Origin of the sequence: Chitinimonas sp. BJYL2 (genome assembly GCF_027257935.1) — a bacterium.
In the GTDB taxonomy this organism is placed as follows: Bacteria; Pseudomonadota; Gammaproteobacteria; order Burkholderiales; family Chitinimonadaceae; genus Chitinimonas.
Genome location: NZ_JANZKW010000002.1, coordinates 115344 through 172803 on the forward strand (window position 1 = coordinate 115344; position 57460 = coordinate 172803).

The 57460-nt window shown below is 60.2% G+C and carries 52 protein-coding genes (1 of these 52 running past the window's edge); 29 read left to right on the forward strand and 23 right to left on the reverse strand.

The genetic code is table 11. The annotated features are described in order from the left end of the window. The first annotated feature begins 9 nt into the window (after positions 1-9). From O9X62_RS06215 to O9X62_RS06235, 5 genes are all read left to right on the forward strand, one after another. Positions 10-351 (forward strand): YggL family protein, encoded by a 342-nt coding sequence (locus O9X62_RS06215; RefSeq protein ID WP_269531930.1) that lies wholly within the window; start codon positions 10-12, stop codon positions 349-351. A gap of 175 nt (positions 352-526) precedes the next feature. Then, a complete protein-coding gene (locus O9X62_RS06220) occupies positions 527-979 on the forward strand; it encodes a peroxiredoxin (protein WP_269531931.1) in 453 nt (150 codons plus the stop codon). Between the two features lie 174 nt (positions 980-1153). After that, positions 1154-2557: a PhoH family protein gene (locus O9X62_RS06225; protein ID WP_269531932.1), complete on the forward strand. Its 1404-nt coding sequence runs from the start codon at positions 1154-1156 to the stop codon at positions 2555-2557. An 87-nt stretch (positions 2558-2644) separates the two neighbouring features. Then, on the forward strand, positions 2645-3415 hold the full coding sequence (locus O9X62_RS06230) for a ParA family protein (protein ID WP_269531933.1): 771 nt from the start codon (positions 2645-2647) through the stop codon (positions 3413-3415). After that, positions 3412-4314 (forward strand): tetratricopeptide repeat protein, encoded by a 903-nt coding sequence (locus O9X62_RS06235; RefSeq protein ID WP_269531934.1) that lies wholly within the window; start codon positions 3412-3414, stop codon positions 4312-4314. The genes O9X62_RS06230 and O9X62_RS06235 overlap by 4 nt, the downstream gene beginning before the upstream one ends. 34 nt (positions 4315-4348) lie before the next feature. Here the strand turns inward: O9X62_RS06235 and dnaB are convergent, their stop codons facing one another. After that, a complete protein-coding gene (gene dnaB / locus O9X62_RS06240; protein ID WP_269531935.1) occupies positions 4349-5779 on the reverse strand; it encodes a replicative DNA helicase in 1431 nt (476 codons plus the stop codon). Between the two features lie 87 nt (positions 5780-5866). On the opposite strand from dnaB, the gene O9X62_RS06245 reads away from it, so the two are divergent. Next, positions 5867-6295, forward strand: a complete 429-nt coding sequence (locus O9X62_RS06245; protein WP_374708389.1) for a type II toxin-antitoxin system RatA family toxin — start codon at positions 5867-5869, stop codon at positions 6293-6295. Next, on the forward strand, positions 6292-6591 hold the full coding sequence (locus O9X62_RS06250) for an RnfH family protein (RefSeq protein ID WP_269531937.1): 300 nt from the start codon (positions 6292-6294) through the stop codon (positions 6589-6591). Before O9X62_RS06245 ends, O9X62_RS06250 begins: the two co-directional genes overlap by 4 nt. A gap of 10 nt (positions 6592-6601) precedes the next feature. Here the strand turns inward: O9X62_RS06250 and O9X62_RS06255 are convergent, their stop codons facing one another. Both O9X62_RS06255 and rmuC read right to left on the reverse strand, forming a co-directional pair. Continuing rightward, complete coding sequence (locus tag O9X62_RS06255) at positions 6602-7078, reverse strand: DUF4124 domain-containing protein (RefSeq protein ID WP_269531938.1); 477 nt, start codon at positions 7076-7078, stop codon at positions 6602-6604. After that, complete coding sequence (rmuC, locus tag O9X62_RS06260) at positions 7078-8616, reverse strand: DNA recombination protein RmuC (RefSeq protein WP_269531939.1); 1539 nt, start codon at positions 8614-8616, stop codon at positions 7078-7080. Before rmuC ends, O9X62_RS06255 begins: the two co-directional genes overlap by 1 nt. A 274-nt stretch (positions 8617-8890) precedes the next feature. Here rmuC and flgA point away from each other — a divergent pair, with 274 nt between their 5' ends. The 5 genes from flgA to ispH all read left to right on the forward strand — a co-directional run bounded on the left by flgA (position 8891) and on the right by ispH (position 15120). Next, positions 8891-9577: a flagellar basal body P-ring formation chaperone FlgA gene (gene flgA, locus O9X62_RS06265; RefSeq protein WP_269531940.1), complete on the forward strand. Its 687-nt coding sequence runs from the start codon at positions 8891-8893 to the stop codon at positions 9575-9577. Positions 9578-9692: 115 nt separating this feature from the next. Next, positions 9693-10649: a bifunctional riboflavin kinase/FAD synthetase gene (locus O9X62_RS06270; protein ID WP_269531941.1), complete on the forward strand. Its 957-nt coding sequence runs from the start codon at positions 9693-9695 to the stop codon at positions 10647-10649. Positions 10650-10725: 76 nt separating this feature from the next. Beyond that, entirely contained in the window at positions 10726-13626 is a 2901-nt protein-coding gene (gene ileS / locus O9X62_RS06275) for an isoleucine--tRNA ligase (RefSeq protein ID WP_269531942.1), read from the forward strand. Further along, positions 13619-14170 carry a signal peptidase II gene (gene lspA, locus O9X62_RS06280; RefSeq protein WP_269531943.1) on the forward strand — a complete coding sequence of 184 codons (552 nt, stop codon included), beginning with the start codon at positions 13619-13621 and terminating at the stop codon, positions 14168-14170. Before ileS ends, lspA begins: the two co-directional genes overlap by 8 nt. Beyond that, complete coding sequence (gene ispH / locus O9X62_RS06285; protein WP_269531944.1) at positions 14167-15120, forward strand: 4-hydroxy-3-methylbut-2-enyl diphosphate reductase; 954 nt, start codon at positions 14167-14169, stop codon at positions 15118-15120. The genes lspA and ispH overlap by 4 nt, the downstream gene beginning before the upstream one ends. A gap of 18 nt (positions 15121-15138) precedes the next feature. Here the strand turns inward: ispH and O9X62_RS06290 are convergent, their stop codons facing one another. The 3 genes from O9X62_RS06290 to zapE are packed head-to-tail and all read right to left on the reverse strand — an operon-like array spanning position 15139 to position 18154. Continuing rightward, positions 15139-16023, reverse strand: coding sequence for an endo alpha-1,4 polygalactosaminidase (locus O9X62_RS06290; RefSeq protein WP_269531945.1), 885 nt, complete (start codon positions 16021-16023; stop codon positions 15139-15141). Continuing rightward, positions 16023-16997 carry an NAD(P)H-quinone oxidoreductase gene (locus O9X62_RS06295; protein ID WP_269531946.1) on the reverse strand — a complete coding sequence of 325 codons (975 nt, stop codon included), beginning with the start codon at positions 16995-16997 and terminating at the stop codon, positions 16023-16025. Before O9X62_RS06295 ends, O9X62_RS06290 begins: the two co-directional genes overlap by 1 nt. Beyond that, the gene (gene zapE / locus O9X62_RS06300; RefSeq protein ID WP_308446436.1) at positions 16994-18154 is read right to left on the reverse strand and encodes a cell division protein ZapE; all 1161 of its coding nucleotides are present in this window, start codon (positions 18152-18154) and stop codon (positions 16994-16996) included. The genes O9X62_RS06295 and zapE overlap by 4 nt, the downstream gene beginning before the upstream one ends. Before the next feature lie 157 nt (positions 18155-18311). Between zapE and phbB the strand changes: the two genes are divergently transcribed. Beyond that, positions 18312-19046: an acetoacetyl-CoA reductase gene (gene phbB / locus O9X62_RS06305; RefSeq protein ID WP_269531947.1), complete on the forward strand. Its 735-nt coding sequence runs from the start codon at positions 18312-18314 to the stop codon at positions 19044-19046. Between the two features lie 215 nt (positions 19047-19261). Beyond that, complete coding sequence (locus O9X62_RS06310; protein WP_269531948.1) at positions 19262-20080, forward strand: carbohydrate-binding protein; 819 nt, start codon at positions 19262-19264, stop codon at positions 20078-20080. A 309-nt stretch (positions 20081-20389) separates the two neighbouring features. Here O9X62_RS06310 and O9X62_RS06315 read toward each other — a convergent pair whose 3' ends face one another. Next, entirely contained in the window at positions 20390-20992 is a 603-nt protein-coding gene (locus O9X62_RS06315) for an OmpW family protein (protein WP_269531949.1), read from the reverse strand. A 131-nt stretch (positions 20993-21123) separates the two neighbouring features. Then, entirely contained in the window at positions 21124-21771 is a 648-nt protein-coding gene (locus tag O9X62_RS06320) for a lysoplasmalogenase (RefSeq protein WP_269531950.1), read from the reverse strand. Between the two features lie 129 nt (positions 21772-21900). On the opposite strand from O9X62_RS06320, the gene map reads away from it, so the two are divergent. From map to O9X62_RS06335, 3 genes are all read left to right on the forward strand, one after another. After that, positions 21901-22716 (forward strand): type I methionyl aminopeptidase, encoded by an 816-nt coding sequence (gene map, locus O9X62_RS06325; RefSeq protein WP_269531951.1) that lies wholly within the window; start codon positions 21901-21903, stop codon positions 22714-22716. A gap of 50 nt (positions 22717-22766) precedes the next feature. Beyond that, positions 22767-23216, forward strand: coding sequence for a GNAT family N-acetyltransferase (locus tag O9X62_RS06330; protein ID WP_269531952.1), 450 nt, complete (start codon positions 22767-22769; stop codon positions 23214-23216). A gap of 68 nt (positions 23217-23284) precedes the next feature. Then, a complete protein-coding gene (locus O9X62_RS06335) occupies positions 23285-25849 on the forward strand; it encodes a [protein-PII] uridylyltransferase (RefSeq protein WP_269531953.1) in 2565 nt (854 codons plus the stop codon). An 81-nt stretch (positions 25850-25930) separates the two neighbouring features. Here O9X62_RS06335 and O9X62_RS06340 read toward each other — a convergent pair whose 3' ends face one another. Continuing rightward, on the reverse strand, positions 25931-27547 hold the full coding sequence (locus O9X62_RS06340) for a DUF342 domain-containing protein (protein WP_269531954.1): 1617 nt from the start codon (positions 27545-27547) through the stop codon (positions 25931-25933). A gap of 140 nt (positions 27548-27687) precedes the next feature. Here O9X62_RS06340 and O9X62_RS06345 point away from each other — a divergent pair, with 140 nt between their 5' ends. The 4 genes from O9X62_RS06345 to O9X62_RS06360 all read left to right on the forward strand — a co-directional run bounded on the left by O9X62_RS06345 (position 27688) and on the right by O9X62_RS06360 (position 32489). Continuing rightward, on the forward strand, positions 27688-29589 hold the full coding sequence (locus tag O9X62_RS06345; protein WP_269531955.1) for an ATP-binding cassette domain-containing protein: 1902 nt from the start codon (positions 27688-27690) through the stop codon (positions 29587-29589). A 14-nt stretch (positions 29590-29603) separates the two neighbouring features. Then, on the forward strand, positions 29604-29885 hold the full coding sequence (locus O9X62_RS06350; protein ID WP_269531956.1) for a hypothetical protein: 282 nt from the start codon (positions 29604-29606) through the stop codon (positions 29883-29885). Positions 29886-30052: 167 nt separating this feature from the next. Continuing rightward, positions 30053-30811, forward strand: coding sequence for a hypothetical protein (locus O9X62_RS06355; RefSeq protein ID WP_269531957.1), 759 nt, complete (start codon positions 30053-30055; stop codon positions 30809-30811). Positions 30812-30896: 85 nt separating this feature from the next. Further along, entirely contained in the window at positions 30897-32489 is a 1593-nt protein-coding gene (locus tag O9X62_RS06360) for a peptide chain release factor 3 (RefSeq protein WP_269531958.1), read from the forward strand. 82 nt (positions 32490-32571) lie between these two features. Here the strand turns inward: O9X62_RS06360 and O9X62_RS06365 are convergent, their stop codons facing one another. Beyond that, positions 32572-33090, reverse strand: coding sequence for a hypothetical protein (locus O9X62_RS06365; protein WP_269531959.1), 519 nt, complete (start codon positions 33088-33090; stop codon positions 32572-32574). Positions 33091-33102: 12 nt separating this feature from the next. Beyond that, positions 33103-34581: a methyl-accepting chemotaxis protein gene (locus O9X62_RS06370; protein ID WP_269531960.1), complete on the reverse strand. Its 1479-nt coding sequence runs from the start codon at positions 34579-34581 to the stop codon at positions 33103-33105. Between the two features lie 139 nt (positions 34582-34720). Here O9X62_RS06370 and O9X62_RS06375 point away from each other — a divergent pair, with 139 nt between their 5' ends. From O9X62_RS06375 to O9X62_RS06385, 3 genes are read left to right on the forward strand one after another with little or no spacing between them, the layout of a single operon-like run. Next, positions 34721-35827 carry a hypothetical protein gene (locus O9X62_RS06375; RefSeq protein WP_269531961.1) on the forward strand — a complete coding sequence of 369 codons (1107 nt, stop codon included), beginning with the start codon at positions 34721-34723 and terminating at the stop codon, positions 35825-35827. A 10-nt stretch (positions 35828-35837) separates the two neighbouring features. Beyond that, entirely contained in the window at positions 35838-36146 is a 309-nt protein-coding gene (locus O9X62_RS06380; protein ID WP_269531962.1) for a ferredoxin, read from the forward strand. Between the two features lie 3 nt (positions 36147-36149). Continuing rightward, a complete protein-coding gene (locus O9X62_RS06385) occupies positions 36150-36770 on the forward strand; it encodes an alpha/beta hydrolase (RefSeq protein WP_269531963.1) in 621 nt (206 codons plus the stop codon). Between the two features lie 101 nt (positions 36771-36871). Here O9X62_RS06385 and O9X62_RS06390 read toward each other — a convergent pair whose 3' ends face one another. The 4 genes from O9X62_RS06390 to O9X62_RS06405 form a co-directional block, all read right to left on the reverse strand. Next, positions 36872-37474: a peroxiredoxin gene (locus O9X62_RS06390; protein ID WP_269531964.1), complete on the reverse strand. Its 603-nt coding sequence runs from the start codon at positions 37472-37474 to the stop codon at positions 36872-36874. Positions 37475-37577: 103 nt separating this feature from the next. Further along, complete coding sequence (gene dcd / locus O9X62_RS06395) at positions 37578-38156, reverse strand: dCTP deaminase (protein ID WP_269531965.1); 579 nt, start codon at positions 38154-38156, stop codon at positions 37578-37580. A 78-nt stretch (positions 38157-38234) separates the two neighbouring features. Further along, a complete protein-coding gene (gene apbC / locus O9X62_RS06400) occupies positions 38235-39323 on the reverse strand; it encodes an iron-sulfur cluster carrier protein ApbC (RefSeq protein WP_269531966.1) in 1089 nt (362 codons plus the stop codon). Between the two features lie 94 nt (positions 39324-39417). Continuing rightward, positions 39418-40260 carry an isopenicillin N synthase family oxygenase gene (locus O9X62_RS06405; RefSeq protein ID WP_269531967.1) on the reverse strand — a complete coding sequence of 281 codons (843 nt, stop codon included), beginning with the start codon at positions 40258-40260 and terminating at the stop codon, positions 39418-39420. A 159-nt stretch (positions 40261-40419) separates the two neighbouring features. On the opposite strand from O9X62_RS06405, the gene metG reads away from it, so the two are divergent. Genes metG through O9X62_RS06425 form a run of 4 tightly spaced genes read left to right on the forward strand, consistent with a single transcriptional unit; the run spans position 40420 to position 43984 of the window. After that, positions 40420-42450, forward strand: a complete 2031-nt coding sequence (gene metG, locus O9X62_RS06410) for a methionine--tRNA ligase (RefSeq protein ID WP_269531968.1) — start codon at positions 40420-40422, stop codon at positions 42448-42450. A gap of 21 nt (positions 42451-42471) precedes the next feature. Beyond that, positions 42472-43032, forward strand: coding sequence for a GNAT family N-acetyltransferase (locus tag O9X62_RS06415; protein WP_269531969.1), 561 nt, complete (start codon positions 42472-42474; stop codon positions 43030-43032). Next, the gene (locus O9X62_RS06420) at positions 43029-43712 is read left to right on the forward strand and encodes an HAD family phosphatase (RefSeq protein WP_269531970.1); all 684 of its coding nucleotides are present in this window, start codon (positions 43029-43031) and stop codon (positions 43710-43712) included. The genes O9X62_RS06415 and O9X62_RS06420 overlap by 4 nt, the downstream gene beginning before the upstream one ends. Further along, positions 43709-43984, forward strand: coding sequence for an acylphosphatase (locus tag O9X62_RS06425; protein WP_269531971.1), 276 nt, complete (start codon positions 43709-43711; stop codon positions 43982-43984). The genes O9X62_RS06420 and O9X62_RS06425 overlap by 4 nt, the downstream gene beginning before the upstream one ends. 11 nt (positions 43985-43995) lie before the next feature. Here O9X62_RS06425 and O9X62_RS06430 read toward each other — a convergent pair whose 3' ends face one another. Next, on the reverse strand, positions 43996-44745 hold the full coding sequence (locus O9X62_RS06430) for an ABC transporter substrate-binding protein (protein ID WP_269531972.1): 750 nt from the start codon (positions 44743-44745) through the stop codon (positions 43996-43998). Positions 44746-44983: 238 nt separating this feature from the next. Between O9X62_RS06430 and dnaE the strand changes: the two genes are divergently transcribed. Next, complete coding sequence (gene dnaE, locus O9X62_RS06435) at positions 44984-48415, forward strand: DNA polymerase III subunit alpha (protein WP_269531973.1); 3432 nt, start codon at positions 44984-44986, stop codon at positions 48413-48415. Between the two features lie 40 nt (positions 48416-48455). On the opposite strand, the gene O9X62_RS06440 is transcribed toward dnaE, so the two are convergent. From O9X62_RS06440 to flgG, 7 genes are all read right to left on the reverse strand, one after another. After that, the gene (locus O9X62_RS06440; RefSeq protein ID WP_269531974.1) at positions 48456-49808 is read right to left on the reverse strand and encodes a hypothetical protein; all 1353 of its coding nucleotides are present in this window, start codon (positions 49806-49808) and stop codon (positions 48456-48458) included. Positions 49809-50002: 194 nt separating this feature from the next. After that, on the reverse strand, positions 50003-51673 hold the full coding sequence (gene flgL, locus O9X62_RS06445) for a flagellar hook-associated protein FlgL (RefSeq protein ID WP_269531975.1): 1671 nt from the start codon (positions 51671-51673) through the stop codon (positions 50003-50005). A 32-nt stretch (positions 51674-51705) separates the two neighbouring features. Then, positions 51706-54219: a flagellar hook-associated protein FlgK gene (gene flgK, locus O9X62_RS06450; RefSeq protein ID WP_269531976.1), complete on the reverse strand. Its 2514-nt coding sequence runs from the start codon at positions 54217-54219 to the stop codon at positions 51706-51708. A 27-nt stretch (positions 54220-54246) separates the two neighbouring features. After that, positions 54247-55134, reverse strand: a complete 888-nt coding sequence (flgJ, locus tag O9X62_RS06455; protein ID WP_269531977.1) for a flagellar assembly peptidoglycan hydrolase FlgJ — start codon at positions 55132-55134, stop codon at positions 54247-54249. 158 nt (positions 55135-55292) lie between these two features. Beyond that, positions 55293-56402: a flagellar basal body P-ring protein FlgI gene (locus O9X62_RS06460; protein WP_269531978.1), complete on the reverse strand. Its 1110-nt coding sequence runs from the start codon at positions 56400-56402 to the stop codon at positions 55293-55295. 21 nt (positions 56403-56423) lie between these two features. Further along, positions 56424-57092 carry a flagellar basal body L-ring protein FlgH gene (locus O9X62_RS06465; protein WP_269531979.1) on the reverse strand — a complete coding sequence of 223 codons (669 nt, stop codon included), beginning with the start codon at positions 57090-57092 and terminating at the stop codon, positions 56424-56426. 40 nt (positions 57093-57132) lie between these two features. Further along, on the reverse strand, positions 57133-57460 hold the 3' portion of the coding sequence (gene flgG / locus O9X62_RS06470; protein WP_269531980.1) for a flagellar basal-body rod protein FlgG. It continues 455 nt past the right edge of the window; only the last 328 of its 783 coding nucleotides appear in the window; the start codon falls outside the window, past its right edge — the gene reads right to left on this strand; its stop codon occupies positions 57133-57135.

Sequence of the window (57460 nt, forward strand, 5' to 3'; positions counted from 1 at the left end):
AAGCCTGCCATGGCTAAACACCGTAGCGAACGTCTACTCAAGAAACTCCACCTCGGCCCCTACCAGCAACTGGGATTTGCGCTCACGCTCAAGGTCAAACCCGAGGTGACTGCGGCGCAGGCCGAGGTGTTCCTCGCGGATTTCCTGAGCCATTGCATCGAGGCCAATGGCCTGGTATTCGGTGGTGGCATGGATTGCGGCTGGGTGGATGCGGACGGCCGAGGCAGCGCATCGGAAGCGCATCGCCAACTGGTGGGAGACTGGCTGCTCGCGCGGCCGGAACTCGATACGGTGGTGATCGGTCAGCTATGCGATGCCTGGTACGGCCCGTTCGATCTGGGCGAAGCCTGACGCTGGCGGGATCACTGCGCAGCCAAACTGGGCAAATCACAACAACCTGCCTGGACGTACCTGAATCAAAACAAGCACTTCCAGACGATAGCCTTGGCCGACATGAAACCGTCATGCTGATCGGCTTGTATGTGCACACGAATTTCACCAGAATCAGTTCAAACCGGAGGACGTAATGACCGCAGTCCCTGCGATTTCCCTGCCCATGACCGGCAACCAGACGTTTGATACCGCCGCGCTCGCAGGCTCGCTTTACGTACTCTACTTCTACCCCAAGGACAACACGCCCGGCTGCACCAACGAGAGTGCAGACTTCCGTGACCAGCACGCCGCCTTCAAGGCCGCCGGCTGCAGCGTGTTTGGCGTGAGCCGCGACAGCATCAAGTCCCACGAGAACTTCAAGGCCAAGCTTGAGATGCCCTTCGAGCTGGTATCCGATCCTGACGAGATGCTGTGCGAAGCGTTCGGGGTGATGAAAATGAAGAACATGTATGGCAAGCAGGTGCGCGGGGTGGAGCGGTCTACCTTCGTCATCGATGCCAGGCAAGAGATCGTGAAGGAATGGCGTGGCGTGAAAGTGCCGGGCCATGTGAGTGAAGTGCTGGCTTTCGTACAAACCCTTAAATGACCCACAACGCCCGTCTCTGTACGGGCGTTGTGCTTTGTAAGGTGATAGCTGATTTTGCTTAAGCACCTGCATGACTTGCGCGGAGACTTGGCCGTTGCCCACCTTGGGCGACAGGACAGGTCTCCGTTTTCATTTGTCACGCCGATTTGTTAACCAACCACCGCGAGGAAACCGATGGCCGCTGCCCGTAAAGCCAAGAACACCAAGCTCTTCGTGCTGGATACCAACGTGCTGATGCACGATCCGACCAGCCTGTTCCGTTTCGAGGAACACGATGTCTGTCTGCCCATGGTGACGCTCGAAGAGCTCGATGGGCATAAAAAGGGCATGAGCGAAGTCGCGCGCAATGCGCGGCAGGCCAGCCGCTTCCTCGACGAGATCGTCAGCGGCAAGGAAGGTGAGATCGTCGCCGGGGTGGCGCTGACCGGTCCGTCCAAAGGCATGGCGACGGGCCACCTGTTCTTGCAGACCGAGGCCACCACGGTGGCGTTGCCGGCCAATCTGCCGGTCGGCAAGGCGGATAACCAGATCCTGACAGTGGTCATGCAGCTGGCACAGCAACACGCCAAGCGCGAAGTCGTGTTGGTGTCCAAGGACATCAATATGCGCATCAAGGCCCGTGCGCTGGGTCTTGCGGCGGAGGATTACTTCAATGACCAGGTGCTCGAAGATACCGATCTGCTCTACACCGGTGTGCGCGAGATCGACCAGGCCTTCTGGGAGAAGAACGGCAAGGACATGAAGAGCTGGCAAGAAGGCGGCCGCGCCATGTACCAGCTCAAGGGTCCGGACTGCCCGAGCCTGCTGCTCAACCAGATGATCTGGCAGGACGGCGACAAGCCTTTCCTAGCGATGGTGAAGTCGGTTGAGGGCAAGACGGCGGTACTCGAATCGATCAAGGACTACAGCCATCCCAAGAACGCGATCTGGGGCATTACCGCGCGTAATCGCGAGCAGAACTTCGCCATTAACCTCCTGATGAACCCGGATATCGATTTCATTACATTGCTGGGTCAGGCTGGCACGGGCAAAACCCTGCTGACCATTGCCTCGGCCCTGATGATGACGCTTGAAGAAAAGCGCTACACCGAAATCATCATGACGCGCGTCACCGTGCCGGTGGGTGAAGACATCGGTTTCCTGCCGGGCACCGAAGAGGAAAAAATGGCCCCGTGGATGGGGGCGCTCGAGGACAACCTCGACGTACTCAACCAGACGGATGCCGAATCGGGTGAATGGGGCCGTGCCGCCACGCGCGATCTGATCCGCTCGCGTATCAAGGTGAAGTCGCTTAACTTCATGCGCGGCCGTACCTTTCTCAACAAGTTCCTCATCATCGACGAGGCGCAGAATCTCACGCCCAAGCAGATGAAGACCCTGATCACCCGCGCCGGTCCCGGTACCAAGGTGGTGTGCCTGGGCAATATCGCGCAGATCGATACACCTTACCTCACCGAGGGGTCATCAGGCCTGACCTATGTGGTGGATCGTTTCAAGGGCTGGGGGCATTCGGGCCACATCACGCTGCAACGTGGTGAACGTTCGCGGCTGGCGGATCACGCGGCCGAAGTGTTGTAAGCAGCCATTTGCCCGGCTCAGGGCAGCGAGCCGGGCAAAGCCAGCCTACAATCACGGTATTGCGCATGCCCTACCGAGATTGCCTGCATGACTATCATTGCCGTGTTCAACCAGAAAGGCGGCGTGGGTAAAACCACCACCACCGCCAACCTCGCTGCCGCTATGGCGCGCAACGGGCTCAACCCGCTCGCGATTGATCTGGACCCGCAGGCGCACCTGACCAGCATGTCGGGGGTCAAGCTACCCGCCACCAAAACGGCTGTTGGTTTTTTTCAGAACCACACGCCCTTGTCGGATCTGGTGGTGCAGTTACCTAATCAGGTCAATCTGATTCCTTCCCACATGGAGTTGGCGCGCATCGACATGATGCTGGGCAATAATCGTCGTGACTTGCGTGTGCTGAAAAAGGCGATGGCAGAGGAAATGCTGTCGAGCAGTGATACGCCAGTGCTGATCGATTGTTGCCCGATGCTGGGTGTTCTGTCGCTCTCCGCGCTGATTGCGGCGGATGTCGTACTGGTGCCGGTTACAGCCGAGTATCTCGCCATGAACGGTGCGCAGCAGCTGGATCAGACTCTCAATGGTCTTACTGCGCAGGGCCTTTATCGGCCGCGAAAGGTGTTCATCAATCGCTATCAGCGAGGCCACACCACCTCGGAAAAGGTGCTGCATGAGCTTACCCGCCGCTATGGCAGAGACTTTTGCCGCACCCGTGTGTTCGAAAGCCAGAGCGTGCTGGAAGGGGTTGGCAACAATCAGGATGTATTCAGCTACGCCCCCGACTCAGAAGGTGCTGAGGACTTCGGCTTCCTGCTCGATGAGCTGATCGAGACGGGATTCATCAAGGTCAATCTGTGATTCGGGTACTGCTGGCCGCTTTGCTGTGCGTGGCAGCGGAGGCAGCCGACATCGACAAGCTGTGGGATTTTGACCTGCCGGCAGAATCTGAACAGCGCTTCCGCACGGCACTGGTAGCGGCACAGCGTGAAGCGGATGTTGCCCTGCAGGCCGAACTGGTTACCCAGATTGCACGTGCACGCGGCTTGCAGGGTGATATGGCAGCAGCCAATGCTGCGCTTGATAGTCTGGTTCCCCGCCTGGCGGAGCTTCCTCCTGCAGTCAGCGTACGCTACATGCTTGAGCGCGGCCGTCTGTATCAGCTCGCTACGGACATACCCAAGGCCAAGCGGTGGCTACGTAATGCGCTATCTCATGCGCAGCGGCATCAGCTGGATTATCTGGCGATTGATGCCTTGCAAATGCTGGGTTACCTGGAAACGGCCAAGAATGCCGTCGGCTTGCAGATGCAGGCACTCAATCTGGCACTGGCCAGCCAGGACCCGCGCGCGCAGAACTGGCTGGGTGTGCTCTATCAGAATCTGGGTTGGACCTATCGTAATCAGCGTGATTATCCCAAGGCGCTCGATTTCTTCCGGCAGGCGCAGGCTTGGCACGAGCAGCGCGGCGGCGGCAAACCTTGGCTGATTGCCCGCTGGAGTGTGGCCAAGGTATTGCGCGAATCCGGCGAGCCTGACAAGGCATTGCTGATACAACTGGATGTGGAGCGCGGCTGGCAGAAATTGGGCCAGACGGATGGTCACGTACTGGAAGAAATTGGCGAGAACCTGCTGACCTTGGGGCGTCGTGCCGAAGCGCGTCCCTACTTTGTACGCGCGCTAGACGTGCTGTCCCGTGACCCGTGGTTTGCCCGGAATGAGCCGGCTCGCCATGCACGGCTCGCCAAACTGGCGCAGTAGCTGCCGTTAGCGCTGAGCACCGCGCAGGCTATATTTATTCGCCTGAGGACCAGCCCCCGCCGGGTAGTGCCGCATTCTCGAAGCGTGAGTAGTGGCCCAGGAAGGTAAGCTTCACGACACCGGTAGGACCATTACGGTGTTTGCTGACAATGATCTCAGCCAGGCCTTTGTCGGGCGAGTCCGGATTGTAGTACTCGTCTCGGTACAGGAACATGATCAAGTCGGCATCCTGTTCAATGGCGCCCGATTCCCGCAAGTCCGACATCATGGGCCGTTTGTTGGGCCGTTGCTCCACCGAGCGGCTCAGCTGTGACAAGGCAATGATGGGCACCTTGAGTTCCTTGGCTAGCCCTTTGAGCGAGCGGGAGATTTCACCGAGTTCGGTAGCCCGGTTCTGATCGCGGCCGGAACCCTGCATCAGCTGGATGTAATCGATGACAATCAGCCCGAGCTGGCCACCAAACTGCCGGGCCAGCCGACGCGAACGGGCGCGGATTTCCAGTGCGGTCAGCGCCGGGGTTTCATCAATGAAAATCTGCGCTTCCGATAGCTTGCCAGCGGCATAGGTGAGCTTTTGCCAATCATCGTCTTCGAGCTTGCCGGTCTTGATCTTGTGCTGGTCGAGCCGGCCCACCGAGCCGATCATCCGCATGGCGAGCTGCGCGCCGCCCATTTCCATCGAGAAGATCGCTACTGGCAAACCGGCATCAATCGCCACGTTCTCGGCCACGTTGACCGAAAACGCGGTTTTACCCATCGATGGGCGCCCTGCCACAATGATCAGGTCGCCACCTTGCAGACCCGATGTGCGGGAATCCAGATCGGTAAACCCGGTCGGTATGCCCGTCACATCGCTGGGATTGTCGCGGCTGTAGAGCTCATCAATACGGGTGACGACTTCCTTGAGCAGATCCGGCATGGCCAGAAAGCCCTGCTTGCCGCGCGCCGATTGCTCGGCAATCTCGAAGACTCGCCCTTCCGCCTCATCCAGCAACTGGGCCGCCTCGCGGCCCTTGGGCGCATAGGCTGCATCGGCAATATCGGTGCCCACTGCGGCGAGCTGACGCATGATCGAGCGCTCGCGCACGATTTCGGCATAGCGCTTGATATTGGCAGCGCTGGGCACATTCTGCGCGAGCGAGGCGAGGTAGGTGAGGCCGCCGATGTATTCAAGCTGACCCGCGTTGTCGAGCGATTCGGCTACCGTTACCGCATCGGCTGGGCGGCCGGTTTCGACCAGTCGGGCCACGTGGCGGAAAATGACACGATGGTCGTCGCGATAAAAGTCGGCCTCGGTGATGGCATCGGCAATCCGGTCCCAGGCGCCGTTATTGATCAACAGGCCACCCAGTACCGACTGTTCCGCGTCAATCGAATGTGGTGGCGTGCGGATCGCCATCATCTGCGGGTCTGCGTCGCGCGCTTCTTCGTTAAAATGCGGGATGTCGTCGTGATCAAATTGCATGGTGATGGCGTATCTTGGCCGAGGCCGGCGTGACCGAGCCCTGCATTCTACTCGCGCTATCGCGCGGGATTTTCACTAAATGGTCCTATGTCCCAGGTTCGCAAATCTGTCCTTGTTCCCTTTGCCGCCATCCGCATGTTCGAGCTGATCGACCGGGTCGAGGACTACCCACGTTTTCTCCCCTGGTGCGGTGAGACGACCATACATCTGCGTGATACTGACTGGACCATTGCAACGGTTGGGATTGATTACCTTGGCCTTAAATCCGGATTCACGACCGAGAATCGCAAGCAGGAAAACCTGATTACCATGGAGCTCAAGGACGGTCCGTTTCGTGCACTTACCGGGGCTTGGCGCTTGATTCCGCTGACTGAGGATGCCTGCAAGATCGAGTTTGAGCTCGATTACGAGTTCGCAAACCGGGCGTTGGAGAATCTGGTGGGGCCGGTGTTCGGCAAGATCGCGGCCACGTTTGTGGATGCATTTGTCAAGGAAGCGGAGAGGCGGTTCGGATGAGTCAGATCGTCAACGTTGCCCTCGTCTACGCCAGCCCTGATCGACAGCATCTGGTGCAGCTAGAACTGGCTGTCGGCAATACGGTGGGCGATGCACTGTCCGTGGCCCGAGGTATGGCCGAATTTGACGGCATCGACTTCACCCAGCTCAAGACCGGCATTTTCGGTCATGTCTGCAAGTCAGACCGCTGCCTTCAGGACGGGGATCGCATCGAGCTTTACCGGCCGCTCATCGCCGACCCCAAAGAGGCGCGACATCGGCGGGTGGCCTTGGGCAAAACCATGCGCAAGGCATGATCCGCTGGGCTTAGCGCCCGCGGCCGCAAGCTTGCGCTTTTTCTTTGCGGGCCGCCGCCAGTAGCTGGTTCACTTCCGATACGGAAAGCTCGCGCTGATTTCCCTTGGCATCGGTTGCCGAGTGCGATGCGGCGTCTTCAATGCCCTGGAGCTTATCCGTTGCCTGCTTACAGGCCTCTTGGGCTGCAGCCCTCTCCGCGGCGGGATCGGATTTTTCCGCAGGCAGCGGGGGCGCCTCGGCCTCCGTGCCCTTTGGTCTTCTCTCGGATGCACCAGACTCCATCGAATCGCCGCCGGCACGTTGCACAGGCATCATGCCGCCGCTCTTGTGAATGCGAACCAAGTCACGCTTGACCGTGCCGGGTGGCGGCTGGTCACTGTATTGAGTCTGCCCGTTGGCATCGACCCACTTGTAGACCTCGGCTGCGCCGACCCAGCCTGCTGCAAAACACAGGGCGCCGAGTAACAGGTTGCGGCTTTTCATCATCAGGTTTCCTCGTTCAGCGCGAGCGCACCGGCCGGTTGCGGTACCTCGCTGGGGTCGTCCAGACGGACATGTTCAATCTCGTCAAAGCGGCGGCTGATCTTCTCGCTGGTCAGCTGCACTTGCTGGGCATCTTCATGCGCCATGCGGATATGGTCGGCGAGCTTCTTCATGCGTTGGTCAAAACGGCCGAATTCCTTGCTCAGTTTGCCTAGCGCATCCTTGATGATATGCACTTGGCGGCGCGTTTCCACATCCTTGATCACGGCGCGGGCCGTATTGAGCACGGCCATCATCGTGGTGGGCGAGACAATCCACACCCGCTTGCCCATGGCGTACTGCACCAGTTCGGGATGATAGGCATGGATCTCGGCAAATACGGCTTCGGCAGGAATGAACATCACCGCGCCATCCGCGGTTTCTCCTGCGACGATGTACTTGTCACCGATCGCATCGACATGCTTTTTGACATCGGCCTTGAACTGTCGTTGCGCCAGTGTGCGCTCGGCCTCGTTGGCAGCCGAGAACATGCGGTGATAGTTTTCGAGCGGAAACTTGGAGTCTACCGCCACCGTGCCCGTAGGCTCCGGCAGACGTAGGATGCAGTCGGCGCGCGCACCATTGCTCAGGGTGGCCTGCAGCTGATAGCACGACGCCGGCAGCACATTGCTGATCAGGTGTTCGAGCTGCACCTCGCCAAAGGCCCCGCGTGAGCGCTTGTCGCCTAGCAGTTCCTGCAGGCTCACTACATTGGTCGTGAGGCCATCGATTTTCTTCTGGGCCTCATCAATCGTAGCCAACCGAGCCATCACGCTCACAAAAGTCTCATTGGTTTTCTTGAAACCTTCGTCGAGCCGCTCGCTGACCTTGCCGGAAATCTGCTCCAGCCGTTTATCCACGACTTCGCTCATCTGCGTGATGGTTTGGGTCAGTTGCTCGGTGGTGCGCCGCAAGGTATTGAGCAGCAACTCCTGCTGTGCCCTGCCCTGCTCTCCCACCTGTTTGGCCACCAGCTCCAGCAGCTCCCGGCGCAGGGTGTCCTGCTTGTCCTGAATGGCGAGGGAGATCTCGCTTAACTGCTTGGCCATCAGCTCCCGGCCCTCGGCCAGCGCTTGGGTCTGCGCCAGTTGCATGGCTTGCAGGGCGGCAGTCTGGGCAAGCTGGGCGGCTTGCAGTGATTCGGTCTGGCGCAGGCTCAGGCTGTCGAGCCCCTGTCGGGTTTCGCGCAGCTCATTGCTCACCGCCTCGCGCAGACGCTCTGCCGATTGCGCCACGCTGTCTCGCAGGCGATCACCCGACTCCTGCAGGCTGTTGCGCAGGCGCTCGCCTTGTTCGGCAAAGCCCTGCCCCAGCGCATCGGACTGCCGCTGCAGGCCGGCATGCAGATCCTGCAGCATGGCGCGATGCTTTTCCTCCTGCTGAATACTCAGCGCGCCCAACAGCTCACGCTGGGTTTGCGCAAGCTGACCCAGGCGGATCGCGACGAACCCGCCGGTCAGCAGAATCAGCAAGGCGGCGATGCCAAACAATAGTTCCAGCATGAAAATCAAACCTGCTTGAGGAGTTCAATGACGGGATCATAACGCTTGCCGAGCTGGCTTGCGTGCTCATGCATCCGGGTCGACAGAGCGTACTTGGCCGCCCGAATGTCTGCTGCAGCGGCCTGGTTGCACCTGGGTGGTGAGGGACAGCTGCGTGGACGCTCGCCAAACTGGCTGAGACTTCAAATGAAGCGGACCGGCTAACATGTTGAGATTCTTGCGTTTCTGGCACTTCAGTTCCAAACTTGAAAATCCAACGTCATAAACGGGAACGATGTTGTTCAGATTGCTGCTAGCCCTGTTGCTGCTGTGTCCGTTTGCCTTGGCGGCCGAGTCCCGCCAGAGCCTTGAGGCGATTAACGATGCGGCAACCCGTTTCCTGTCGGCACAGCTCGACAGCTACGGCCCGCGTGCGAGTTTTCAGCTGGGACGGCTCGACAACCGGCTCAATCTGGCGCCTTGCCAGAAGCTTGATGTGCAGCTTGCGCAAGGTAATCGGTTGATCGGGAATACCAGCCTGCGCATCAGTTGCGGCAAGGGCGCGCGCTGGGCGGTGAACCTGCCTGCGGCCATCTCGATCCAGTCGGATTACTGGGTCAGCGCCCGTGCCTTGCCAGGCGGGTATGAAATCACCGAGAACGACATCGAGAAGCGCACGGCTGATCTGGCCACCCTGCCCGCTACCGTGATCGTGGACTTCACCCAGGCTATTGGCCGTACCGTGATTGGCGGCATTCCCGCTGCTGCGCCATTACGCAGCGATTTGCTGCGTGCACCGTATGCCGTGAAGGTCAATGAGTACGTCAAGGTGCTCGCATCGGGCCAGGGTTTTGAAGTGGCCAGCGAAGGCCGCGCACTGGGCAATGCCAATGAAGGCCAGAATGTCAGTGTGAAGATGGCTACCGGCGCCATCGTGCAGGGTGTGGCCCGTGCTTCGGGCACGGTTGAAATCCGCTACTGATACCCCAGCCGCCTGAAAATACACTGTTTTTTGCATGCCGATGGCCGGCCCGGGCATAGACCCCTATCGCCCCCGCAAGTAGAATTGCGGGTTCCTTTTCCGGCGTCTTCCTTGCATGCAGGTTTTCCGTGGCCTCCCCTTCCGATCTGCCGGCGCGTGCGCGTTGACCATCGGCAACTTCGATGGTCTGCACCTCGGCCATCGGGCCATGCTCGAACGCCTGATCCGCACGGCCCGTGAGCGTGGCCTGCCCGCTGCGGTGCTGACCTTCGAGCCGCACCCGCGCGAACTGTTCACGCCCGACGCTGCGCCCGCACGGCTTTCCAGCCTGCGTGAAAAGCTCGAACTGCTGCGTGATGCTGGCGTGGACCGGGTTTATCTTGCCCATTTCAATCGCGCCTTTGCCAGTCTGGATACGGACGCCTTTGCGCGCGATGTGCTGGCTGCGCAGGTCGGCGCGCGTCATGTACTCGTGGGCGATGACTTTCGTTTCGGCAAGGCGCGCGCTGGCGATACGACCAAGCTGGCCGAGCTGGGCCAGCAGCATGGTTTCAGCACCGATGTCATGCACGAAGTGGCGCTAGGCGAGCAGCGTGTATCCAGTACCTCAGTACGCACCGCGCTTGCCGCAGGTGATATGGCTGCCGCCAGCCGCTTGCTGGGCCGCCCTTACAGCATCAGCGGCCGCGTCAAGCATGGCCGCAAGCTGGGTCGCGAGATTGGTTTCCCCACGGCCAACATCCAGGTCAAACACAATCGCCCGCCGGTGACCGGGATTTTCGTGGTCGAAGTCCACGGTCTGGGCGCGCCGATTGCCGGCGCTGCCAGCCTGGGTTTGCAACCGACGGTGGATCATTCGGGTCTGATGTCGCTGGAAGTGCATTTGCTGGACTTCAGCGGCGACATTTACGGCCAGCATCTGCGCGTGGATTTTCTCAAGAAGCTGCGCGACGAAATCAAATACGAAGGACTGGACCCGCTGATTGCGCAAATCCGCCGCGATGTGGATGCCACGCGCGCCTGGTTCCGCGAGCGCCAGCACAGCGAACGAATTATCAGCCCCCGTCCGTAAGCGGGCGGGGGAGTACGAATCCTGCGAACCGGCACTGCGCTGGTGTCTCAAACCTGTATTGAACCGATTGCCCATCATGTCCGAACAGAACAAATACCCCGTCAACCTGCTCGATACGCCCTTCCCCATGCGCGGCGATCTGGCCAAGCGCGAGCCGGGCTTCCTGCAACGCTGGCAGGACCAGAAGCTGTATGAGCGCGTGCGCGCCGCCAGCGCTGGCCGCCCCAAGTTCATCCTGCACGACGGCCCGCCTTACGCGAACGGCGACATCCACATCGGCCATGCGGTCAACAAGATCCTCAAGGACGTGATCGTCAAAACCAAGACGATGGCCGGCTTTGACGCGCCCTATGTGCCGGGCTGGGATTGCCACGGCTTGCCGATCGAGCATCAGATCGAAAAAATCGTGAAGAGCGACAAGACGGCCGTTGCCGCCAACCCCGACATCCACGCCAAGGTCGTCGCTTTCCGCAAGGAAAACGGTCTGGACGAGAAGGCTATCCACCTGCCGGCTGACTTCGTGCGCACGCTGTGCCGCGAATATGCCGAGAAGCAGATTGAGCGCCAGAAGAAGGACTTCATCCGTCTGGGCATCGTCGGTGACTGGGCCAACCCTTACAAGACCATGGCCTTCGACACCGAAGCCAACATCATCCGCACGCTGGGCCAGATCCATCGTCGCGGCTACCTGGTCAAAGGTCAAAAGCCCGTGCACTGGTGCGTGGACTGCGGCTCTAGCCTGGCCGAGGCCGAAGTCGAATACGAAGACAAGAACAGCCCGGCTATCGATGTAGCCTTCCCGGTCAAGGATACGGCCGCGCTGGCGGCCGCCTTCGGCCTGCCGGCCGAGCGCATTGCCGGCGTACCGGCTTACGCCGTGATCTGGACGACCACGCCGTGGACGCTGCCGGCCAACCGTGCCGTGTGCGTACACCCGGAGCTGACCTACGACCTGATCGAAACGCCCAAGGGCCTGCTGATTCTGGTGCGCGAGCTGGCCGAGGCCGCGATCAAGCGCTATGGCTTTGAATCGGTGGAAGTTGTTGCTCAGGCGCACGGCAGCAAGCTGGAGCACCTGCGCTTGTCGCACCCGTTCTACGACCGTGAATCCCCGATCATCCTTGGCAACCACGTCACGACCGACGCCGGCACCGGCCTGGTCCACACCGCGCCTGCGCACGGCCTGGACGACTGGCTGGTGGGCCAGCGCTACCATCTGAGCGACGAGAACCCGGTCGGCAACGATGGCCGCTACAAGGCCGGCGTGCCGCTGTACGAAGGCAAGACCGTGTGGGAAGCGAACCCGCTGGTCATTGAAAAGCTCGTCGAGAACGATGTGCTGCTAGCCAATGTGCGCCTGAATCACAGCTACCCGCACTGCTGGCGCCACAAGACGCCGATCATCTTCCGCGCGACGGCACAGTGGTTCATCAGCATGGACAAACCCGGCCATGACGTCGGCGCCCTGCGCACCGTGGCGCAAAAGGCCGTCGATGCCACCGAGTTCTTCCCCGATTGGGGCCGTCCGCGCCTGGAGGCCATGATCAACAACCGCCCCGACTGGTGCGTATCGCGCCAACGTAACTGGGGCGTGCCGATGACCTTCTTCGTCCACAAGGTAACGGGTGAACTGCATCCGCGTTCGCTGGGGCTGCTGGAACAAGTGGCCCAACGCGTGGAGAAGACCGGCATCAATGCCTGGTTCCTGCTCGATGCTGCGGAACTGCTGGGCGATGAAGCCAAGGATTACGACAAGCTCAACGACACACTGGACGTGTGGTTCGACTCGGGCTCGACCCACTTTGCCGTGATCGGCACCCGCCCCGAACTGCAAAAAGCCGGCATGGCCGAAGGTGAGCCGCCGGCGGATCTGTACCTGGAAGGTTCGGACCAGCATCGCGGCTGGTTCCAGTCCAGCTTGCTGACCTCGTGCGCCACCCGTGGCCACGCGCCCTACAAGCAATTGCTGACACACGGCTTCACCGTGGATGGCAAGGGCGAGAAGATGTCCAAGTCCAAGGGCAATGTGGTCGCGCCGCAGAAGGTCATCGACCAATACGGCGCCGACATGCTGCGCCTATGGGTGGCCAGTACCGATTACTCGGGCGAGATGAGCATCTCCGATGAAATCCTCAAGCGCGTGGCCGACAGCTACCGCCGCGTGCGCAACACGCTGCGCTTCTTGCTGGCCAACCTCAGCGACTTCAACGCCGCGACGGATCTGGTCGCCCCTGATCAGCTCCTGACCATCGACCGCTATGCGCTGGTCATGGCCCAGCAGGTGCAGGAAGCCGTGACCGCCGATTACGCGCGCTACAGCTTCCATACGGCCATGCAGACCATCCACCACTACTGTGCGGATGATCTGGGCGGCTTTTATCTGGATATCCTCAAGGATCGTCTTTACACCACGGCGGCCAACAGCCCGGCCCGGCGCTCGGCACAGACCGCGCTGTATCACCTGACACGCAGCCTGGCGTTGTTGCTGGGTCCGATCCTCAGCTACACGGCTGACGAAGTGTGGAGCACGTTGAACGGCAATACCGATGACAACACTTTGCTGCACACTTGGTATGAGATTCCTCAACCCGCCGATGCAGAGAGTCTTGTGACCAATTGGGCAGTAATCCGTGAGGTTCGTGCTGCCGCAATGAAGCGTATTGAGGAAAAGCGCGAGGCAAAGGAAATTGGTTCCAGCCTGCAGGCTGAGTTGGAGCTGGCATACGAGCCAACCTCAACCATTCCCGAATTGCTAATGTCGTTGGGTGATGATCTGAAGTTCGTTTTCATCACTTCCGGAGTGAATGTTGTGGAGTCTGATGTGCCTGATATCCACGTCAAACCTTCCACCGCTGCCAAGTGCGAACGCTGCTGGCACTACCGCCTCGATGTCGGTACCCATCCAGAACACAATACGCTGTGCGGCCGCTGCGTCAGCAATCTGTTCGGTTCGGGCGAGGAGCGTCAGCATGCCTAAGTTCGGCTCCCGTCCCGGTGCCTACGGTCCCAAGTTCTTGCAGCACGGTTCTACGCGCTGGTTCATTCTGGCGTTCATGGTGATCCTGTTCGATCAGACCACCAAGTTGCTGATTGAAGCCGCATTCGATTTTGGTCACGTGATGCCGGTCTTCCCTGGCTTCAATCTGGTGCTGACCTACAACCCCGGCGCGGCTTTCAGCTTTCTGGCCGATGCTGGCGGCTGGCAGCGCCACTTCTTTACTGTGCTGGCATTGGTCGTATCGGCGGTCATCATCGTGGTGCTGCGAAAGCACTGGGCCCAGCGGCGCTTTGCGTTGGCGCTGGCGCTGGTGCTTGGCGGCGCCATCGGCAATGTGATCGACCGCATTGCCTACGGCCACGTCATCGATTTTCTCGATGTGTACTGGGGTAATGCCCACTGGCCGGCCTTCAATATTGCCGACGCAGCGATCTGCGTGGGCGCAGTCCTGATTGCACTGGATGGCTTTCTGGCGCCCAAGCCCGGTAGTGATGCGACCCAATCCAAGGAAACCACGTCATGAGCAAACAGATCATTCTCGCTAATCCGCGTGGTTTCTGCGCCGGGGTAGACCGCGCGATTGCGATTGTGGAACGTGCGCTGGCGCAGTTTGGCGCGCCGATCTACGTCCGCCACGAAGTCGTGCACAACAAGTTCGTGGTGGAAGACTTGCGCCAGAAAGGCGCGATCTTCATCGAGGACCTGGTCGAGGTACCGGTGGGTGCCACGCTGATTTATTCGGCCCACGGCGTGCCGCTGTCAGTTCGCGCCGAGGCCGAAACCCGCGGCCTAAAGGTATTTGATGCGACCTGTCCGCTGGTGACCAAGGTGCATGTCGAGGTCAAGAAACTGCGTGAGCAAGGTTACGAGATCATCATGATCGGCCATGCCGGCCACCCTGAGGTAGAAGGTACAATGGGTCAGTCGCAGGGGGGCATGTATCTGGTGGAAGACGCCGATGATGTGGCGACGGTGGCGGTACGCGATCCACACAAGCTGGCCTATGTAACGCAGACCACGCTGAGTGTGGATGATGCGGCGCAGGTCGTCAGTGCGCTCAGGCAGCGTTTTCCCGACATCGTCGGTCCCAAGAAAGACGACATCTGCTACGCCACCCAGAACCGTCAGGACGCAGTCAAGAAGCTCTCGGACAAGGCCGATGTGGTCGTGGTGGTTGGCTCACCTAATAGCTCCAACTCCAATCGTCTGCGTGAAGTCGCCGCCAATGCCGGGCTGGATGCCTATCTGGTGGACAACGCTACGGAGTTGCAGGCTGACTGGTTTGCCGGCAAGCAGCATATCGGCGTCAGTGCCGGCGCCTCGGCACCGGAGATTCTGGTTCGTGAGGTGATCGAGCGCATCCAGAGCTTTGGCGCCAGCTCGGTAACCGAACTGGATGGCACGCCAGAGGGCGTGGTGTTCTCGCTACCCAAGGGACTGACCGGCACGGCCGACCCTCGCCAGCCTGCCTGATTGCGCCAAGCCCGGTTATCAGGCCGGGCAGACTTGTCGTTCGGCGTTCAGCGTGCGTCGTTTGAGGATAAGACTCAGCCCGAGGTTCTTGGCGACCGGGCAGGCAGTGGTGGTGGTCTGGCCGGTCTCCAGGTACTCGATGGCGAACACAGGCTTGCCAGCGTCCAGCAAGGGTTTGGTCTTGTCGCACCAATTGCCCTGCACACAACTCTCCACGATGGCGAAGTCGAACGAGGCAGCCAGCTGCCCGACATGGTTCGGGTCGTTTTTCATTCCGATGGCCAAACCACGTGCATGGGCCTCTGCGGCCAGCCAGCGACTGTAGGCACGCTGCTGCATGGCGCTGATGGTAAAGCCGGTTGCCTGCGTATAGCTGTCGAGGTTGTCCGGGGCGACGCCATCAAATCCTTTGGATTTGCACAGATCGAGACGCGCCCGCATCAGAGGTGCGAGCTGATCCCAGGCGGCGATATTGAGCCACTTCTCGCCGGGCCAGCCGGCATAGTCATTGCCGATGATGGCAGTAGGGAACGCATCTTTGTCGGGGCGCCAGTTTTCCCACGCGCCAGCATTCAGATAGCACAGCACGCGACTCCCCTTGGCCTTGAGCGCAGCGATCGTTTCCACGCTGGTATCGAAGAGATCCACGTCGAAGACGTCGGCATTCACGGTCTGATCAACCACGCCAAAATACTGGATCTGCCAGCTGCTTCCCTTGGTCGGCTTCCACCAGCTGCTGGCTGGTGACGGTGAGGGATAGCTAAGGTCGGGCGGTTCTGTAGGGGTCGTGCTGCCGCCACCGCCGTCACCACCCCCACAGGCGGTCAGAAGTAAAGGCAGGCAAGCCATTGCCATGCTGGCGCGCAGGATGCGCCGCGGTGTCATGCTGGATGGTTTGCGCATCACCATAGTAGTACCACCTTACCTTGATTGAGATTGGCATCCAGCCGTGTATGCGCTGCTGCCACCGCGTCTGCGGCAAAGACTTGGTCGAGCGTGATCTTGATCCTGCCGGCCAGAATGGCGGGAACGATAGCGTCAGCCAATGCGCGGCTCAGTGCCGCTTTGATGTCCAGGGGCTGGGGACGCAAGGTGGAGCCTCGCACACTCAAGCGCTTGACCAGCAGTCTGCCCAGATCCAGCTGCCCCGTCGAGCCACCCAGCAGACCGATCACCAGTAATCGACCATCAGGGCGCAGGCATTGCAGATTGCGTGGCAGATAGTCGCCGCCTACGCAGTCCAGAATTACATCCACACCGCCTTGTTGTTTGACCACCGCCGCAAAGTCTTCTTGGCGATAAATGATGGCTTGCGCACCCATTGCGCGGCAGAACTCGGCTTTTTCCGGTGTACCCGTCGTTGCCAGCACCGAAGCGCCCTGCCAGCGAGCCAGCTGGATGGCGGCTGCACCTACCGCACTGGCGCCTGCGTGAATCAGCACTTGTTCACCCGCCTTGAGCTGACCCAGTGTGATCAGGTTGAACCAGGCCGTCATCCAGGCTTCGGGCAGGCTGGCAGCCTCTGCATGTGACCATGCCTCAGGCTTATGCAGGGCGCAGCCCGCATGCAGACGGGCATATTCGGCATAGCCTCCACCCTCTACCAAGCCGAATACGGCGTCGCCGACGGCAAAATCCTCCACAGCATCTCCGCAGGCAACCACCGTACCGGAAACCTCCAACCCCAGACCCGGCAGCGCGCCGGGTGGCGCTAGGTAGCGACCCTCACGCTGGAGCAGATCGGCACGGTTCACACCGGCAGCCGCTACGTGGACCAGCAGTTCATCGGGTTCGATGGTGGGCATGGGCAGTGTGCCCAGATAGAGGGTATCCACCCCGCCGGGAGCGTGCTGGCAGACGGCGCGCATGGTCTTCATGTGAAAGCCACGTTCAGGGTCGCATCCTTGACCTTGCCCGACTCGTGCGGGAGCGCCAGGTAATCGTGTGATTGCATTTCAGTGAGACGGCTGGCGGTCCGGAAAAATTCCCCGGCAAAGGTGCCTTCGGTATACAGCTCGTCGATGCCGACTTCCGCCGACAGTATCAGCTTGACGCGATAGTCGTAGAACACATCCACCAGCCATGTCAGGCGACGCGCTGCGGAGGAATCCTTGGCGCCGAGTCGGGGTACACCGGATACCAGGATCGTGTGGTACTGGCGCGCGAGCCACAGGTAGTCGGTTTGCGATCTTGGGCCATCACACAGCTCCTTGAAGCTGAACCACACAATCCCGGGCGCGTGCCGCTCGGCCTGTACCCTGCGACCCTCGATCTCCATCTCCTTGGGCAGGTCTTCAGCGGTGGCGAGCTTGGCAAAGATATTGGCAAGGTTTGCATCGGCATCAGCACCCAAGGGGGTGAAATAAGTACTCGCCTGCTCCAGGGTCCGCATGCGGTAATCATTGCCGCCATCCACATTGACCACCTCGACATGCCGCTTGATCAGGTCGATGGCAGGCAGGAAGTTCTGCCGCTGCAAGCCATTGGGATACAGGTCGTCCGGTGCGTAGTTGCTGGTGGCGATGAGCACCACACCCAGATCAAACAGATGGGTGAATAGTCGGCCAAGGATCATCGCATCGGCGATATCCGAGACATGGAACTCGTCGAAGCACAGCACACGGGTATCGCGTGCAATATTGGCCGCCACAATGGCGAGGGGATCTGCTTCATTCTTGAGCAAGCGCAAACCATCGTGCACCTCCTGCATGAAATGATGGAAATGCAGACGCCGTTTGCGCCGGAATGGCAGGCAGGCAAAGAAGCCATCCATCAGGAAACTCTTGCCCCGCCCTACTCCACCCCAGAAGTAGAGCCCCTTGGGCACATCCGGTGATGGCAGCAGACTGCGGCCAAACAGGCGGTCGCGCTTGCGCTTGAATTCGAGCAACTCATCGTACAGACGCTGCAAATGGGCAATCGCCTGCTCTTGCGCCGGATCACGCTGAAAGCCCTCATGCCTGGCAGCGGCTTCATACCATTGCCTGGGGGGGATGCCGACGGCAATGCCGGCGGTAAAAACATGTTGTGACATAGGCGTGATTACGAGAGTGGGCCGGGAATTATAACTTTCATGTTTACGTCCAAGACCCATCGTGTCGAGTCGTATATATTGAATGATGACCGCACCGTTGCATCTAACAAATTAAAGGGCGGTCACCCCAGGCATGCAAACTCAGGAGAAAGCCAAGATGGCCAGAATCGCACTCGTTACCGGCGGTATGGGCGGCATAGGGACCGCCATTTGCCAGAAACTCGCCGACGCGGGGCACACCGTTGTCACCACTTATAGCCGGCCCGGCAAAGAAGTTCAGTGGTTGGCGGATCAGAAAGAGAAGGGTTATACCTTCCACGCTTATGAATGCGATGTCACCGACTTCGACGCCTGCCAGACCATGGCCGCGCGCGTACTCGCCGAAGTCGGCCCGGTGGATGTGCTGGTGAACAACGCGGGGATCACGCGTGACACCACTTTCCGCAAGATGAGCAAGATCGATTGGGATGCCGTGATCAGCACCAATCTCGATTCGCTCTTCAATATCACCAAACCGTTTGTTGACGGCATGACCGACCGTGGTTTCGGCCGCGTGATCAATATCTCGTCGATCAATGGCCAGAAGGGCCAGTTCGGTCAGACCAACTACTCTGCAGCCAAGGCGGGAATGCATGGTTTTACCAAGGCGCTGGCGCAGGAAGTCGCCCGCAAGGGTGTCACCGTCAATACAGTGAGCCCCGGCTATATCGCTACCGAGATGGTCATGGCAGTGAAGGAAGAAATCCGACAAGCCATCATTTCGGGCATCCCGGTCAACCGGTTGGGTATGCCGGAAGAAGTGGCTGACCTGATCACCTTCCTGGCAGGCAATCAGGCGGGCTTCATTACCGGTTCGAACATTGCCATTAACGGTGGACAACACATGTTCTGATCGCGGTAAATACGCCGCCTCCGACGGCGACACTCAGGTGTCGCCGTTTGTTTTTTCCAGGGCCACCGGCCCGCCATGCATCCTGCACAAGCGTGCGGCTGTGGCTTGTACGCCAATTCCCGCTGTACTTTGACATTCGGGGACTACTCAACCAAAGCTGTCTCTCCGGTCCATCTTGGTCCGGACGCAAACCAAAGCAATGGAGACATGCAACGATGAATATCCTCGCATTCAAGCGACGAAGGTTGGCACTGATCGTCCCACTGGTCCTGATGGCGCCCACATGGGCCTGTGTGCCGCCGCCCCCGGTCAATATCAATCCCGCCCCACCCGGTGTGGAAGGCCAGTTACCGGTGACCACGCCAGTATTGATACAGGCGCCACCTTGGGATCCACGAATAACGCCCTGCCCCGGCTATGCCATGTATACCGACGAGGCCTGGTTGCCGGCGATCAGTCACGAAGACTACCAACGGCTGTTCCTCAATCAGGTCCCTTTGCCGGAGGCATGGCAGGCCACACGGATTTATCTTGGTGGCGATCAGGCTGCCTATCAGGGGCTGGCTTGGCGTGCCAAGTGGTGGACACAGGGTGAGGTGCCAGGGACCAGCTGGGGGGCCTGGGAAGTCGTGGAAACCGGGACCCTGCTGCCTTGGTCTGCCGCGCGCACCTATGTGACAGGCGACAAGGTGAGTTACGGCCCGTGGGTGTTCATGGCCAAGTGGTGGACCACGGGCGATACCCCGAATACGGACCCCTATGGACCATGGGAGCGCATTCCCGGGGTACAGGTGCCACAAGCACCCTTACCGTTTCAGGCAACCGTCTATCGTCGGGTCAGCAGCGGTATCGTCCAGAAATATGACCTGTTTCTGGCTACGCTGACGGGGCCGCAGTCTGCCGCGCCGGCACGCTGGAAGGTGCATGTAGATGGTCAGGAAATCCTGAGTGGTAGTCAGTCGCACAGATTGTCAGCGATTGCCCGCCGCCCGGTGAGGGGGCGCCGCATTGCGTGCCGCAATATGCATGGCTGACATCGGCAGCCTTGCCAGCAGAGGTGATCAGTCGTGGCAGCCGAGTCACGGTATGGTTATGTGGCAGCGATGGCCAATGCCGCCCGACGCCTCAGTTGTGGGCGCGGTTTGGCACGGCGGCGGGCGGCCAGGACAATTACCCACCGACACCGACACCGACACCGACACCGACACCGACACCGACACCAACGCAAGGTTAGACGCGTAAAGCTTCATGCCCAGCAGCGCTACTCCCATCATTCCAATCATGCGCTGATCGGCAATTCACAGAATGTGGCGCCCGGCTTGCGAGCGCCAGAGACTGCCTTCTTAGAACTTCGTGCCTACACCCACGCCCCAGACCACGGGGTTGACCTTCAGGGTACCCAGCTTCGCGCCACCTGCGACGCTGACGTCGGTCTTTATGTAGATCTTCTTCACATCGACGTTGACGTACCAATCCTGATTGATCGCGAAGTCAGCACCCAGTTGCAGGCTGCCCCCGAAGCTGTTCTTGTCCACAGCCAGATCAGCAGCTCCCGCTTTCAAGTCGGCATTGTAAAAACGCGTGTAGTTCACGCCCACGCCGGCATAAGGGCGGATATCCGCGTTAGGTGCAAAGTGATACTGCAGCGTGAGCGTAGGCGGCAGATGGCTGACTTTGCCCAGGCTGGCGCCATTGGCCGTGACTTTATGGCGTGCCGTGCCCAGGATCAGCTCGGCACCCAGCTGATCGCTCAGCATGTAGGTGAAATCGAGCTCAGGCACGGTTTGCTTGTCCACATCCACGTTCAGCGCGGCCAGCGTGCCGGTATTGCTGACGCTTGGCGCTACCTGAACGAGGCGGCCACGCACCAGCAGATCACCTTGGGCGGCAACGGCGGTGGTGCCCATCAGGGCGCAGATGAGCGTGACAAGTGTCTTGGCTTGCATGATGCAGTTCTCCGTAAACTTGCTGCACCCGTGTGGTGCAGCCCGAGGTCAGCTTACGGAGATTGCTGCGACGCAATATTGCGCTGGATCAGACCGGTATTGCTCCAAGTTTGCGCTAGATCAGAACCCGTTCAGTTGCCGGCCTGCTCGCGGAAAACCGAGCGTGCAATGCCCCACTGGCCTGCCCAGTAGGTCAGCATCACGATATAGCCCGCGGCGGCAAATTCGGTGTGAAACTTGTTGATTGCCAGAACGCTATCCGATATGCCGAACAGCAAGGCACCGGCTGCCGCAGCAAGCTGCCAGCGCTCGGCTGGTTGCTCCACCAGTGCTATGGCTCGCCAGAGCATGGCGCCGATCACCAGCACATAGGCAGCCACGGGTGCGGCCATCACGCCCAGCGTGGGATACAACACGGCAAATATGGCGCCCAGCCACAGGAGAATGGGTAGCAAGCGAACAATGCGCGCCTTGCGATTGGCCTGCACAAACGCCATCACATAACAGACATGGGCGCACAGAAACGCCACAAGCCCGCCGATGAACTGGCTGGGAGACCATGCCAGCAGGGCATCGCCGAGCAAAGAGAGCCCCAGCCCCACCAGTATCAGCTTTGCATAGCGGCCGGCTTGGTGGCTGATCCAGAGCATCATGCAGCTGACGGGTATCAGCTTGCTGATGAACTCCAGCTCATGCGGGCCGATAGCGCGTGCCGCAAGATGTATCACAAGGCCGATCAGGCCAACTACGGCAAGATTGCGAGGGGTGGTCAGCTGCATGTTGCGTGTCTCCCTGGTGTCCTTTCCGGACTTGAAAGTTCTTTTAAATCAGTCTGATAAACAAGCGCAAATTGCCGTAACAGGGCTTGCAGCGGTATCCTTGCGGCCTAGTGAACCCTGTGTACAGCCATGCCCATCGTCATCAAGACTCCAGAAGATATCGAAAAAATGCGCGTTGCGGGCCGTCTGGCCAGCGAAGTGCTCGATTACATCACGCCCTTTGTGAAACCCGGCGTGACCACGCTCGAACTCAATCGCCTGTGTCATGAGCTGATGACCAAGGTGCAAGGCACGGTGCCTGCGCCGCTGAACTATTGCCCGCCCGGCTATACCCCCTTCCCTGCTTCGATCTGTACCTCGGTCAATCAGGTGGTGTGCCACGGTATCCCGAACGACAAGCCGCTCAAGAATGGCGATGTGGTGAATCTGGACATCACGGTCATCAAGGACGGTTATCACGGCGATACCAGCCGGATGTTCTGTGTGGGCGAAGTGGCGCCGCATGCCAAGCGTCTGGCGCAGGTGACCTATGAATGCATGTGGATCGGTATCGACCTGGTCAAACCGGGTGCGCGACTGGGTGATATCGGTGCTGCGATCCAGCGGCATGCTGAGGCGGCCGGTTATTCAGTAGTGCGCGAATTCTGCGGTCATGGCATCGGCAAGCAGTTCCATGAAGACCCACAAGTACTCCACTACGGCAAACCCGGGACGGGGATCGAACTGAAGGCCGGGATGATCTTCACCATCGAGCCGATGATCAACGCCGGCAAGAAGGACATCCGCTCCATGCCCGACGGCTGGACCATCGTCACCAAGGATCGCTCGCTGTCTGCACAGTGGGAACACACGGTATTGGTGACAGAGACGGGCTACGAAGTGCTGACCGTGTCGGCCGATTCACCGGCCAAACCGGATATCAAGCCAGCGGCACTGGCTGCTTGATTCGATACGCCGGGTTCGCCCGGCGTTTTTCATGGATACCCCAAGCCGCCATGCTGGTTGACATCGACCTTGCCGATGCCTTGCAGGCGATGGCCTTGCTGTCGCTGCAAAGGCTGGCCTATCAGCAGGAGGCGGAGCTGATCGCTTACCCGGCGCTTCCGCCTTTGCATCAAACCCTGTCTGAGCTGATGGACTGTGGTGAAATCGTGTTGGGTTGGTGCCCTGAGGGCGCGCTGTTGGGCGCCGTTGGCTTTGTCATTACGGATACCTATCTCGATATCTGCCGGCTCGTTGTGCACCCTGCAGCCCAACAGCGTGGCATTGGACGCGCGTTGGTACGCGCCGCCGTAGCCGCGGCCCAAGGCAAGCCCTGCCGGGTTACCACCGCAGCAGCCAATCTGCCCGCCTTGGCGCTCTACCAGCAAGCGGGCTTCGTGATGGATGCGCAGTTCGCCACGCCAGACGGCCTGGCCTTGGTCAGCCTGAGTCATCAAGGCTGACAGGCTTTCCTCTCCCGGCCAAAGCGGGGAAGATAGCGCTCAATCCGCTGCCTGCCTCCCTCCCTGCCATGAATGCTCCCCACTCGATTCCCGCCCTGCGCAAGCAACTGAAAGCCGACCGTGCCGCGCTATACGCGGATTACCACGATCCTGAAAAGGCGGGTGAGCTGATCGCCGCGGATGCGGCGCTTGTGGACGCATTTCTCGCAGCGCGTTGGGGTGAGCTTGCGGCAGACCCGGCTACGGCACTCGTGGCAGTGGGTGGCTATGGTCGCGGCCAGTTGTTCCCTGCTTCCGATATCGACTTGCTGATCCTGCTGTCGGATGAGGCGCAGGAGAACGAGCTGGTCAAGATTGAGGGCTTTATCGGCTTGCTATGGGATCTGGGCCTGGAGGTCGGACACAGCGTGCGAACCCAGACCGAGTGTCTGGAAGAGGCACGCAAAGACATCACGGTGCAGACCACGCTGCTGGAAACCCGGCTGATCGCGGGCAGTGAGTCGGCGTACAAGCAGATGCAACAGGCGGTGAGCAGCACACTGGACCCGCGTGCCTTCTTTGAGGCCAAGCTGCTCGAACAACAACAGCGACACGAGCGATTCCAGGGGTCGATCAACAAGCTGGAGCCCAATGTAAAGGAGGCGCCGGGCGGCCTGCGTGACCTGCACATGGTCCTGTGGCTGGCACGAGCGGTCAATCTGCCTTGTGACTGGGAAGGCCTCAAGAAGGCCGGTCTGCTGACCGGTCAAGAAATGCGCAAACTCAAGCGCGCGGAAACCATGCTGTTCTCCTTTCGCATCGCCTTGCACCTGACGGCCGGCCGTCGCGAAGACCGGATCCTGTTCGATTACCAGAACGCGCTCGCTAAGCGATTTGGTTACGTCGATACCGATGCCGCCCGAGCCAGCGAGCAGTTGATGGCGGTGTACTACCTCTCTGCCCGGATCGTCGCGCAGTTGCAGCCCCTGCTCCTGCAAGCCATCCGGCGCATCCTGCATGGCAAGGCCGCTTTGGAAATCACGCCCATCAATCCGCGCTTCAATGCACGGGGGCATTTGCTGGAGATTGCCAATCCGGATGTGTTCGAGACTACGCCCTCCGCCATTCTCGAAGCGTTTCTGGTCATGCAGCAGAATCCGCAGCTCACGGCGATCGGGGTCGATACCTTGAGAGCACTCTGGCACGCCCGCCCTCGCATCAACGCCGCGTTCCGGCGAGACCCCGTCAACAAGGCGCTGTTCATGGACATCATCCGCCAACCTTGGGGAACAACCCGGGTCATGCGGCGGATGAACCAGTACGGGGTGCTGGGTCGGTATATCCCGGCCTTTGGCAAGATTGTCGGCCGCATGCAGCACGATCTTTTCCACGTTTACACCGTGGATGAACACATCCTCATGGTGCTGCGCAATCTGCGGCGCTTTGCCACACCGGCCTTCAACCACGAATACCCGCTGTGCTCACAGCTGATCGAACAGTTCGAGCGCCCCGAGGTGTTGTATCTGGCCGCGCTGTTCCACGATATCGGCAAGGGCCGTGGGGGCGATCATTCTCAGCTGGGCAAGGTGGACGCGCGCGAGTTCTGCGTGGACCATGACCTCCCCAAGGCAGATACGGATCTGGTGGCCTGGCTGGTCGAGCACCACCTCACGATGTCGAGCGTCGCGCAGAAGCAGGATGTTTACGACCCGGAAGTGGTGGAAGCCTTTGCCCAGATCGTGCGTGACGAGCGTCATCTCAATGCGCTGTACCTGCTGACCGTGGCAGATATCCGCGGCACCAGCCCCAAGGTCTGGAATGGCTGGAAAGCCAAGCTGCTCGAAGACCTGTTCCGCGCCACAAGGCGCTATCTGGCGGGTGAAACGCTCAACACGGTGGATGCGCTTGATACCCGCCGCGATGAAGCCCAGAGTCAGATGCGCCGCTGGGGTTTGCGCGATGATGCGCACCTTGCGTTCTGGAAAACCCTCGATCCCGTTTATTTCCTGCGCCATGATGCGCCAGAGATCGCCTGGCACGGCAAGGTGCTGTGGGGACGTTTCGAGTCGGACGAGGTGATTGTGCGTGCACGGCCCGCCGAGGGCGACGAGGGCTTGCAGGTCATGGTGTATTGCCACGATCAGCCCGATCTTTTCGCCCGCATCTGCACCTTTTTCGAGCGCAACGGCTACAGCATTTTTGATGCACGCATCTACACCACCCTGCGAGGTCGGGCGCTGGATACTTTCTTCGTGCAGATGTCGGAGCGAACCACGGCGGAATACCGTGATCTGGTCGGTTTTGTGGAGTACGAGCTGACCCAGATGATCGTGCGCAACGAACCGCTTCCGCCGCCACTGAGTGGACGATTAAGCCGGGTGCTCAAGCATTTTCCCTTGCCGCCACAGGTACTTATCCGCCCGGACGACAAGCAGAAACTTCATATTCTGTCGCTGGTGGCAGGTGATCGCCCCGGTTTGCTGTCGCGCATTGCACGCGTGCTGTCACGCCACGAAGTCACCATTCATTCTGCCAAGATCATGACCCTGGGCGAAAGAGCGGAAGATACCTTCACCATATCTGGCGTTTGTCTGGCGGAATCCAAGACGCTTGTCAGGCTGGAGGCAGACCTGCTGGAAACCCTGCGCGTTTAAGGTCTGGCTGGCCAACGCGCAGCCATAGACCGGGAGTTGAAGGTCGCGACGAATCGCCAAGGCGTGCCCGTGCCCTACACCTCAACCCAGCACGATCTGACCATCCACCAGCCTGACCTTGGCACCGGAGCGATCCTCCACCACCTGGAGCATCTTGGTGCCGACCAGCAGATTGACCCCGCCATGAATGGCACGTGGCGCTTCGATAATGGCCGTGTCGCTGACCTCCATCTGCTCTGCCAGCGCGTGGATGCGCGCATCCAGATCGGCCACTTCCAGCTGATTCGTCTCCAGCGTGTGCGTGGCCTTCTCGCGCATGCCGCCCACCGCTTTGGCAGGATTCTGTTCAAAGAAATGCAAGAGCTGCTTGAGCTTGGCTTGGTCTTCCTGCTTGCGTTTGCGTTCGTTTTCTAATCCGACGCGTTCGGCCGCGAGAAAGGGATTCACCCCTACCTGTACCACGGTGGGGGCGCCGGATGGCGAGCCGATCACCGGTGAGCGTATCCAGAGGTGGGCGCGTGCGCGCCCGCCGATCAGGCTGCCCTGATTACTGCCTGGCTTGCCGACCATGATGGATTCTCCCGCCGTCAGCTCGCACTGGCGGATACCGCTTTCGGCGGTAATGGCCTTGCCAGCCTCCACGACAGCATGCTCCATGAATTTGGCCTGCACGGTGCCATTGCACTGGATACGTGCGGTCTCGGCGGCGTTGCCACCGACTTCGGCCTTGCCAATGATGCCGCCCTTCACAACGATGTTCCCGCCAGCTACGACCTCGGCGGCCTCTACCGTACCTTCAACAATCACGTCACCCGCAACACGCACGCTCATGCCGGCACGGATATCGCCGTTCACATGCACCGTCCCGTCAAAATTGATATTCCCCGAGCTGAGATCGATATCCTGCACGTCGACCAAGGGATTCACGCTGATCCCCTTGTCGCTGATCGACGGTGCGCCCGCCATGGTGGCGACAAGCAAGTTGGCATCGTCCTCGGCTGGGGCCGCGCCTTTGACGCCTTTGTCGAAAGGCTCATCGGGAATGGGTTGGGCTCGGATAGGCTGGTCAAATACATCGACGCCATCCTTACCCTGAACCGCCGGGGTGCGCCGCATCAGCGGCGTACCGGGATCCACCACAATCAGCGAACCCAACTCGCGGTAATCTACGATGGCCTCGTCATCCTCCGTCTCCGCTGCACCACGCAATGAGGCCAGCAGGCTTTCAAACCGCGCGGGTATGCCGGACTCCGGCTCCTCCCCCTCGGCAATGACCAGATCGTTGCACTGCTGGGCCTCTACCGCCGCGGCCAGCTCGGCCTCGTGCAGGTTGTGCGTAATGTTGCGTGCGGAGATTGCGGCACGGATCTGATCTATCGACACCGGTGCCCCGCCTTGTGGCGGCTTGATGGTAAGCCAGGCGCAAAGCCGGCTCGGCGAAACCGAAATATCGAAAGTCCCGTCGCGCTGCTGACCAATCACCAGCTCAACCGTGGCCTCTGCCTTGGCGCACTGGCTGACGAAACTGCTCACAGCCGCTTCATCGATTGCACATGCCGCGAGCCCGGCATCGACCAGCGCAGCCTTTATCGCGCCAGCATCGGGTGGGCTGACCTCGGCGCCCGGCGTGAATTGGGCCTTCAGTTGCCTGGTGCTCGTATCCAGGTTGACCTGCAGGCTGTTTATTGTGCCGTCCATACCATCTCCCGCGGCGATCCCGCCATCTTGTCGAACTACTTTGTGTTTCAAGTATTTATCGGCATAACTTCCAGCAACTTCAAATAGGAGTGAGCGGATGCATCGGTATAATCGCTGCTTCCCTGTTGATATTGTTGCTCATGCCCGCTCTCATCGTAGAAAACGCCTGCCTCGCATTTGGTCATGTTCCCTTGCTGGACCACGCGGATCTGGTCCTGGAACCCGGCGAGCGTGTCGGGCTGATCGGCCGTAATGGTGCTGGCAAATCATCCTTGCTCAAGGCAGTTGCCGGAGTCATCAAGCTCGATGACGGGCGGGTACGCATCAGTAATCCTGACCGCGTGGCCTATGTCCCGCAGGAGCCCCCGCTGGACCCGGCACAGACCGTGTTCGAGGCCGTTGCCGAGGGTTTGGGTGAGTTGCGGCAGTTGATTACCGATTACCACGCGGCGGCACATGCCGCTGAGCACGATCCCGCTGCGCTGGAGCGGATGACCACGCTGCAACATGATCTGGAAGCACGTGACGGCTGGCGACTCGACTCGCTGGTCGCGAGCACGCTTACCAACCTGAACCTGCCTGCCGACCGTAAAGTGGGCGAACTCTCGGGCGGCTGGAAAAAGCGCGTGGCGCTGGCGCGTGCCTTGGTCTCCGAACCCGAGTTGCTGCTGCTCGATGAGCCGACCAACCATCTGGATCTGTCAGCGATTGAGTGGCTCGAAGGTCTGCTCCGCAGCTTCGCGGGCGCCGTACTGCTGATTACGCATGATCGGCGCTTTCTCGACAATGTGGCCAACCGCATCATCGAGCTTGATCGCGGTTTACTGACGAGCTTTCCCGGAAATTTCTCGACCTACCAGTCCCGCAAGGCCGACATGCTGGCGCAGGAAGCCGTCGAGAACCGCAAGTTCGACAAGTTTCTGGCGCAGGAAGAGGTATGGATACGCAAAGGCGTGGAAGCCCGCCGCACGCGCAACGAAGGTCGTGTACGCCGGCTGGAACAGCTGCGCCGAGACCGCGCCGCGCGCCGTGATCGCCAGGGCAATGTCCAGTTCCAGCTCGACTCGGGTGAAAAGAGCGGCAAGCTGGTCGCCGAACTGGAAAACGTCAGCAAGGGCTTTGAAGGCCGCACGCTGATCCGTGATTTCACCACCCGCATCCTGCGCGGCGACAAGATCGGCCTGATTGGCCCGAACGGCGCCGGCAAAACCACGTTGCTCAAACTGATACTCGGCGAGCTGGCGCCCGATACCGGCACCGTGCGCCAGGGCAGCAAGCAGGAAATCGCCTATTTCGACCAGTTCCGTGCTGCCCTGCCTGAAGACACGCCCATCTGCGAAGTCATCAGCCCCGGTAGCGATTACGTGCAGATTGGTAACGAGCGCAAGCACGTGATCAGCTATCTGGAAGACTTCCTGTTCGCCCCCGCCCGCGCCCGCAGCCCGGTCAAGTCGCTCTCAGGCGGCGAGCGTGCCCGCTTGCTGCTGGCACGCCTGTTCACCCAGCCTGCCAATATCTTGGTGCTCGACGAGCCGACCAACGATCTGGATATCGAAACGCTGGAGCTACTCGAAGAGCTGCTGGCTGCCTACACCGGCACCGTGTTCCTGGTGAGCCACGACCGGACCTTCCTCGACAACGTTGTCACCCAGGTGATTGCATTTGAAGGCAACGGCAAACTGATCGAGAACCCCGGTGGTTATGACGACTGGCTGGTCGCGCGTAGCCGCATGAGCACCGCGCCGGCGCCGGCTGCATTGAAAGCGGCAACGCCCACGCCCGCCACAGAACCGGCCAAATCGCAGCGCACCGTCAAACTCAGTTTCAACGAAACCCGTGAGCTGGAACGACTGCCCGACGAGATTTCGGCCCTCGAAGCCGAACAGGCCGAACTCAATGAACGGCTGCTGGACCCGAACGTTTACCGCAACCAGCCACTCGATGCTGCCGCCTGGCAGGCGCGTATCGACGAGATCGACCTGATCGTGGTGGAGAAGCTGGAACGCTGGGAACAACTTGAACAAAAGCGCGCTGGCGCCTGATGGATCGTATGCAGATGAACATCCCTTACCTCAAGACCCGCCTTGCCTGGCTGCTGTTTCAATGGAGCTTGTGCGCGCTCAATGCCTATGAGGGCATCCGGTCAGGTCAGTTGGCCCCCTGGTTGATCGCGCTGGGATTTTTGCTGTTCGGTATTTCGGCCTTCATCAATGTAATTCCATTCACCGGTGCTCAGCCCTTTCGGGCCGTGCTGCTGGATGAGCGCTACCGCAAAGCCAACGTGATGATCAGTGGCCTGGCGATTGTGTCGCTGTTGGCGGGTATGTGGATGAGTTGAACGGCCTGTTGCCGGGATCGCGGCTTACGGCAGGTATTCCTGCGATGCAGACTGTCTTGGTGGTGTGCTAGAAAGCACGGGTTGCAAAGGGAATCCGGTAGGTCGGGCGCGCTGCAAACGCGTGCTGGCCTATCGTCCATCGCACCCACCCCAATCGGGATGCCGCCATGAAACTGCACCACCTGCTGATCTGTTGCTTCTTGTTGCCTGCCAATGCGGCCTGGGTGCCGTCTGCGGGGGTGGAGCCGCAGCGCGTGTTTGAGGAGGCGCGTACGGATAGATTGGCGGGTCGTTATGAAGATGCACTGGTCAAGCACCAGTGGTTCTTTGCACATGCGCATCGCCTTCAGCCGGCCTTGGGCGGCGTCAGGGTGTCTTTCGCCATGCAAGACTGGGTGGCTTTGTCCAAAGTCTATCCTCCGGCCTCGGCTGCACTGGATGCGGCGGCCGCTGAGGCGGCTGAGCGGGCCAGAGCAGGCAAGGATCTGCCACAGAGTTTCCATGATGCGGTAGCACTCTTCGAGGCACGCAAGCTTCACCAGCAAACGCGCGACCTATATGTGGCTTTGTACGCAAGCCATCGGGATATGGCGCTGCGTGCGGCCGCCAAAGTCCGGCATGCCCTGGTGCAAAGCGGCGATGATGCGCTCGCCGCAGAAACCGCACGCGGCATGGCGGACTATCTGGATATAGAGTCATCCCACCAGCGTATGCTGCAGGCCATGTCTTCAGCAGGTCTCGACGACGTTCATCCTTGGCGAATCTATATCAGCAACGCCGCCGCGCTGATTGCCGTGCTGGCCCGCCACGGCCGGCAAGCCGAGGCCGACCAGATCGCCACCCGAGCGCTAGGCTACACGGGGGATAGTGCACGGCGAGCCACGCTGGAACAGGCTCGTCTGGGTGTTTTGCCGACTCATCGCTGATCGCTGCCCGCCCGGCGAAATCGACTTCGCCGCCCAAACCCTCTAGAATCCGCCCCCTTTCCCAGCAGAATCAAGCGGTTCCGTCATGTCGCCCATTGCAAGCGAAGTCGCCCGTCGGCGCACCTTCGGCATCATCTCCCACCCGGACGCTGGTAAAACCACGCTGACCGAAAAGCTGCTGTTCTTTTCGGGCGCGATCCAGATGGCCGGTACCGTCAAGGGCAAGAAGTCGGGCAAGTTTGCGACCTCGGACTGGATGGAAATTGAAAAGCAGCGCGGCATCTCGGTGGCTTCGTCGGTGATGCAGTTCGATTACCGCGACCATGTGATCAACCTGCTCGATACCCCGGGCCACCAGGACTTCTCGGAAGATACCTACCGCGTGCTTACCGCGGTGGATAGCGCATTGATGGTGATCGACGCCGCCAAGGGCGTGGAGGCGCAGACGATCAAGCTGCTGAATGTTTGCCGCCTGCGCAATACGCCCATCGTCACCTTCATGAACAAGTACGACCGTGAAGTGCGCGACAACCTGGAGCTGCTCGACGAAGTCGAGAACGTGCTCAACATCCAGTGCGCGCCCATCACCTGGCCGATCGGGATGGGCAAGACTTTCCGCGGCGTGTACCACATCCTCAACGACCAGATCCTGCTGTTCTCGCCGGGTGAGGACAAAGACATCGACGAAGTCGAAATCATCGACGGCATCGATAACCCGCGCCTGGACGAGCTGTTCCCGCTGGAAATCGGCAACACGCGCATGGAGCTGGAACTGGTGCGCGGTGCCTCGCACCCCTTCTCGCTCGAAGATTTCCTCGCCGGTAAGCAGACGCCGGTGTTCTTTGGTTCCGCCATCAACAATTTCGGTGTGCGCGAGATTCTGAATGCGCTGGTGGACTGGGCCCCCGGCCCGCAGCTGCGCGATGCCACGGTGCGTAGCGTTGCGCCCGATGAAGAAAAGTTCTCGGGCTTCGTGTTCAAGATCCAGGCGAACATGGACCCCAAGCACCGCGACCGCATTGCCTTCCTGCGCGTGTGCTCGGGCAAGTTCGAACGCGGCATGAAAATGAAGCATCTGCGCCTTGAGCGTGATGTGGCTGCCAACTCGGTGGTGACTTTCATGGCATCGAGCCGAGAGCAGGTGGAAGAGGCTTACGCCGGCGACATCATCGGTGTGCCCAACCATGGCAACATCCAGATCGGCGACAGCTTTTCCGAAGGCGAAAAGCTCGCCTTTACGGGTATCCCCTACTTTGCCCCCGAACTGTTCCGCTCGGTCCGCATCAAGAACCCGATGAAGCTCAAGCAGCTGCAAAAAGGCTTGCAGCAGTTGGGTGAAGAAGGTGCGGTACAGGTGTTCAAGCCGCTGCATGGCGGCGATACGATTCTGGGCGCCGTGGGTGTGCTGCAGTTTGAAGTCGTGAAGAGCCGGCTCGAAAACGAATACGGCGTGGATGCCGTGTTTGAGAACTGCGCCATCAACACAGCCCGCTGGGTGAGCTGTGACGACAGTCGCATGCTTGAGGACTTCGAGAACGCGCTGGTGATGAACCTGTCGCGCGATGCGTCGGACAACCTGACCTATCTCGCCCCCAACCGCGTCAACCTGCAACTCACGCAGGAACGCTGGCCCAAGATCGTGTTCCACGAGACGCGCGAGCACGCAGCCAAACTGTAAGGTCAGCGAGTGCCATAACAAAAGCCCCGCATTTGACGGGGCTTTTTCATTGCCGTTTGAGGGCCAAACAAAGGGCCGTGCCTCAGCGCAGCCAAGCCAACACGGTGGCCTCGGGTGGATCCAGCTGAGGGGCGTGCTGAAGTTCCACCTTGGGGCCTGCGTACTTATCAAAGATTGCTTTATGGGCGGCCAAGGACATTGATCCGTCTCGCGTGTAGTACTCGGCTACCCATGACAGCAGAAACGGCAGGTTTGCATCCTGCTCTTGCTTGGATGGGTACTTATGCGGCTCCCAGGAACGGTTCTGGCAATGGACGGTGCAACGCGCCAGCCCTGGGTTGAGGAAGACGAGCAGCGGCTGGAAGGCTAGCGCAGCTTCGATCAGGTTACCGTAGCAGCCCTCTACCACCCAGCCGGTGTGCGTGGCGCAGAACGTCGATACGTCGGCTTCGGCCAGTGCGTTCGGTCGCGCAACCGCGGGCTGGTCCGGCTCCCAAGCAACCGAATCAAGGTCAAGCGCAGAGACGTTAGCCGTCGCTGCCAACCAGTTGGCCAAGGTAGACTTGCCTGAGCCGGCGTTACCGAGGATCGCAAACTGCATGGTCTTGGTTGCCTAGCGACCGCGTACCGACTGATCAAGGCCACGCATGGTCTGATCAAGATTGCTAACGGCTTGTGCAATCGACTGCGTGGCATCACTGGCACTTGCCATATCGGCCCTCAGTTCTGCAATGTCGGTGGCAATGGCCTGAAACTGTTCAGACTGGCGCGCCTCGTTGCGCGCAACCGTGTTGGTCAGCTGGGTCAGCCGCTGCGTGCCGGCAATGATCTCGTTAAGGTGTTCGCCTGCTTCGGCGGCGCTCTGGCTGATATCGCTCATGCGCTCGCTGCCTGCTTGCATGGCTGTCATGGCTTCCCGGGTTCCGGCAAGAATCAGGCCGATCTTTTCCTCGATTTCGCGCGTGGCACTGCTGGTGCGCTCTGCCAGTTTGCGTACTTCATCGGCCACCACGGCAAATCCACGGCCTTGTTCGCCGGCCCGCGCGGCTTCAATCGCGGCATTGAGTGCGAGCAGATTGGTCTGATCAGCGATCTCGCGGATTACCTGGACGATGCTGCCTATTTCGTCACTACGGCGACCCAATTCATCAATCTTGCTGGTCGCGTTCTCGACCGAGTCCACTGCGCGAGTGAGGTTGCTCAGGGTGCTGTCCATGGCCCGGCCCCCTTCACTGGCCTGCTGGCCCGCGCGATCTGCCTCCTGTGCTGCCTGGCTTGATTGCTGGGCATTCTGGATGGTGAGACCGGCAATCTCTTCCACCAGCCTGGCCATCTGCTCGGTCTCGCCGGCCTGATGCACCATGGTGCGGCTGATCTGGTCACTCTGGGTATTGATCTGCGTAGATTCGCTGGATGCGCGTGCAACAGCGGACTTCACTTCGACCAGCAGGCTTTCCATGGCCGCGTGCTCGTTTTCTGCCTCCAGCCGTGCTGCCTCGGTGCGGGCAAAGCTCTTGACCTTGCCCAGTTCGAACACCAGGGCCAAAGCGTAGATCACGATGGTCAGCCCCAATAGCGAGCGGAACTGAAGCTGTGGGTGGAGCTCCGGCCCGAGCGGGCTTTTGGGTATGGCCCAGCCCTGCTTGTGCGCAAGGTAGAACAGGACGATGAACATCAATGAGAGGAAGGTCCACACCGCGCCACTGCGCGTGCCGCCGATGAATATCGCCGCAATGGGTACGAGCAGGAACCAGGGCGCAGAGGAAGACTCGATTCCTCCGTTGACGTAACACATCCACACCACCATGCCGAGGAACACCGCAATTGCATATTCACGAACCAGGGCCAGGGCTCCCGTGATTTTCATGGCAAATGCCGCCAGCAAGGTCAGCACACCGGCCGTGAGGATGCCGCCCCCCATCGCGGTATGACCGAGCTTGAAATAGTTGATCGAGAAAATAGGTACGAAACAGGCTGCCAGCAGCGTGGCGCCGATGATGTTACGGGCACGGCTGTAATCCATCGGGTTCTGACGGATATTGTCGGGAATGAACCAGTCTAGCGCTTGACTGAATTGCGAGCTGATCGACATCGCTTGATCTCCTTGTTGTGCCCGCATTCTGGCTGACTGAACCCGTGTTCTCAAGGTAAGCCGGACAACTCGCCGGATGGGGTGATCGCGCTTCCTGCACGTATAATCAGGGCTTCCTGAAATTCACCCGGCCGTTTCCATGTCTGCACTCCCTGCCCTGCCCGATCCCCGCCGTCCCGCCAGCGGCCCCACGCAGCCGCTTCATGCGCTGGCTCAAGCCCTGCTCACCGAGCGTGATCTGGGCAAACTGGTAGCGGCCGAGTCTGCGCTGGATCAGGAGATTGCGCGCTTGCTGGCCAGCAACGGTGATGCGGCCTTGGCCGAAGCCACGGCAACGGCGCCCAGTGCGGCCGTTTTGCGCCTGCTCAACGAGCGTCTGCGCACATTACTGAGCCGCCCGGCCAAGCCCGGCACTGGCTATGCCGTTCCTTTCCTGGTGCCGCTGGTCATGGTGGCCGGTGTTCGTGGCAAACACATGATTGAAGGCCGGCTGCCCGACGCCGATGCCGTACTTGAACTGCTGCGCACCCACGGTATCGTGGCCAAGCACGCTGATGTACATCTGCTCAATCGCCTTGTGGACCGCGATCAGTTGTTGGGTGCCGGCGTGAGCCTGCTGGCACATTGGCGCGATACGCTTACCACTGCAGCGGATGGTCTGCCCTACGATTTCAAGCCCACCCCGATTGTGGTGGAAGGGGATGGCGTCTACCTCCGCTATCTGGTCGGGGTCGCTTACCAGCCGGCCGATGCCGAGCCGGTCATCCAGCTTAACGCTCCGCCCGCTGCCTGGACCTTGGCGCTCAGCAAGCTTTTCGGCGAGCAGTTCAAGCACGATGCCATGACCCTGTTCCCCCTGCCTCGCGTGCCGCAAAACTGGTTGGCCGGGCTGGATGATGGCCGCGTGGCGCAGCAGGAAATCCGTTTCCAGGTTTATGCGAGCAACACCCTGCGCAAGTTGCGTGAAGGGGGCGAGAAGCCGGTTGCCGTGCTGTCCTGTCACGAAAATGGTGAGTTGCGCGTGACGCTGGGCGCCGCCACCAATGGCGAAAACTGGGCGGGCTTTGTCTGGCCGCTGGGGCCGCTGGATCGCGTGGATGCCGTGCAGCACATGATGGTCAGCTTGCTGCAGGAGTGTCAGCAGGACGATATCCGCGTGCTGACGGACGTGCTGCCAACCATCAAGGACGATCTGCCCTACTTCCCGTTGCCTACAGAACTGGCCACGACCGAGACCCGTCACTGAGACTGCCACCATGAGCTTCTACAAGCATCACGTGTTTTTCTGTACCAACCAGCGCCCCAATGGCGAGAGCTGCTGCAACGATCTGGGCGCTAGCGAGATGCACGCCTACGCCAAGCAGCGGGTGAAGGAGCTTGGCCTGGCTGGTGAAGGTAAGGTACGCACCAACAAGGCCGGTTGCCTGGATCGCTGCGCACTCGGCCCGGTACTGGTCGTGTACCCCGACAATGTCTGGTACCAGTATGTGGACAAGGAAGACGTCGAGGAAATCATCCAGGAGCATCTGCTCAAGGGCAAAGTGGTTGAACGTCTCAAGGTGTAAGCGATGAAGTCACCGCAGTTTCAACCCTTGATGATTGCCGGGCCGGTTGGCCAATTGGATACGCTGTTTCTGGACAGCGCACTGGATGAAGCCCCCGTCGGCATTGCCTTGGTGGCGCATCCGAACCCGACCCAGGGCGGCACCAACACCAACAAGGTGGTGCAGACCGTCGCCAAGGTGTTTTCACGCCGTGGCTGGGTGGTGTACTGCCCCAATCTGCGCGGTGTCGGCAAGAGTGAGGGGGAGCATGATCACGGCAAGGCCGAAGTTGATGACATGGCGACCGTACTGGCCCATGCGCAGGCTTCACACCCCGGATTGCTTGTGGCGTTGGCGGGCTTTTCGTTCGGTACTTATGTGCAATCGCAACTGGCCGAGCGGCTGGGTGCTGGCGCACTTGCCAGACTGATACTGGTAGCCCCGGCAACCAACAAGTGGGCATTCCCCGCGGTGCCGGCCGACACGCTGGTGATCCACGGCGAGGAAGACGATGTTGCACCGCTGGGCGCGGCATTCGACTGGGCGCGGCCACAGAGCCTGCCCATTGTGGTGATTCCCGGTGCGGGACATTTTTTTCACGGCAAACTCACCGTGCTGGCCGACGTGGTCAATCGCCACCTCTGATCCGCCATCGCTGATGCGCCACCACTGATACACAAAAGTGCATCCCAAAACAAAACGCCTCGCATTGCGAGGCATTTTGTTTGGTGCGGCAACGTGGCGAATTACAGCGCGCCAGCGTTCTCGGCCAGGTACTTGGCCACGCCAGCGGCGTCGGCCTTCATGCCGGCCTTACCCTTGGTCCAGCCAGCCGGGCAGACTTCGCCGTGCTCTTCGGTGAATTGCAGGGCGTCGATCACGCGCAGCAGTTCGTCGATGTCGCGGCCGAGCGGCAGGTTGTTGACGACCTGGTGTTGCACCACGCCGTTCTTGTCGATCAGGAAGGTGCCGCGCAGAGCCACGCCATCAGCGTGCTCCACATCGTAAGCCTTGCAGATTTCGTGCTTGATGTCGGCAACCAGGGTGTAACCAACCTGGCCAATACCGCCCTTGTCCACGGCGGTGTTACGCCATGCGCTGTGGGTGAACTGGCTGTCGATCGACACGCCGATCACTTCCACGTTGCGGGCCTTGAACTCGGCCAGACGGTGGTCAAAGGCGATCAGTTCCGATGGGCACACAAAGGTGAAGTCCAGCGGGTAGAAAAACACGGCAGCGTACTTGCCCTTGATGGCGGCGCTCAGCGTGTAGTTTTCGTTGATCTCGCCATTGCCGAGTACGGCGGCGGCGGTGAAGTCGGGAGCCTGCTTGTTCACGAGTACGGACATGTCGATTCTCCGGTTGGTTGATGCGTAAGGCGCGAGACTCTAGTGATCCCGCGCCTTGGGTGTCCAATAGTATTGGCCGACTATGGCAATAGTATTTTTGCTATCAGGTCTTGGGCAACGTCACGCCAACCTGACCTTGATACTTGCCGCCACGATCCTTGTAAGACGTTTCGCAGATATCGTCTGCGTCCGCTTCAAAGAACAGCACCTGAGCGCAGCCTTCGCCAGCATAGATCTTGGCAGGCAGCGGCGTGGTGTTGCTGAACTCCAGCGTCACATAGCCTTCCCACTCGGGCTCGAACGGCGTCACGTTCACGATAATGCCGCAGCGCGCATAAGTGGATTTGCCCAGACACACGGTGAGCACATTACGCGGGATACGGAAGTATTCCACCGTGCGGGCCAGTGCGAACGAGTTCGGCGGAATGATGCAGTAGCCCTTGCCCGAGACATCGACAAAGCTGTTCTGGTCGAAGTTCTTCGGGTCCACCACGGTGGAGTTGATATTGGTGAACAGCTTGAATTCATCGGCACAGCGGATATCGTAACCATAGCTTGATGTGCCAAAGGAGACGATGCGCTCGCCTTGGGCATCCTGCTTGACCTGGCCCGGTTCGAAGGGCTCGATCATGCCGTGTTGCTCAACCATGCGACGAATCCAGCGATCGGATTTGATGCTCATACGACGGTTCCTCTAGGTCGGGTCACAACCCGACGGGATGATGGAGGATGCCGGGTCGAAACCCGGGCTGCATCCTGCTCAAGTGTTCTGGACGACAATCTTCGGCAGCTTAGCCGAAAAATCCTTGGCCTTGCGACCGATCTGGACGGCGACCTTGCGGGCAATGGCCTTGTACAGCGCGGCCACCTGGCTATCGGGCTCGGCCGCCACCGTGGGCTTGCCTTCATCGATCGACAGGCGGATGGACATATCGAGCGGCAACTGGCCAATCAGCTGCACGCCGTAATCGCTGGCCATCTGTGCGCCGCCGCCCTCGCCGAAAATCGGCTCGACATGGCCGCAGTTCGAACACACATGCATGGCCATGTTCTCGACGATGCCGATGACGGGCACGCCAACCTTCTCGAACATTTTGAGACCCTTGCGTGCATCCAGCAGCGCAATATCCTGCGGCGTGGTGACAATGACCGCGCCGGTCACCGGCACGCGCTGGCTCAGCGTGAGCTGGATATCGCCCGTGCCCGGCGGCAGGTCGATGACCAGGTAATCCAGATTGTCCCAGCGCGTATCGTTGAGCAGCTGCATCAGCGCCTGCGTCACCATCGGGCCGCGCCAGACCATGGGTTGCTCGGCATCGATCAGGAAGCCGATCGACATGACCTGCAAGCCATGCGCCTGCAAGGGGGTGATCGACTTACCATCGGGCGATTCGGGCTTCTGGCCTTGCAGGCCCAGCATCAGCGGTTGCGAGGGGCCGTAAATATCGGCATCCAGAATCCCGACACGCGCCCCTTCGGCCGCCAGCGCCAGCGCCAGATTCACCGAGGTGGTCGATTTTCCGACGCCGCCCTTACCGCTAGCCACGGCAATCACGTTCTTTACATTGGGCATCGGCGTCAGCCCGCGCTGAGCGGTATGCGCCTCGATACGCGTTTCAACCTGGATGACGACGCGGCTCACGCCCGCCTCGGCCAGCAAGGCGGCTTCAATATCGGCCGCAATTGCTGCGTGGCGGCTTTGCGCAGGGTAAGGCAGCGCGATAGTGAGCGTCACGGTGCTGCCATCGATACGCAGATCGCGTACCGCCTTGAGGCTGACGTAATCGACGCCAGTATCGGCATCGATACAGGTTTTGAGTCGGTTCAGCAGATCGGCTTCGGTTGCCATTCGGGGTCATTTCCTGTGCTGCAGGAGCGGCTTCAGCCGCGACTGCCCTTGTTTCGCGGCGGAACTTCGCGGCTGAAGCCGCTCCTAAAAGGTGTTACTTCTTCACGCCCAGCTCGCGCAGGCGCTCTTCCAGATAACTGTTGGCCGTGTGCCGTTCCGACAGCACCACCTCGCCACGCGGGTGCAGGAACAGCGGCAGCGAGATGCGCGATTGGCTGGCAAACTCGCCTACCGGGTTCAGTACGCGATGCGGCGTGGACGGCAGATAACCGCCTGTGGCCTCTTGCAGCATGTCGCCCACATTGATGACGAGCGCACCACTCTCGAAAGGCACCGGCGTCCAGTCGCCACCGCGCGGTTTCACTTCCAGGCCGGGGCCAGTGGCGGCGGGCAGTACGGTAATCAGGTTGATGTCTTCATGCGCAGCGGCACGCAAGGCGCCTGCGGGCTCGTCGCCCGTCAGGGGGGGGTAACGCAGCACGCGCAGGAGCGTGAACGGGCTGTCGGTAATCATGGTGGACAGCGGCTGCGACAGCTTGGCAGCAATCTCTGCCGGCAAGGCGGCTTCAATCCAGCTCAGCAGCGTGGCCGCAAAGTGGCTGGCTTCGGCGTGATAGGCCAGCGCGTCTTCCTTGAGCGACTCCGGAATCGGGCCCCAAGTGTAGACGTGGTAGTACTCCTTCAAGTCTTTGAGCGCGTGACCCTTGGCGGTTTCAGACACATCGGGTGGAAACCAGCCGGCCTGGGTCTTGGGGTCGAAGCGGTATGGCGCTTTGTCGTCGCCATTGAAAAAGTCGAGCCAGCGCGCATAGATGCGCTCGATCAACGCCTGCGGCAGCGGATGGTTGCGCAGCACGGCAAAGCCGGTATCGCGCAGCGACTGGACAAAACGTTGAGGCGCGTCGTGGGCGCTGTAATCGACGGTCTGGATAGGCATGTCAACACTCGTAGGGCGTGCTCAGGGATGGCGAGCAAAGGGCGACATTTTAGCGCGATGCTGCGCTGCGGTCGCCCTGAACACGCAGGCCCGCCGGTGAGCCAGACCCTTGGGCTATAATCCCCAGCTTCCGCATTGCAACAAACCGCGAGCATTCCCGTGACCCAACGCAAAATCCTGGTGACTTCCGCCCTGCCCTATGCCAACGCTGCACTGCATCTGGGTCATATGGTCGAGTATGTGCAGACCGATATCTGGGCACGTTTCCAGAAAATGCGTGGCCACACCTGCTACTACTGCTGCGCCACTGATACCCATGGCTCGCCGATCATGATCAGCGCCGAGAAGCAGGGCATCACGCCCAAGGAGCTGGTCGAGCGCATGCACGATGTGCAGCAGGCCGATTTCGACGGTTTCCATATCGGCTTCGATAACTTCTACAGCACCGATTCTGAAGAAACGCGTGTGCTGGCCTATGACATCTACGCCAAGCTCAAAGCCGACGGCAAGATCACCAGCCGCGTGATCAGCCAGCTGTACGACCCGCAAAAGCAGATGTTCCTGCCGGATCGCTTCGTGAAGGGCGAATGCCCCAAGTGCGGCGCCAAAGACCAATACGGCGACAACTGCGAAGTCTGCGGCGCCACCTACGCCCCCACCGAGCTGAAGAACCCCTACTCGGCCGTGTCTGGCGCCACACCGGAAATCCGCGAGTCCGAGCACTTCTTCTTCAAACTCGGCGATTGCGAAGAGTTCCTCAAGCAATGGACGCGCGAATCCGGCCGCCTGCAGCCTGAAGCCGCCAACAAGATGGCCGAGTGGTTCGAATCCGGCCTGCAGGATTGGGACATCAGCCGCGATGCGCCCTATTTCGGCTTCGAGATTCCCGATGCGCCGGGCAAGTACTTCTATGTGTGGCTGGATGCACCGGTCGGTTACATGGGTTCGAGCAAGAACCTGTTCGACCGTATCGGCGAGGACTTCGGCGCGTTCTGGAACAAGGATTCCACGGCCGAGCTGTATCACTTCATCGGCAAGGACATCCTCTACTTCCACGCGCTGTTCTGGCCCGCGATGCTGCAGTACAGCGGCTACCGCACGCCCACGGCTGTAAACGTGCATGGCTTTCTGACCGTAAACGGCCAGAAGATGAGCAAGTCGCGCGGCACCGGCATTACGGCGCGTGAATACCTGGATGCTGGCCTGAACCCCGAGTGGCTGCGCTATTACTACGCCGCAAAGCTCAATAGCAAGATCGAAGACGCCGACCTGAATCTGGAAGACTTCGTCTCGCGCGTGAACAGCGATCTGATCGGCAAGTACGTCAATATCGCCAGCCGCGCAGCCGGCTTCATCACCAAGCGTTTTGACGGCAAGCTGGCCGCCGCCTTGCCCGACAATGAACTGATCGGCAAGCTGCAAGCCGCGTCTGAGTCGATTGCCGAATCGTTCGAGGCGCGCGAATACAGCCGCGCCGTGCGCGAACTGATGGCACTGACTGACGAGATCAACCAGTACGTCGATCAGCAAAAGCCTTGGGAAATGGCCAAGCAGGAAGGTCGCGAGGCCGAGCTGCACGGCGTGTGCACGCTGCTGATCAATCTGTTCCGCCTGCTCACGCTCTACCTCAAGCCCGTGCTGCCCAAGCTCACGGCCAGCGTGGAAGCCTGGCTCAACATTGCCCCGCTGCAATGGTCCGATGCGCAGACACTGCTGCTCGACCACGCCATCCAGCCCTACAACCACCTGATGACCCGCATCGACCCGAAACAGGTAGAAACCCTCGTGGAAAACAACAAAGCCCAGACCGCCGCAGCCGCTGCACCAGCCGCTGCTGCCCAGCCCGCCATCGAAGCGATTGCCCCGACGATCAATATCGACGACTTCGCTAAGATCGACCTGCGTATCGCCAAGATCATCGACTGCAAGCACGTCGAAGGCGCTGAAAAGCTGCTGCAACTGACGCTGGACCTGGGCGACCATCAGCGCAATGTGTTCTCCGGCATCAAGTCGGCTTACAAGCCCGAAGACCTTGTCGGCCGTCTTACGGTGATGGTGGCCAACTTGGCACCGCGCAAGATGAAGTTCGGCCTGTCTGAAGGCATGGTGCTTGCCGCCAGCGGCAGCGAGCCGGGCATCTATCTGCTCAGCCCTGATAGCGGTGCCCAACCGGGCATGCGTGTCAGCTGATTCGGCTAAGGCGGTTGGCTCATGACGTTCCCTGTGCTTCATACCGACCGCCTGCTGCTGCGTGAACTCACGCTGGCCGATACCGATGCCTTGTTTGCCATCCACCGTGATACCGAGGCAATGCGTTGGTTTGGCGCAGAGCCCATCACGGAGCGTGAGCAGGCAGCGCAGCTGATCGAGATGTTTGCATCTTGGCGGCAATCGCCTAATCCCGGTACCCGCTGGGCGATCGAGGATCGCTTCAGCGGTACCTTGCTTGGCACGGCTGGGCTGTTCAAGTGGAACCGTGCTTGGCGCAACTGCGTGCTGGGTTACGAGCTAGGCCGTGCCTACTGGGGCCAGGGCTATATGCAAGAGGCTTTGCATGCTTTGCTGGCTTACGGTTTCGAGGTCATGCGCCTGAACCGGATACAGGCTGAAATTCACCCTGACAATCTGGCGTCCTCGCGTCTGGTCGGCCGCCTGGGTTTCGTGCTGGAAGGACGTCATCGCCAGCAAGGCTATTGGCAGGGGCAGTTTCATGATCTGGACTGCTACAGCCTTCTTGCCCATGAGTGGGCGCCTCAACGAAAGTCGCCATGACCCCGCTGGATTTCACCCCCGCCGCCGTGCTGTTCGATATGGATGGCTTGATGATCGACAGCGAGCGAGCCGTCATGGAGAGTTGGCGCGACGCGGCACGCGATCACCAGATCACGCTGGAAGATGATCTGCTCCATGCCATGGTCGGCATGCATGAGAAACTGTGCTACGCCATTCTCAGAGAGCGGCGGCCCGATCTCGACACCATGGCCATTCTCAATACCTGCGATGCGCACTATCACGAGCGCGTCATGGCCGGTTTGCCCCTTAAGCCAGGCATCGTGTCCTTGTTGCGCTGGCTGCGTGACATCGGGATGCCGCGCGCTGTGGCGACCTCGACCCGGCGTGATCGCGCTGACCAGAAGCTCGCCAATACCGGCTTGATCGAGTTTTTTCCTCTGGTGGTGACCGGCAGTGATATTGAACATCCCAAGCCCGCGCCGGATATTTACCTTAAAGCTGCTGCCGGGCTGGGTGTGCGCCCACAGGACTGTCTGGTACTCGAAGACTCCGAGCCGGGCGTCCGCGCAGCACTGGCGGCAGGCATGACGCCGATCCAGATTCCCGACATGAAACCGCCCAGCGCGGAGCTTCTGGCTTTTGGCCACCGTGTCGCGCCTTCGCTTGGCGAGGCTGAGATGCTGCTGCGCGCCCGCCTGGGTCAGCAAGTCGCATCATGACCAGTCGCCTCTTGCGTATCGAGGGGCGAGTTCAGGGCGTGGGCTATCGCAACGCGATGGAGACCATGGCCGCACGGATAGGGCTGTCTGGTTGGGTAAGGAATCGGCTGGATGGCTCGGTCGAAGCGCACATTGAGGGCGATGACGAACAAGTGGCGTGCATGATCCGCTGGGCGCATTCAGGCCCTGCTGGCGCGGCCGTGAGCCAGGTTCTGGTCGCGGAGGTGACGCCGTGTCATCAATCAGGCTTTGTCCGCCGCCCTACAGCCTGAGTGTAGCCGGATTACCGGACGATCACGTTGGTTTGATAGCGCTGCATGATGGCATTAGCGTCCAGCCGCCGCATGGATTCGTCAAAGCGACGCGCAACGGGCTCGGTTGAAGGATCGGGTCGAAAACACACATAAAGCAGCTTTTCGCCAAGCAGACGATCATGGAATGCCAGCTTGCCGGCTACCGGGCGCAATCGCGGCTCGGTTTGCATCAGGAACTCGAAAACACGGCGATCTATCACGGCGGCATCAATGCGATTGCCGGCTAGTTTGAGCAGATTCTGGGCGTCATCCAGCGCGCGATCTACTGGTTGTTTACCGCTGCTGATTGCAGCGTCCAAATCCGGTGTATTGACATAGTCCTGCACGACGCCAAGGCGGATGCCCTGTAAGTCGGCAATGGTTGCCCACTCGAATGGTTTGCTGCGTTGATAGGCAACTCCCAAGGGCCCGCTGCCAATAGGCTGAGACAGGCGACAGCGTTTGCGCACCTCGGGCGAGTCGTATTCCGGGAAGTAGCCTGAAAAGCCGGGCTCGCGCATCCCGGTTCTGACGGTACGGCTCCAGGGCAAGACCTGGACCTGCAATCTCCAGCCCGCCGCTGCCAGCGCCGCCCGGACCACTTCTGTGTTTGCGCCTCGTCCAGGCAGGGCCTGAGAGGTATACGGCGGCCACTCGGTCGTCGCCAGCAGGATATCCCTCGCCTGCCCTGCCATTGGCCAGACAGCCAAGGCCAGCAACATGATCCATGTTTTCATCATCGCCCGATCCGGTTCTTATCTGGCTGCATGGCTTACCCAATCGCTTTTGGCGTGGGTAGCCGATCAAAGCAGGGAGTATCCGGGCAGCCTGTCCTGAACCTCCCCTCAGCGCTCAGCTTTTCATGTTTGGCTGCTGATACGCCAGTTCTTCTATTTGTAGAGTATCCGGGTAGATATTGTCGATAGGGGTCTCCCCTTGAGACTCCGGATCAGACCGCGGTCGCGGTAGAATTGGGCCATGCAATCCCCCGCCTTCATTCATCTTCGCCTCCATTCCGAATATTCCGTCACCGACGGTATCGTCCGTATCGATGATGCCGTGCAGCGCGCCAAGCAACACGGCATGCCTGCATTGGCCCTGACTGACTTGATGAACCTGTTCGGCATGGTCAAGCATTACAAAACAGCACGCGGTAGCGGCATCAAGCCCATTGCCGGTGTGGATGTGTGGATTGAAAATCCCGATGACCGTGACAAACCCTTCCGCGCCCTGCTGCTGGCAAAGAATCGCGAGGGTTATGGCCGGCTTTGTGAGCTGATTACGGATGCCTATCGCCACAACCAGTATCGTGGCCGCGCCGAACTCAAGCGCGAATGGCTGGAAATCGGCAGCAATGCCGATCTGATTGCGCTGTCCGGCGCGCATCTGGGCGATATTGGTCAGGCCATCCTCAATGGCAATGCCGAGGTGGCGCTCGATCTGGCGCGCTGGTGGTCCGGTTTGTTCCCCGATGCGTTCTATCTGGAGCTACAGCGCACCGGCGACAGCAAGTGCGAGATCGCCGTACAAGGCGCGCTGGATATTGCATCTGGGCTCGATTTGCCGGTGGTGGCCACGCACCCGATCCAGTTTCTGGATGCTGACGACTTCAAAGCCCACGAGGCGCGCGTGTGCATTGCCGAAGGCTATGTGCTGGCCGACAGGCGCCGGCCGCGTCACTACACCGAGCAGCAGTATTTCAAGTCGCCTGACGAGATGGCCGAACTGTTTGCCGATGTGCCGGAGGCGTTAGCCAATACGGTAGGCATTGCCCGTCGCTGCAATCTGAACGTGACGCTGGGCAAGAACTACCTGCCATTGTTCCCCACGCCCGATGGCATGTCGCTCGACGACTTCCTGGTATTCGAGGCGCAGCGTGGCCTCAACGAGCGGCTTGAGTACCTGTATCCCGATCCTGTCGAGCGTGAAGCGCGCCGACCCGAGTACGACGCGCGCCTGGCGTTCGAGTGCAAGACCATCAAGGACATGGGTTTCCCCGGCTACTTTCTGATCGTGGCCGACTTCATCAACTGGGGTAAGGCCAACGGCTGCCCCGTCGGCCCCGGCCGAGGTTCGGGTGCGGGCTCTCTGGTGGCGTACGCGCTCAAGATTACCGATCTGGACCCGCTCAAGTACGCCCTGCTGTTCGAGCGCTTCCTCAACCCTGAGCGGGTATCGATGCCCGACTTCGATATCGACTTCTGCCAGGAAAACCGCTGGCGTGTGATTGAGTACGTGCGCCAGAAATATGGCTGGGAAGCCGTGAGCCAGATCGCCACCTTCGGTACATTGTCGTCCAAGGCTGTGGTGCGTGACGTGGGCCGCGTGCTCGATCTGCCATTCGGCCTGTGCGACCGGCTGTCCAAGCTGATTCCGCTTGAGGCCAACAAGCCTGTCTCACTGTCCACTGCCATCGAGATGGAGCCGCAGATCAAGGAACTGATCGATGCGGAGGACGCGGGCGAGTTACTGGAGTTGGCCGAAAAGCTCGAAGACCTGACGCGCGGCATCGGCATGCACGCCGGGGGGGTGCTGATTGCGCCGGGTAAGCTCACTGATTTCTGCCCGCTCTACATTGCCAGCGGCGAGGACGCCTCGCCCGTCTCGCAATACGACAAGGACGACGTCGAGCAGATCGGCCTGGTGAAGTTCGACTTCCTGGGCCTGCGTAACCTCACCATCATTACCTTGGCCGAGCAGTACATCGAAAAACTGACCGGTCAGCCCATTGAAGTGGCCAAGCTGCCGCTGGACGACGCCAAGGCGTACAAGGTCTTTGCCAACGGCAATACCACCGCGGTGTTCCAGTTTGAATCGTCCGGCATGAAGAAGATGCTGGTCGAGGCCAAACCCAGCAAGTTCGAGGAAATCATCGCCTTCGTGGCGTTGTACCGTCCGGGTCCGATGGACCTGATCCCCGACTTCACCCGCCGCATGCACGGCGAACGTTTCGAGTACCTGCACCCACTGCTGGAACCGGTGCTCGAACCGACTTACGGCATCATGGTGTACCAGGAACAGGTGATGCAGGCTGCCCAGGTTTGCGCCGGCTACAGTCTCGGCGGCGCCGACTTGCTGCGCCGGGCCATGGGCAAGAAGAAGGTCGAGGAAATGGTGGCCCAACGGGCCATGTTCGTGGAGGGGGCGGCCAAGAACGGCATCGAAGCCGCCAAGGCCAACGAAATCTTCGACTACATGGAGAAGTTTGCGGGCTACGGCTTCAACAAGTCGCACGCTGCGGCCTATGCGCTGGTGGCCTATCACACGGCCTGGCTCAAGGCCCATCACTGCGCGGCCTATATGGCAGCCACCATGTCGACCGAACTGGATAACACCGATCAGCTCAAGGTGTTCTTCGACGACTGCCTGCTGAACGGCCTGAAGTTCCTGCCGCCTGATGTGAACCATGGCTACTACCGCTTTGTGCCGGTCAATGCCAAGGAAATCCGCTATGCCTTGGGCGCCATCAAGGGAACCGGCGAGGCTGCGGTAGAGCATATTGTGGCCGTGCGCGAGCAAGGTGGGCCGTTTACCGACTTGTTCGACTTTTGTAATCGCACCGACAAGCGATTGGTCAACCGCCGCGTCATTGAAGCGCTGATTCGTGGTGGGGCATTCGATGCCATTCATGCAGACCGCGCCGCCCTGCTCGCCAGCGTAGGACTGGCCTTGGAGGCGGCTGAGCAGAAGGCCGCCAATATCAATCAGGGCGGACTGTTCGATGCGTTTGAACCCGAACCCGAGCACCAGATGCAACTGGTGGCGGTGCAACCCTGGGATGAGTCGGTAAAACTGGCTGAGGAAAAAACAGCGATCGGCTTTTACCTCTCGGGCCACCCGTTCACCGCACAAGCCAAGTACGTAAGACCGTTTGCCAAAACAGAACTCGCACGCCTGATACCGCGTCGTGACGGTCCGGTGTGGATTACCGGCGTGGCGCTTGAGGTCCGCACCAAGATCGGTCAGCGCGGCAAGATGGCGTTCATCACCCTGGACGACGCGACGGGTAAGCGTGAAGTGATGGTGTACAGCGAAGTCTTCGACGCCGCCCGTCATAAGCTAAAGGATGATGCGCTGCTGGTCATCGAAGCCAAAGTGAGTGAAGACAGCTACAGCGGTGCGGGCGGTTTGCGGATTGTTGCCGAGCGGATTCTGGACTTGGCGGAGGCGCGGAGCCGATTCGCCAAGGCGCTCTCGCTGGGTATCAATGGCAATGCCGATATCGGCCGACTGCGTAAACTGGTGCAACCCTTTGCCGGTGGCGATTGCCCGGTGCGCATCGAGTACCGCAATGAACGGGCTGCCTGCGCCGTTCAACTGGGACAGGATTGGGGTGTGACCCTGCGTGATGAGTTGCTAGCCGAGTTGCGCGGCTGGTTGGGTGACGAAGCCGTCAAGGTCCACTTCTAAGATCGGGTGGGCATGCTGCGCTTGCCCACCCGACGCACTGTCACAGGCTGGCAGGCAGGCCAACCCCGCTCAGCACTTGTACGAAGGGGCTGATGGCGATGGCAAAGCTGCCATTACCAAGCTCGCCGGCAAGATTGCTGCCGCTCGCCCACAGACTGCCATCCGTCTTCAGGGCAAGCGTGTGATTCAGCCCCGCTGCCAATGCAGCAACGCCGGTCAGCGTCTGGCTGAACTGCATCTGCGCTCCCAGCATCCCCTGGCCCAGTTGCCCGTAAGCATTGCTACCCGTGGTCCAGACCGTGCCATCGCGCTTGAGAAGGGCCGAATGGCTGCCTCCAGCGGCCACTGCCCAACCATTACTGGCAACTTGTGTAAAGCTGGTCTGGCTGATGCCGCCATTACCTAGCTGTCCATAAGTGCCCTCGCCGCTCGCCCAGACCGTACCGTCATGCTTGAGTACCAGGGTATGGCGACCACCTGTTGCTACCGCGGCGACCCCGGCCATTACCTGTACAAACTGGCTGCGCGCGTTGTTATCACCGGTTCCCAGTTGGCCGCTCGCGTTACGTCCGGCTACCCAGAGAGAGTTGTCATGTTTGATGACCGCGATATGACTGTCGCCCGCCGCCACCTGCTTGACGCCCTCCAGAATGGATGTGAACTGGTGTCGGTACTCCGCGCCAAGCACACCCGTGGCGTTGTATCCCGCCGCCCACAGGCTGCCATCCTGCTTGAGCGCCAGCGAGTAGTTCTGTGCCGCCACTACGACTTTCACGTTGCTCAACACGGCGCCAAACTGAGTGCGGCTGCTGGTATTGCCGCTACCTAGCTGGCCCTCATTGTTGCGGCCGGCACTCCAGACGCTGCCATCCTGCTTGAGGATCAACGTATGGCTACCTCCGCCCGATACGCCCTTGACGCCAAGCATCGGCGATTCAAACAATCGGCGGTTGTTGATATCACCCAAGCCAAGTTGCCCTTGGCTGTTTTGCCCAGCAAGCCACAGGCTGCCATCGGACTTCAACGCGTAACTGGTGCTTTCACCTGCTGCCATTGGCGCCACGGGCGTTTGCAGTTCGGCCATAAAACTGACGCTGACCGTGCAGGAAGCGGTGATGACGCCCGTTGTGTAGGTGTTGCCACTGAGCGTGCCATTGCAGCCACTCAGACTGGCAATCACCTGGCCGCTTGACGGTGTAATGGTGAAGCTGGCGACGCCCCCGCTGCTGACCGTGGCGGCAGCGGGCGAGATGGTGCCGCCCGTGGCGGCACTGGTACTGACAGTGATGCTTGTCGCTGGTGGGGTGGTACTGCCGGCATCGCTACCGCCACCACAGGCGGCCATCAGGCACGACAAGAAAAGTGTGGATATCACCTTTGTAGATCGGATCATGCAGGGGTCCCATCGGATGGATTGGATTGAATCGGTCCGCGAACAAGGTGGGTAAGCCATGGCGGACTGGCTGCAGTGGACGCGAAAATGCCGCGCGCCCGGTAAAACCAGGCGCGCAGGTTAGCAGTGCATTCGATGTGAGCGGCCTGGCAGCCTGCCGCCAGGCCGCAAGGTGTCAGAAATTGGCGACAGCTTTAGCCGCCGATGTATTGGAACAGCGACAGGTTCTGCGTCTTCGAGAATGACTGCCGTGCCGCATCCAGGTAGGTCTGCGTCTGCGTGAAGTCACTGATCGCCTTGGTGTAGTCCAGATCGATCAGGCTGGAGATGGTCGCCTTGAACTGCACATTCAGATCTTCATTGGTGTTCTGCGTTGACTCGCCCTCCTTCTGACGCGACCCGACGCTGGCCTGCACCGTCAAGACCCGGCTCAGGACGTTGTCGAGATTCGACAATGCCACGTTCAGGCGATTCTGGAACAACGCACCACCGATATCGTTATTCACGTAGTCAGTCAGTGCGGTACTGAAGTCGCCGAGGGTGCTGAACACGTCCTTGTCCACGCTTGGCTCAATGCTGAACGCATCGCCATCCTTGGGCACACCCGTCACCGAAATCTTCGCGCCGAAATCCCAGCCCGCGTAGAGCCCCGTTTCGCCCGCCAATTGTGCAAACACGATTTCAGAACCCGCCGTGTAGGCGCGCGGGAAGGCGTTGGGGCGGCCTGCGCCAATATTGTCAGTGCGCCCGCCTGCCGGCAGGCCGGTCGTGTAGTTGTAGCCATCGATCAGCGAACGGTTGTAGTTGGGGTTCGCTGTCACCCCATCCGGCAGGATGGGCTGGTTGTCGATGATGTCGTAGCTGGTCAGCGTTTTGGTCGGGCTGGCCGGGTCGGGTACGACGTGGAACTGGATGCGATAGCGCTCGTTGTTGTTGGTGTTCACCCACTTGAGCGGATCGCTCACCACGCCCGGGCTGATGACTCCGGTTCCACCGTTGCTGGTGTTCTTGCCGTCGAACGTCGCCGTGGCGGGCACGACGGTGGACGGCACACCCTGCGCCTGAATCACCATGCCAAGGGCATTGACCCCACCAAGCAATGCTGCCGGTGTTTGCACACTGGTTGCACCATCGCTGATACGTGTGATGGTGTAGTTGGCGCCATCCCAGTCTACCCGGTAGTCCGATTCGACATAGCCACCGGCCGGGTCGCGCGAGAACTGGATCGGGCCGCTATCGGCCAGCGTGACGGTACGTGGCAGGTTGGGCCGGCCCAGATTGGATTCGAACGTACCATTACCGGTCTTGATATTGACGAAAACATCCGTACCGGAGTTCGAGACCGGAATCTGCCTTGACGGTGAAATCTGCACGGCGCGCGCACCCTGATCGCCGTCGTAACGGATATTGCCAAAGGCCAGTTCGTTGAAGGGTTTGGTATCGCCCTTGTAACCGGAAAAGATGTAAAGCCCATTGCCGTCGGTCGTGTTGGCAATGCCCAGAAGCTGTTGATATTTGCCGCGAATATCGGCATCGATCATCCGCTTTTCCGCATTGGTCAGCGCCGGGTTACCTGCCTGAACGGCCAGTTGCTGGATATCCTGAATGGTGGACACCACGCTCTGGAGATTGGCCTCGGTGAGCGCCAGCGTGTCGTTGGCGTATTTATTGTTCTCGATGTACTGCCCATTCAGGCTGACCGACTGCTGCAGATCGAGCGAACGCGCGGAAGCCACCGGGTCATCCGATGGGGTGAGAATGGCTCGGCCAGTCGAGAGCTGGTTCTGCAGCTTGAACAGATCAACCTGGCGATTGTTCAGGTTGAACACGCCCTGGTTGTAGATGGAAGCGGTAGCGACGCGCATGATTTGGACTCCTGCTCTGACTAGCTGTCGGCTTAGCGGCCGATATTCAACACTTCGTCGAATGCCCGCTGGGCAACCTGGATGGTTCGGCTGGCAGCCAGATACGCTTGTTGGTACACCAACAAATTGGCAGCCTCTTCATCCAGATTCACACCGGATACATCGGCCATCTTGGTCTCGGTCTGTTGCAGCAGCGAGGCTTGAGCAGCCTGGTTGATCTTGACCTGATTGGCGCGAACGCCAACATCCGATACCAGTTTGCTGTAAGCGCCCTGAAAGCTGGTTGTGCCGTTGGCAAGCTTGTTGGCGGTTTGCAATACACCTATCGCCAGCATGTTGCGTGCATCGGCCTTGCCGCCGCTATTGCCCTCGATCAGGAAAGTGTCGCCCGCTGCCGGCAGCCCGCTCACCTGGATGGTCCAGCCGTTGAAGGTGATGTTGGAACCGGAGGTGTAAGGCTGATTCGACATCGGGGCCGCCGTGATCGGATCATTGAGCACCGTGCCGGTGGCTGGATCGATCAGATCGTAGGTTGTGGCCGGGTTGTTGAAGCGCACGGCAACCGGCGTCTTCAGGGCAAGGTCGATCGGCACGGTACTGACCGCACCTGCAGAGACCGTTGCCGTGCCGTTGTTACGGCGCGGGTCAATCAGGAACCGGTCGCCCGCGGCCGGTGCGCCCGCAATCTGAACGGTCCAGCCGTTATAAGTGATGTTGTTGCCTGCCACATACGCCTGGTTCGCCGCCAGGGTTGCGCCGGTCGCGGCATCGCGGATGTCGTAGCTGGCCGCGCCGGTAAAGACGATCTCGATCTTTTTGGTGGCCGCACCACCCTGTGCCTGCATTGAGGCAGTGATGCTGGTGATGGTACCGGTGCCGGTATTGGCGGTATCGGCCGAACTGGCAATGCTGACTGTGTCTGAAGAGGTACGGATGGGGGTGGCGGCTGCCACCTTGGCAGTATCCTTCACCATCACGGTCAGATTGTCGGCAAATCCTCGTGTTGGCTGCACGGTGAAGCGGTCGCCCGGATTCGGCGTGCCCGTATTGATGCGAAACTGCATCCCGTCGATCTGAACCGGCGGATTGGCCCACTCATTGGCCGTGATATTGAAAACCGCGCCATCTTCCTTGCGCACCACGCGGTAGTCGGGCTGGTCATAAATGAATTCGTAATCGCTGGTTGTCAGCTTGCTGGGATCGTAAATCGAGACCTGCAGGTCTGCGGTGCCCGTATTGTTGTCGTTGGCAATCACGTTCGATGCGGCGGGCAGAAAGCTGACGCCATGGTTGCGTCCTGCTACCAGGTCAGCGGACAACTGAAAGCGCACACCAAAGGCCGAAAAGCCGGTCAGCGATGTCATCGCGCCGCTCGCCAGGGTAACCGAGGCGGTCTGGCCATCGGTCAGCCGGGTGATGGTGTAGTTGGTTCCGGTGGCGTCCAGTGCGACGTTGTAATCACTCTCCACGAAGGGCAGAGCCGAGGTCAGTTCTGCGGTCAGCGATGGGCCGCCAGCACCGCCCAGATCATGTTGGGCGTTGACGCGTTCGGCATAGAACTGGAAGAAGTTGCCGCCATACTGACCGTTCAGGTCTTGGCCACTCCGGTGCTGCACATTCACTGCCTGTGCCAGTGCAACGGCTACCCGACCCAGAGAATTCTGGGCCACATCCAGCACTTCCTTGCGGAACTCCAGCACACCACCCAGCGAGCCCCCGGTAATCATGCTGCTTGGAATGATCGCGGTGACGCCATACTGCTGATACGCCACATCGAAGCGGGAGGGATCATCCGCGGCCTGCACGGCGCCAAGCGTGAAAGCCTGGTTGCCCACGACCAGATTCTGGCCGTTACCGATAAAGATGTTGTAGCTGCCATCAGATTGCTTGATGACCGTGGACTTCACATATTTGTTGAGTTCCTTGACCAGCTGATCACGCTGGTCGAGCAGATCGTTGGGCGGATTACCGCCGCCAGCGCCCTTGGCCAGAATGATCTGGTCATTCAGGTTGGCCAGTTGGCCGGTAATCGAATTGATGCTGTCTACGGTTGCCTTGATCTCGGTATTCACATCCTCACGGAGCGTCTGCATACGGCCATTCACCGTATTGAGCTTCTGGATCATGGCCTCAGCCAAGCCAAGCAGGGATTGGCGTGCCGGTACGCTTTGCGGGTTGTTCGCAACCGTCTGGATCCCAGTAAAGAAGTCCTGCAGTGAGGGCGAGAAACCGGCACTGGGGTCCGCCAGCAGGTTGTCCAGATCGTCCAGGTGCGACTTGAGGTTGCTCAGGTAGCCTTCCTGCGTCTGCGCCAGTTGCACTTGGCGGCCAATGAACTCGTTGTAGATCCGCTGGATAGTATCGACTTCAACGCCGCGCCCCAGGAAGCCACCACCCGTCGGGGTGGGCTCCACGGCGCTCTGGGTGATGGTCTGGCGGTTGTAGCCAGGCGTGCTGGCGTTGGCGATGTTGTGGCTGGTGGTATTGAGACCGATCTGTGCTGCCTTCAGTCCCGAAACCGCAATGCCGTAAATGCTGTTACCCATGATGTTCTACCTCTCTGGCCGGGCGATTCAGGCCGCAGCCCGATAGGCGCGCAGTGCCGGATGCTCGGCAACACGGGCAAGTTTTCTGGCGTAGGCGGGATCGGTGGCATAACCACCCTCCTGCAAGCCGCTGGCAAAGGCCTTGGCATCGCTGCCGGCTTGCACGGCATCGCCATAGCGGCGCGACAAGAGCTTCGCGTAATCGGCAAAAGCATCGGCGTAGCTGTCATAGGCGCGGAAGCGCTCGACCCGTTTCTGCGCGACGCCATCAACGTATTCGGTGGTGGTGATGTCGGCCGTCTTGCCGGTCCAGCTGCTGCCTGCCTTGATACCGAACAGGTTGTGGGTGTTGTTGCCCTTCGCATCCGTGATCGGCTTCTTGCCCCAGCCGGTTTCCAGCGCGGCATGGGCCAGCATCAGGTGCGGCGACAAGCCCAGCATTTGCGCGGCGCCGGAGGCAGCTTCACCCAGGGTCTCGACAAAGCTGCTGGAGTTGGCCGGCGCGGCTGCCGGGGCAGCGGCAGGATTTGCCGCCCGCGCGGTCTCCACGCCTCGGGCGGGGCTGCGCTGTGGCTGTTGGAGCAGGCTTGGATTGCCCATGCGCTCAATCTGCGCCGCAATCACATCGGCCAGCCCAAGCCCCTTGCCGCTGGTCATGGTCTGTGACAACTGCTGGTCGTACATCGAGCGGAACATGCCGACCGAATTGCTTTCCAGCTCGTCAAACTTGGGGGATGCCTCGCGCATGGACTTCATCACCATATCGAGAAACATCTTCTCGAACTGACCCGCGACCTCGCGCGCAGCACCCTTGGGGTCCTTGGCGACGCGGGCGCGCAGATCGCCCACGGCCTGTGCGTCAATCGCGAGGCGGGCGTTCAGAGCGGCGTTCTGGCTGGCGGTAGAGAGGGACATGATGCTTTACCCGGTTCGACATTGGTCAGAACGGATAAAGCAGGTAGCGTGCCAGAATGCAAGTCTATGATTCTATTGAATCAATCTGGCAAAAATACGAAGGCTGGGGGTGTCTGGCAGGACGAGGCGGCAAGATTCTCCGCCCGGCTGATCCGCGGTCAGATGACTTCGAGTTCGGCCTTGAGCGCGCCTGCGGATTTCATGGCCTGGAGGATGGCCAGCAGATCCTGCGGCGTAGCGCCGATCTGGTTGAGTGCGCGGACCACATCATTGAGCGAAGCGCTCTTGGGCACAGAGGTGACGCCGCCCTTCTCTGCCTTGACTTCAACCGTGGCATTCTTGACCGGTGCGGTCTGGCCGCCTGACAAGGGGCCGGGTTGGCTGACGTCATTCTTGGCGGAGATGGTGACCGTGAGATTGCCGTGGGAAATCGCACACGGCTCCAGAGTGACCGCCTTGTTCATTACCACCGAGCCTGTACGTGCATTGATGATGACCTTGGCGATGGCCTCGTTGGGGACAATGTTCAGGTCCTCCAGCCGGGCCATGAAGGCAACGCGGGCGTCCGGGTCCTGCGGGGCCCGGACCTGGATGGTACGGGCATCCAGTGCGCGGGCTGTGCTGACCCCGAAGCTGCTGTTGATGGTCTGCACTACCTTGCTGGCGGTGCCGAAATTGGCTTCGTTCAGGGATAGCTGAATGAACTCGCCATCCCCTACCCCCCCGGGGACTTCACGTTCAACCGTAGCGCCATTGGGCAATCTGCCCACCGCCAGCTGATTGACCTGGGTGCTGGAACCACCGGCCGATGCGCCGGCGCCGGCCACGATGACGTTGCCTTGGGCTATGGCGTAAATCTGCCCGTCGGCACCCTTTAGCGGACTCATCAGCAAGGTGCCGCCACGGAGGCTCTTGGCATTACCGATGGACGACACGGTAACGTCAATCTGCTGGCCTACTCGGGAATAAGGCGGCAGGACAGCCGTGACCGTCACTGCCGCGACGTTCTTGAGTTGCAGATTGGTACCTGGTGGTAGTTGCACGCCCAGTTGGGTAAGCATGTTGAGCACGCTTTGCACCGTAAATGGTGTCTGCGTGGTCTGGTCACCGCTTCCATCAAGGCCAACGACAATCCCGTAGCCGATAAGCTGGTTGGGACGTACGCCACCTACCGTGGTGAGCTCCTTGAGGCGCTGCGCCTGAGCCAGACTGCATCCCGCAATCAGCAGCACACAGGCAATCAGACGGGCAGCGCGGGCAAGGATCATGGGTACTTGAGAAGTTCTGGGCTAGAAGGGCAAGAAGCTGAAGAAGAATTTCTGCAACCAGCCGGCGCGGTCAGCGCTGGCAATCGTGCCGCTGCCCATTTCTTCAATACGGGCCTCGGCGATGCGGTTTGAGGATACCACATTGCCTGCCTTCACATCGGCAGGGTTCACGATGCCGGATACCCGCAAGTAACTGATCTCGCCGCGAATATTGACCTGTTTTTCACCGGCGATCACGAGGTTGCCATTGGCCAGCACGTCCGTTACCTGCGCTGTGATCGAGCCACGGAAGCTGTTGCTCGAACGCGCCGTTCCCTTGCCATCGTGCTTGTTGGAGGAGGCAGCATCCAGATTCAAACCACCCAGCAAACCGTTGTAAAGACGCGAATTGGCGGCAGCGGCAATTTCGGTGGTGTTTTCCGAGCTGCGCTCTGCGGTGATGGCCGAATTGCTCGATGCATTCACCTGCTCTTCGATCATCACCGTCAGGTTGTCGCCCAGCCGGCGTGCAAGCGGGTCCTCGAACATCATGCGCGCACCCGCGGTCTGGTAGATGCTGCCATTGGCCAGCACCACCGGTGCCTGTGCCATGGGCCGAACACTGGTGGGTTGCGTGATGATGGTGGGCGGCACGCTGCTGGCACAGGCGGTGAGCAGCAGCGGGGTCAGTACGATCAGTTTGCGGATCATGATGGCGTTCCTGTCTTTATGGGTATGTGCCGTTGATCACTTACAGCTGCGTCAAGCGCTGTAGCATCTGGTCAGACGTCTGGATCGACCGCGAGTTGATCTCATAAGCGCGCTGCGCCTGGATCATGTTGATCAGCTCTTCGGTGATGTTGACGTTGGACGTTTCCACATACTGCTGGTTGAGCACGCCCAGACCATTCTGGCCGGGATCTCCCACCTGTGGCGCACCCGAGGCCGCGGTTTCCATATAGATGTTCTCGCCCGCGCTCAGCAAACCGGCCGGATTGATGAAAGTAGCCAGCTGCACATTGCCGATCTGCGTAGCCTGGGTCTGGCCGGCTTGCAGTGCCGTCACCACCCCATCGCGG

Coding starts and splice junctions, on each gene's coding strand:
- O9X62_RS06215 (WP_269531930.1), top strand. CDS start 10: ATGGCTAAACACCGTAGCGAACGTCTACTCAAGAAACTCCACCTCGGC.
- O9X62_RS06220 (WP_269531931.1), top strand. CDS start 527: ATGACCGCAGTCCCTGCGATTTCCCTGCCCATGACCGGCAACCAGACG.
- O9X62_RS06225 (WP_269531932.1), top strand. CDS start 1,154: ATGGCCGCTGCCCGTAAAGCCAAGAACACCAAGCTCTTCGTGCTGGAT.
- O9X62_RS06230 (WP_269531933.1), top strand. CDS start 2,645: ATGACTATCATTGCCGTGTTCAACCAGAAAGGCGGCGTGGGTAAAACC.
- dnaB (WP_269531935.1), bottom strand. CDS start 5,779: ATGCAATTTGATCACGACGACATCCCGCATTTTAACGAAGAAGCGCGC.
- O9X62_RS06245 (WP_374708389.1), top strand. CDS start 5,867: ATGTCCCAGGTTCGCAAATCTGTCCTTGTTCCCTTTGCCGCCATCCGC.
- O9X62_RS06250 (WP_269531937.1), top strand. CDS start 6,292: ATGAGTCAGATCGTCAACGTTGCCCTCGTCTACGCCAGCCCTGATCGA.
- O9X62_RS06255 (WP_269531938.1), bottom strand. CDS start 7,078: ATGATGAAAAGCCGCAACCTGTTACTCGGCGCCCTGTGTTTTGCAGCA.
- rmuC (WP_269531939.1), bottom strand. CDS start 8,616: ATGCTGGAACTATTGTTTGGCATCGCCGCCTTGCTGATTCTGCTGACC.
- flgA (WP_269531940.1), top strand. CDS start 8,891: ATGTTGTTCAGATTGCTGCTAGCCCTGTTGCTGCTGTGTCCGTTTGCC.
- O9X62_RS06270 (WP_269531941.1), top strand. CDS start 9,693: ATGCAGGTTTTCCGTGGCCTCCCCTTCCGATCTGCCGGCGCGTGCGCG.
- ileS (WP_269531942.1), top strand. CDS start 10,726: ATGTCCGAACAGAACAAATACCCCGTCAACCTGCTCGATACGCCCTTC.
- lspA (WP_269531943.1), top strand. CDS start 13,619: ATGCCTAAGTTCGGCTCCCGTCCCGGTGCCTACGGTCCCAAGTTCTTG.
- ispH (WP_269531944.1), top strand. CDS start 14,167: ATGAGCAAACAGATCATTCTCGCTAATCCGCGTGGTTTCTGCGCCGGG.
- O9X62_RS06290 (WP_269531945.1), bottom strand. CDS start 16,023: ATGCGCAAACCATCCAGCATGACACCGCGGCGCATCCTGCGCGCCAGC.
- O9X62_RS06295 (WP_269531946.1), bottom strand. CDS start 16,997: ATGAAGACCATGCGCGCCGTCTGCCAGCACGCTCCCGGCGGGGTGGAT.
- zapE (WP_308446436.1), bottom strand. CDS start 18,154: ATGTCACAACATGTTTTTACCGCCGGCATTGCCGTCGGCATCCCCCCC.
- phbB (WP_269531947.1), top strand. CDS start 18,312: ATGGCCAGAATCGCACTCGTTACCGGCGGTATGGGCGGCATAGGGACC.
- O9X62_RS06310 (WP_269531948.1), top strand. CDS start 19,262: ATGAATATCCTCGCATTCAAGCGACGAAGGTTGGCACTGATCGTCCCA.
- O9X62_RS06315 (WP_269531949.1), bottom strand. CDS start 20,992: ATGCAAGCCAAGACACTTGTCACGCTCATCTGCGCCCTGATGGGCACC.
- O9X62_RS06320 (WP_269531950.1), bottom strand. CDS start 21,771: ATGCAGCTGACCACCCCTCGCAATCTTGCCGTAGTTGGCCTGATCGGC.
- map (WP_269531951.1), top strand. CDS start 21,901: ATGCCCATCGTCATCAAGACTCCAGAAGATATCGAAAAAATGCGCGTT.
- O9X62_RS06330 (WP_269531952.1), top strand. CDS start 22,767: ATGCTGGTTGACATCGACCTTGCCGATGCCTTGCAGGCGATGGCCTTG.
- O9X62_RS06335 (WP_269531953.1), top strand. CDS start 23,285: ATGAATGCTCCCCACTCGATTCCCGCCCTGCGCAAGCAACTGAAAGCC.
- O9X62_RS06340 (WP_269531954.1), bottom strand. CDS start 27,547: ATGGACGGCACAATAAACAGCCTGCAGGTCAACCTGGATACGAGCACC.
- O9X62_RS06345 (WP_269531955.1), top strand. CDS start 27,688: ATGCCCGCTCTCATCGTAGAAAACGCCTGCCTCGCATTTGGTCATGTT.
- O9X62_RS06350 (WP_269531956.1), top strand. CDS start 29,604: ATGAACATCCCTTACCTCAAGACCCGCCTTGCCTGGCTGCTGTTTCAA.
- O9X62_RS06355 (WP_269531957.1), top strand. CDS start 30,053: ATGAAACTGCACCACCTGCTGATCTGTTGCTTCTTGTTGCCTGCCAAT.
- O9X62_RS06360 (WP_269531958.1), top strand. CDS start 30,897: ATGTCGCCCATTGCAAGCGAAGTCGCCCGTCGGCGCACCTTCGGCATC.
- O9X62_RS06365 (WP_269531959.1), bottom strand. CDS start 33,090: ATGCAGTTTGCGATCCTCGGTAACGCCGGCTCAGGCAAGTCTACCTTG.
- O9X62_RS06370 (WP_269531960.1), bottom strand. CDS start 34,581: ATGTCGATCAGCTCGCAATTCAGTCAAGCGCTAGACTGGTTCATTCCC.
- O9X62_RS06375 (WP_269531961.1), top strand. CDS start 34,721: ATGTCTGCACTCCCTGCCCTGCCCGATCCCCGCCGTCCCGCCAGCGGC.
- O9X62_RS06380 (WP_269531962.1), top strand. CDS start 35,838: ATGAGCTTCTACAAGCATCACGTGTTTTTCTGTACCAACCAGCGCCCC.
- O9X62_RS06385 (WP_269531963.1), top strand. CDS start 36,150: ATGAAGTCACCGCAGTTTCAACCCTTGATGATTGCCGGGCCGGTTGGC.
- O9X62_RS06390 (WP_269531964.1), bottom strand. CDS start 37,474: ATGTCCGTACTCGTGAACAAGCAGGCTCCCGACTTCACCGCCGCCGCC.
- dcd (WP_269531965.1), bottom strand. CDS start 38,156: ATGAGCATCAAATCCGATCGCTGGATTCGTCGCATGGTTGAGCAACAC.
- apbC (WP_269531966.1), bottom strand. CDS start 39,323: ATGGCAACCGAAGCCGATCTGCTGAACCGACTCAAAACCTGTATCGAT.
- O9X62_RS06405 (WP_269531967.1), bottom strand. CDS start 40,260: ATGCCTATCCAGACCGTCGATTACAGCGCCCACGACGCGCCTCAACGT.
- O9X62_RS06415 (WP_269531969.1), top strand. CDS start 42,472: ATGACGTTCCCTGTGCTTCATACCGACCGCCTGCTGCTGCGTGAACTC.
- O9X62_RS06420 (WP_269531970.1), top strand. CDS start 43,029: ATGACCCCGCTGGATTTCACCCCCGCCGCCGTGCTGTTCGATATGGAT.
- O9X62_RS06425 (WP_269531971.1), top strand. CDS start 43,709: ATGACCAGTCGCCTCTTGCGTATCGAGGGGCGAGTTCAGGGCGTGGGC.
- O9X62_RS06430 (WP_269531972.1), bottom strand. CDS start 44,745: ATGATGAAAACATGGATCATGTTGCTGGCCTTGGCTGTCTGGCCAATG.
- dnaE (WP_269531973.1), top strand. CDS start 44,984: ATGCAATCCCCCGCCTTCATTCATCTTCGCCTCCATTCCGAATATTCC.
- O9X62_RS06440 (WP_269531974.1), bottom strand. CDS start 49,808: ATGATCCGATCTACAAAGGTGATATCCACACTTTTCTTGTCGTGCCTG.
- flgL (WP_269531975.1), bottom strand. CDS start 51,673: ATGCGCGTCGCTACCGCTTCCATCTACAACCAGGGCGTGTTCAACCTG.
- flgK (WP_269531976.1), bottom strand. CDS start 54,219: ATGGGTAACAGCATTTACGGCATTGCGGTTTCGGGACTGAAGGCAGCA.
- flgJ (WP_269531977.1), bottom strand. CDS start 55,134: ATGTCCCTCTCTACCGCCAGCCAGAACGCCGCTCTGAACGCCCGCCTC.
- O9X62_RS06460 (WP_269531978.1), bottom strand. CDS start 56,402: ATGATCCTTGCCCGCGCTGCCCGTCTGATTGCCTGTGTGCTGCTGATT.
- O9X62_RS06465 (WP_269531979.1), bottom strand. CDS start 57,092: ATGATCCGCAAACTGATCGTACTGACCCCGCTGCTGCTCACCGCCTGT.